Below are 57,671 nucleotides of genomic sequence, written 5' to 3' on the forward strand. Positions count from 1 at the left end.
GACCGGGCACTTCTGCCGCGTACGCCCGCCACTGCGGACGGCGCTCGGCCGGGCGGCTCTGCGGCAGGCTGCCCGCCTGGGTGTCCCACCGATACGCCTGCTCGGGCTCCATGAGCCAGCCGACGAAGGTACGGGCGGCCTTCAGCCGCGCGGAGCCGTTGTCGAACACGCTCCAGGTGTCCGGGCCGGAGATGGTCACCGACCTGCCGTGGAAGCTCGGCAGCGGGACGACCTGATAGTCGATCTTCGCCTGGCGGATGTCGGGCAGTTGCCAGGGCCCGGTGGCGACCATGCCCAGCCGACCCGAGGCGAACGCCTGGTACATCTGCTCGCCACCGGGTTTGGGATCGACGTAGACGCTTCTGTCCTTGGCGAGTGCCGCGAGCACCTCCAGGGACCGGACCCCGGGTTCGCCCGCGAACCCGATCTCGCGTTTGCCCTCGGCGATGACCTCGCCGCCCAGATCCCAGATCATGGGCCACATCCGCCACACCGTGTCCTCGTCGCCCGCGGCGGGCCAGCCGGTGCCGAATGTGCCCCTGCCGCGGTCGGTCAGCTTCCTGGCCGTCTCGATGAAGTCCCGCCAGGTCCAGCCGGGGCCCGGCAGCTCCAGCCCCGCCCGGCGGAAGAGGGCCTTGTTGCACACCACGGCGAGCGAGTCCAGCACCGCGGGCACCGCACGGACCACACCGTCGACCGTGACGCCCTCCCGGGCGGCGGGCCAGTACTGCTTCCACGGGACCTGCCCGGATTCCACGACCGTGGTCAGATCCGCCAGTTGGGGGCTTCTGGCGACGCTGGCCAGGTCGGAGCCGAAGATATAGGCCACATCGGGCGGGGATCCGGCGACGAGACCGGCCATCACCTTCTGCAGCATGTCGTCCGCCAGCACACCGCCGCTCAGGTCGATCCGTATCTTCGGGTGGCCGCGGTGGAAGTCGCCCACGAGCCGCTTGACCGCTCGCAGGGCGGTGCTGGTCTGCCCGTGCCACACCTCGATGTGCACGGTGCCATGGGAATCCACCCCCAGGCCCGTCCCGCATCCCGCCACGGCGGCACCCATGGCGCCGGTGAGCGCCATCGCCCCGCCGCCGCGCAGCACCCCACGCCGGGACGGACCGCCGCGCACAGGGGGAGGGATACGCGAACGGTTCAGGCTCATCGCTGAGAGCTCCATGATCCGAGGGCACGGCCCCGCCTCGGCCACGGACAGCGACCTGGCGACTCGGGCCGGACTCACGGCGGAGCCGCATACCGGCTGGGCGTACCTCTGCCGCCGAGGATTCGACATCGGCGTGCCAGGGAGTAAACCGATCAGAGCGAATCACGTCAAGAGCGTGAAACTGCTCAGTGTTGGCTTCGAACGCGCACAAGCAATCAGCGAGTGCGCGCTCTTCGGGGGGCATCGCACACAGAAGGGGGCATATCGCCGCGCGGGGACCTGTCGGCTCCCGCGCGGCGAAGCCGCCAGGGTTCTTCCTCCACGGAGATCCGTCAGAAGGACTCTAGATCCGCCGAAGCCCGACCAGCACGCGCTCCATCAGGGAGACGTCCGGTACGTCGCCCTCCGTGGAAGCCGTCCGGTGGACGGTGATCAGGCCGTGCTCGGCCATGTCGCCGAGCAGGACCTTGGCCACCCCCAGCGGCACCGCGAGCATGGCCGCCACCTCGGCCACCGACCGCGGCTCCTGGCACAGCGCGATCACCGGGCGGTGGTCCGCCTGAAGGGTGTCCATCGAGCGGTGGCCCAGCTCGGTGGTGGTCACCAGGGTCTCGACCTCGAAGTGATGGTCGGACCTGGTCCGGCCGCCCGTCCACGAGTAGGCGCGCACCAGCGAGGCCGGACCCTGGCTCCCGTCGTGCTCCGCGTCCCAGACGCCCGACCGCTCCGGCTCCGACGCCCCCCGCGGGAAGGGTTCCCCGGGCTCCTCGGGCCGGGCGTCCCCGCCCCGGCGGCGGGACCGGGCGCCCTCCGGCGCCCCGTCGGACCGGGGTGACTTCCGCCCGCGTCGCCCTTTGCCGAAGCTGAAGGCGTTGAGCACGTCGGCGAAGGTCTGTTCGTCCTCCGCCCCCTGTTCTCTCCCAGGTCCCTGCCCGGAAGGGCCTTCACCGGTGCTCATCATCTCCCCGTCCGGCCTATTGGGCTGCTGTCCGCTTTACGCCCCGCAGGTTCAATTCCTGCAGCTCGGCGCGGAGTTCCGGGGTCAGCATCTCGCCGACCTGATCGACCAGTACCGCCATCTCGTACGCCACTTGACCGATCTCGCAGTCCGGCGCCGCCAGCACCACGAGGCACGAGCCGTCCTTGATCGACATCAGGAGCATGTTCCCGAGCTCCATCTGGATCACGGAGGACCGCACATCACCGGTATCCATGCACTGGGCAGCGCCCTGGATCAGACTGATGGCCCCGGCGGCAATGGTGGCGACCTGCTCGGCCCGATCGGCCGCCAGCCCTTCCGACGCGGTGAGCAACAGCCCGTCGGCCGAGACCACCACGGCGCACGCCACATTGGGCACACGCTCGGTGAAGTTGGTGACCAGCCATCCGAACTGGCTCACCTCCCGCAGCTGGGGTGAGGTCATGGGTTCTTCCTGTCCATCTTCGCTGAGACCTTATGTCTCGTCGCGTCCGTCGGGCTGAGCCCGCCGGATGCCCGACTGGTAATTGCTGAGGAACGAATGGGTGCGGCCAGCGTTCCGGCGCGCGGCGGCGTCGTCCGCGGCGGCGCGCGGCGCGGGCCGCTCTCCGGTGGCGCGCGGCTTGTCCCGGTCCGCCGCCTGGCCCTGGCGCGGCACCCGCCGGGGCAGCCCGGCCTGGGTGACGCCGCCCGCCTCCGCGGCACCTGGCCGCTCGTGGACGATCTGGCCGGGCTCGTCCGCGGGGTCCGGCCGACGCTCGTCGGACGGTCCGCGCGGAGCGGGGTCGGGCCGCCGGGCGGCGGCGGACGCTGGAAGGTCCGCGGACTTCCGGCCGTCGGGCGGCTCCTCGCCATGGGAGCCGGCCGGTGCCGTCTCGGGCGACGCGAACCATGGCGAGCGGGCGTCGTCCGGGGCGGTGGGACGTGAACGCCGCGGTGGCACCGTGGGCTGCCCCGGCGGCCGTGCCGTACGGCGGTCAGCGGGCGTCGCGCCGTCGCCGGGCAGGGGGCCGGTCTTCTCCGGTGCGCCGTCGCCGACCGGGGCGCCCTCGCCGACCGGGACACCCTCGCCGACCGGGGCGGGATGGCCCGGCTTGGTGGGATGACCGGGCTTGGCCGGGTGGCCGGGCTTGGCGGGGCTCCGACGCGGCAGTCCGCCGGTCTGCTGGGGATCCGTGAACGCCCGCGAGGAACTGGGGCGGGTCGGCAGGGAGCGGCCCGCGTGCTCGGACGCGGCCGGGGCATCACCGGCGCGCAGCGAGCGGGGGCCGTCGGGCACGCGGCGCGGCAGAGGTGCCGCCGGGGCGCCGCCGAGCTCACGGTGCGGCCGCGCCGGCTCGGAGTTCCTGGCGGAGGTCTTCCGGATGGGCAGCGAGCTCTCCGGGCCCGCGATGGCGGGCTTGTCCCCGAGCATCAGCCTGGCCGGGACCAGCACCCCCGCGCGCAGTCCGCCACCGGTGTCCCGCTCCGAGATCAGCTCCACGGTGACGCCGTGGCGACGGGCCAGCTGACCGACGACGGTCAAGCCCATCTGCCGGGACGTAGGTACCTCCACGGATGCGTCCCCCGCTACGCGCCGATGAGCCTTGGCCAATTCGGCACCGCTCATCCCAAATCCCTCGTCGCGGACCTCGATCAGTGCGGAACCGTCCAGCCGCAGTGTATTGCTGACGGTCACCTGGGTCTCCGGCGGGGAGAACGCGGTGGCGTTGTCCAGCAGCTCAGCGATCATTCGCGCCAGGTCACCGGCAGCGTACCCGATCACCTCGGCGGTGGGAACGGGCTCCACCACTACCCGCCGGTAGTGCTCGATCTCGGAGACCGCGGCGCGCAGCACGCTGTCCAGCTGCACCCGCTGTTCGGAGGGGCGGACCGGGGTGCTGCCGCACAGGACCATCAGGTTCTCGTTGTTGCGCCGCATACGGGTCGCCAGGTGGTCCAGCTTGAAGAGGTTGGCCAGCTGGTCCGGGTCCTCCTCATGCGACTCGAGCTGCTCCATCAGCCGCAGCAGCCGGTCCACCAGGCTCTGGCTGCGCCGGGAGAGGTTGACCAGGGTGTCGCGCAGATCGCCGCGGAGCGCGGCCTGTTCGGCGGCCAGACGCACGGCCTGGCCGTGCACCGCGTCGAACGCCCTCGCGAGCTGTCCGAACTCCTCGGTGGTGTGGACGGGCACGGCGCTGATCGCGGTGCTGGACGCCTCGCCCTCACGGATGCTGGACACCGCTTCCGGGAGCCGGCGCTCGGCCACGTCGAGCGCGGTGGAGCGCAGCACGGTCAGCGACCGCAGCAGATGCCGGGCGATGGCGATGCCGATGGCGAAGGCGAGCAGGAGCACGGCGAAGAGCAGCACGGACTCCGCACCGGCCCGGTCACTGGTCTCGTCCTGGAGCTTGGCGGAGGTCACGCGGAGCCGGTCGGCGAGCCGCTTCTCCACCGTGTCGATGAGGCGTCCGTGCGCCTCCGAACTGCGGTGCCAGGTGCGGTTGGAGAACGGCGGGGCGTCGGCGCCGTTCCGCCCGGCGTTCAGCGAGCCCGCCTGGGACAGCACGCCGTCCAGCAGCTTGGTGCGCCGATCGACCTCCGGGCCGGTGACCGTGCGGTCGTAGGCGCGCTGGTCCCCCGCGGTGGCCACGGCGCGGAAGTCGCTCAGCTTGTCCCGCATGCGGATGTCGGACTCCTGGAGCGCCCTGATGAGCTCCGGGTCCTCCAGCGTGCCGGGCTTGGGCGCCACCATGACGATCACATGCTGGAGGTGGACCTGCTCCTGGACCATCTCCAGGTCGTACAGCGCACTGGCCGGTCCGGACAGCTGAGCGTCGCCGAACCCGCTGCCCAGCGCCTGGTCCAGGTCGAGCAGACTGTTGATGATCTTGCTGTACTCGGTCACCGCGGGCCATGGGCCCAGATCCTTGGAGGTCACCCGCTCGCGCAGGTCGGGCAGTCCGTCCAGGAGCCTGGACGCGTCGCGGTAGCGGTTGGCCGAAACCCCCTTCAGACCGTGGGTCCGCATCGTGGTGCGGGTGACGGCGGCCTGAGCGCGGTCCACGCGCTGGGTCTGCCGGCGGAGCACGGCCGGATCGGTGGACCCACCGTCACCCAGCCGCTCGGCCGACAGGGTGCGCTCCTCCTGCAGATCGCCGATCAACGGCCTCAGACCGCCGCGCAGCTTGACCAGCCGCTGTACGTCCGCGTACGAGTTGGCGCGCTCGACGTCGCGCTGGATCTGCACGACGCCCAAGGCCACCGCGAGCAGAGCGGGCACCACCAGAACGGCACCCAACTTCACCGGCAGCCGCCAGTTACGCCACTCCATGACGCCGGCCCACCACGACGACGAGCGGTCGCGCGCGGCCGCATGCCTGCCCGGGGTCATGAGGCGCGCTCCGCGCTCGGACCGGCTTGCCCACAGGGATGTATCACGATGCCGTTTCTCCTGGGATTTCCCCGGATGGGGAAAGTCGAACGCCCGGCAGGCGCGCCGGCCCATCGCTTCGGCGATGCGCCGGCGCGCCTGCCTTTACTCGAACAACTTGCTGCTTTTCTCCGCCAGTTGATAGAGGCCGTACAGAAACGGCACCGCCACCCACAGCCATGCCACGACCATCACCACGGGGGAACCCGTCTTGGTCGCGGTCGGCGAAGGGCCGTCTGCGTCAGTCACCGGTTTACCGCCTCTCTGCCGGAAGGGGATCGGGGGTTTCCTCCGGGGGTGCCGACTCCTCCCGGGCCGCCGGCTCCGGCTCATGGAACTTCGGATTCACCGGACGTACCAGCTCGTTCGCGATGAAGCCGATGACGAGCAGACCCATCATGAGCGAGAACGAGAAGGTGTAGAGAGCCGGGCCGGAGCGCCCGTCCTCGTGTGCGGAATCCGCGATGGAATCCACGATGAGCGGTCCGGCGACTCCGGCGACCGACCACGCGGTCAGCAGCCGGCCGTGGATCGCGCCGACCTGGTAGGTGCCGAACAGATCCTTGAGGTAGGCCGGAACGGTGGCGAATCCACCGCCGTAGAACGAAAGGATCACCATCGTCGAGGCGACGAACAGCGCGGTGCTGCTGTCCTTCTCGAGCATCAGGGTGAGGTAGAGCAGGGCACCGACGCCCAGGTACAGCCGGTAGATGTTCTTCCGGCCGACCACGTCGGAGACCGAGGACCACACGAAGCGACCGGCCATGTTGGCCAGGGACAGCAGCGCGACGAACCCGGTGGCGGCGCTCGCGCTCACCGGACTCGCCGTGTCGTGGAAGAAGTCCTGGATCATCGGGGCGGCCTTCTCCAGGATCCCGATACCAGCAGTAACGTTCATGCACAGCACGACCCACAGCAGCCAGAACTGCGGCGTCCGCACCGCGTTCCTGGCCGATACGTGTCGGGTGGTGACGAGCCGCTTGCCGGCGTCGACGCGGGGCGTCCAGCCGGCCGGCCGCCAGCCCTCCGGTGGCACCCGCACCAGCACCACGCCCAGCGACATGAACACGGCGTAGGCCAGGCCGTGCACCAGGAACGTCTTGGCGATGCCGCTGGTGTCACTGCCGAACGCCTTCAGCATCTCCGTCGACCAGGGAGAGGCGATCAGCGCGCCACCGCCGAAACCCATGATCGCCGTACCGGTGGCCATGCCCGGCCGGTCCGGAAACCACTTCATCAAGGTGGACACCGGCGCGATGTACCCGATGCCGAGGCCGACTCCGCCGATGCCGCCGTAGCCGAGGACGACCAACCAGTAATTGCGCGTGGCGACGCCGAGCGCGGCGACCAGGAAGCCCGTCGAGAAGGCCACGAGCGCGACGAACATGGCCCAGCGCGGGCCCTTTTTCTCCACCAGCGTTCCCCCGAACGCGGCAGAGAGGCCGAGCACCAGAATGCCGATCTGGAACGGGAGGGCGCTAGCCGTTCCGGAGATGTCTAGGGAATCTTCCAGGGGTATCTTAAAGACACTCCAGGCGTACGCCTGGCCGATGGAGAAGTGGATCGCGAGCGCCGCCGGAGGAATCAGCCAACGATTCCAGCCCGCGCCTGCGACGATGCGAGAGCGGTCGAGGAAACCCACAGATCAACCTACCTCCGGCTTCTTGGGAACACCCCCGCAGACTGCGTTCCTTGACCTATCCAAACACCCCGGGGGAGGGAGTGGCGAGCCGGGAGCTGCCGTCATATGCCAACGGCAGACGCGCTGCCCAGGCGGCACGCTCACCGCACTCATGCTCGCGCACGATGGGACGTTCTACCCGGGATGAGGTTCTACCAGTGGCGACACTTGGGACACAACGCCGGGTGCCGAAATGTCCCCAAGGCGCAACCCTGAGCACTCGTCGGCAACCTGACATCAAGTCAAAATGGACAACACGGGAAGGTGAGACAAAATATTAGTTCAGCGACCTCTCCCGTCATAATCGAGATGGCGTCGAAGCCGGATCCACACCCTGACATGTGCCCATCTGCGCCGGTGAGGAGCGGGGTGCGACGTTGACTGCGTCCGGTGCCTTACTACACTTGCCGCGTCAAGGGCCCGCCGGTTGCCCTCCCCTGACGCCCGAACGCGGGCGCTCCCGAACCGACGTATTCGTCAGAAAAACCCCGGAGAAAACCATGAATAAATCGGTGCGATCGCCCGCTTCCTTGCCATCCGAGCGGGCCACCGGAACGGGGTTCGCCGATCGCGGTGACGACATCGGGGAGCCCGACTTCGAGGCGATCCAGCAGAGCCCGGAGTTCAAACTCCTGCGCAAGAGACTGCTCTGGTTCATCTTCCCGATGAGCGCGTTCTTCTTGTGCTGGTACATGACCTTCGTTCTCTTCTCGGCCTACGACCACGACTTCATGAGCCGCAAGGTGTTCGGCGCGGTCAACACCGGCACCCTTTTCGGTCTGCTGCAGTTCGTGACGACCATGGCGATCGTCCTGACATACCGGCGCTTCGCGCGCAAGAAACTTGATCCCCAGGTGGACACGATCCACGAGCTGGCGGGAGTCGGCAAGGAATGACAGTGCAGATCGCAGCCGGCACGACCGGCAGCCCGATGATCAACCTGAGCGTTTTCTTCGCTTTCGTCGTCATCACGCTGTTCGTCGTCTACAAGGCCACCAACAGAAATTCGACAACCTCCGACTACTACGCCGCGGGCAGCGCCTTCAGCGGCGTCCAGAACGGCATCGCCCTTTCCGGCGACTTCCTCTCCGCCGCCTCCTTCCTCGGCATCTCGGGAGCGATCGCCGTCCACGGCTACGACGGGTTCCTCTACTCCGTGGGGTGGCTGGTGGCCTGGCTGGTCGCCCTGCTGCTCGTCGGTGAACGGCTCCGCAACACCGGGCGGTTCACGGTCGGCGATGTGATGGCCTACCGCATGAAGCAGCGCCCGGTCCGCGCGGCGGCGGCCAACGCCACCCTGGTGATCACGTTCTTCTACATGCTCGCCCAGATGGCCGGCGCGGGTGGCCTGATCGCCCTGCTGCTCAATGTGCACAGCAAGGGCGGGCAGGCCCTCATCATCACCGGCGTCGGCCTCGTCATGGTCTTCTACGTCCTGGTGGGCGGCATGAAGGGCACCACCTGGGTGCAGATCATCAAGGCGGGCCTGCTGCTGATCTGCGTGACCTTCATGAGTGTGTTCCTGCTCGGAAAGTTCGGGTTCAGCCTCTCGGCGATCCTCGACCAGGCGTCGCAGAACAGTCCGCTGGGCGGGGAACTGCTCAACCCGGGTGGCTGGTACGGCAAGAACGCGATGGACCAGCTCGACTTCGTCTCCCTCTCCCTGGCGCTGGTCCTCGGCATCTCCAGCCTGCCGCACGTGCTGATGCGCTTCTACACCGTGCCGGACGCCAAGGAGGCCCGGCGCTCGGTGGTGTGGTGCTCCTGGTCGATGTTCATCTTCTATCTGTCGATCCTGCTCGTCGGGTACGGCGCCACCGCGCTGGTCGGCTCGGACAAGATCGTGAACGCGCCCGGCGGCGAGAACTCCGCGGCTCCGCTGCTCGCCTTCGAGATCGGCGGTGCGATGCTCCTGGGCATCGTCTCCGCGGTGGCCTTCGCGACGATCCTGGCGGTGGTGGCCGGACTGACCCTGGCCGCCTCGGCCTCGTTCGCCCATGACGTGTACGCCAATGTGATCCGGGACGGAAAGGCCGATCCGCGGTCCGAGATCCGGGTCGCCCGTCTGACGGCGCTCGTGATCGGCTTCCTGGCCATCCTCGGCGGCATCCTGACCAACGGCCAGAACGTCGCGTTCCTGGTGTCGCTGGCCCTGGCGCTCGCCGCGTCCGCCAATCTGCCGACGATCCTCTACACGCTGTTCTGGAAGCGTTTCAACACGACCGGAACGCTGTGGAGCATCTACGGCGGGCTGGTGTCCGGCCTGGTGCTCATCATCTTCTCCCCCGCCATCTCCGGCAGCTCCACATCGATCATCAAGGGCGTGGACTTCCACTGGTTCCCGCTCACCAACCCCGGCCTGGTGTCCATTCCGCTCTCCTTCCTCTGCGGCTTCCTCGGCACGGTCTTCAGCAAGGAGCCCGCGGACCCCAAGAAGCAGGCGGAGATGGAGGTGCGGTCGCTGACCGGCATCGGTTCGAAGGCGTAGCGCGACAGGGCCGCAGGCGGCCGGAGCCGCCTACGGCCGACGGGTCGTTCCGGGCGCGGTCCCGGTGTCCCCCCGGCCCTCCGAAGGCACGGCCCGCGCCGAGGAGCCGGGCGACACCGACCGCCCGCGGGCGGGCACCTTCGCGCCGTCCCGGGGGCTGGACGTCTCGCTCCCGGGCCCGCGGCTGGGGCGCCGGCCGGCGGACTCGGACGGCGCCGAGGGGCTGGGCGACACCGAGGCACCGCCGGAAACCGACGGAAGCGGGGGCGCCGTACGGCCGGTCGCGGGCGGCGGGGCGAGCGGGACCGTCGGGCGCGCGGGTGGCTCGGGTGCCGCCGCGCGGAGCGGCAGCGCGATGAGGACGGCCACGGCGCAGGACACGCCGACCCCGGCCGCGGCGCGGAGCAGCTTGCGGCGGGCCGCGGCGCGGCGGATCGCCTCGTACCGGCCGGGGGGCGGGCCGAGGTAGTCGGAGGGGGGCCGCAGGATCACCGCGAGGGGGTCGTCGGGCTCCCGCTCGGGGCCGAGGTGCTCCGGGCCGTCGTCACAGCGTGGGGTCAAGGCTTCTCCTCAGGTGGACGCGGAGCAGTTCCCGGGCCGCGTGGAGGTCGGCCTTGACGGTTCCTTCCTTGCGCCCGGTCAGTACGGACACCTCCCGGATCGGCATGTCAGCGTAGTAGTGCAGCAGGATCGGGACGCGCAGCCGTTCCGGCAGCGACTGCACGAGCAGGCGCACCGACGGGTCGGACTGTTCGGTGTGGGGGTGGACGGCGGCTTCCGTGGTGGCCCGGCGCATGGCCCTGCGTTCGCGCTCCACCTTGCGCCAGTGGTCCCGGACGAGATTGGCCGCGGTGACGTAGAGGAAGCCGCGGGGCTCCTCCACGGACGTCCAGCGGGCCCAGAGCCGGGTGAACGCCTCGGAGGCGATCTCATGGGCCGTCTCGTCGTCGTCGACGAGACGGCGGCACCAGCCGGCCAGGCGCGGGTAGAGGGCGGCGAACAGCTCGGACGCCGCCCTGTCACGGGACCGTTTCAACGCACTCCATGGTCGCGACGGCACTCGGCCGTGAGGACACTTCTAAAGAGGACACTTCAAAGGGGAGGATCCCGGGCCGCCGGTGTGGGTTCCATGGGCCCGGGGTCCGGGGTGGGTCAGGGGCCGGCGGATGTCAGCGCGGCGAAGACGATCACGTTGTCGAGGTAGCCGTCGCCGGAGCGGGGGCCGCCACAGGTGATCAGCCGCAGCTCCGGGCGGTCCACGTTCCCGTAGACCTCGTCCGCCGGGAAGTCCGCCTTGGCGACGGTCCGTACGGCGCTGACGTCGAACCGTGCCGCCGTGCCGTTCTCCAGGCGCGCCTCGACCCGGTCGCCCCGGCGCAGCCGCGCCAGGCGACGGAAGACCCCGTCGCCGTAGGCGCCGACCGTGACATGGCCGAGGATGACCGACGGGCCGAGCTGCCCCGGTGTCGGCGAGTGCCGGTACCAGCCCGCGCGGTCATGGGCCGTGACCGGCGGGACCGCCACGCTCCCGTCCGGCGCCAGCCCCAGCCGGATGACCGGGGTGTCGACGCCGATGGCCGGGATCCGCAGCCCGACCGGGACCGAACGCCCAAGGGGACGCGCCGCCTTCGCGGGGGTCGGCGGTGGCCTCCTGCCGGAGCTCGGTGCGGCCGTGGTCCGCCGGGAGGGGTGGCCGCCGCAGCCCGCGAGCAGCGAGGCTATCGCCGCGGTGGCGAAGGCGCGCCTGGAGAACGGGGTCATGCCCCGGTCGCCCGCCGGCGGCGGACGACGAGGACCGCCGCGCCGCCCGCGGCGAGCACGGCGGCGGCTCCCCCGCCGATCAGCGCGCCCTCGTCGTCGGACGACCCGGAGGACTCGGCCGTCACTCCGGTGTTGGGCGCGCCCTTCGGCACGACCGCGACCTGGCCGCGGTCCCGCTTCTGGGCCGGTTCCTCCCTCGGGGCCGGGGCGGCGGAGGTGGGCTTGCGGGTCGGCGCCTCGCTCGGGACCGGGCTGGCGGAGGCCGAGGGGGTGCGGCGGGGGGCGGGGGTCGCGTCGTCGGCGAACGCGGGCACGGTGGTCGCCAGTACGGCGGTGCACGCGAGTGTCATCGCGCTGAGGACAGTGCGGCGCATGGAGTCGCTCTCTTTCGTCGGTCCGCCCGGCAGTTCGGCGGGCTGGGTTACGGATCGAGCGGAGAGACGAGGCAGCGGCGCGGCGCGTTGTAAAGAGATGGCAAAGCGTGTCCGTCGGCCCTGGCGGGCCTTCGGGCGGAAAAACGTCCAGGCCGGTCCGTGCGGACCGGCCTGGACGGGGTGCTCGGAGCGGATCAGACGAGGTCGAACCGGTCCAGGTTCATGACCTTGACCCACGCCGCGACGAAGTCGTGCACGAACTTCTCCTTGGCGTCGTCGCTCGCGTAGACCTCCGCGAGGGCGCGCAGCTCGGAGTTGGAGCCGAAGACGAGGTCGGCACGGGTGCCGGTCCACTTGACCGCGCCCGAGGCGTCACGGCCCTCGAACGTGGTCTGGTCCTCGGACGTGGACTTCCAGGTCGTGCCCAGGTCGAGCAGGTTGACGAAGAAGTCGTTGGTGAGCTTGCCCGGGGTCTCGGTGAGGACGCCGTGCTTGGAACCGTTGTGGTTCGCGCCCAGCACACGCAGACCACCGACCAGGACGGTCGTCTCGGGGGCGCTCAGGGTGAGCAGGTTCGCCCGGTCCAGCAGCAGGTACTCGGCCGGCAGGCGGTTGCCCTTGCCGACGTAGTTGCGGAACCCGTCGTACGTCGGCTCCAGCGCGGCGAACGACTCGGCGTCGGTGTGCTCGTCGCCCGCGTCGACACGGCCCGGGGCGAAGGCCACCTCGACGTCGACACCGGCGTCCTTGGCGGCCTTCTCCACGGCGGCGGAGCCACCGAGGACGATCAGGTCGGCCAGGGAGACCTTCTTGGCGCCGGAGTTGAACTCGCCCTGGATGGTCTCCAGGACGCGCAGGACCTGCGCGAGCTCGTCCGGGTTGTTGACCTCCCAGCCGCGCTGCGGCTCCAGGCGGATCCGGGCGCCGTTGGCGCCACCGCGCTTGTCGCTGCCGCGGAACGAGGCGGCGGACGCCCAGGCGGTGGAGACCAGCTGCGAGACGGTCAGACCGGAGTCGAGGATCTTGGCCTTGAGCGCCGTGACGTCGGCGGCGTCGATGGCCTCACCCTCGGCCTCGGGCAGCGGGTCCTGCCACAGCAGGGTCTCCTCCGGGACCTCCGGGCCGAGGTACAGCGACTTCGGGCCCATGTCGCGGTGGGTCAGCTTGTACCAGGCGCGGGCGAAGGCGTCCGCGAACTCCTGCGGGTTCTCGTAGAACCGGCGGGAGATCGGCCCGTAGATCGGGTCCAGCTTCAGCGAGAGGTCCGTGGTGAGCATCGTCGGGCGCTGCTTCTTGTTCGGGTCGAAGGCGTCCGGGACGATCTCCGGGGCGTCCTTGGCCACCCACTGGTTGGCGCCGGCCGGGCTCTTGGTGAGCTCGTACTCGTACTCGAAGAGGTTCTTGAAGAACCCGTTGCTCCACTGGGTGGGGGTGGTGGTCCAGGTGACCTCGAGGCCACTGGTGATGGCGTCCTTGCCCGCGCCGGTGCCGTGGGTGCTCTTCCAGCCGAGGCCCAGCTGCTCCATCGGGGCGGCCTCCGGGTCCGGGCCGACGGCGTCCGCGGGGCCCGCGCCGTGGGTCTTGCCGAAGGTGTGGCCACCGGCGATGAGGGCGACGGTCTCCTCGTCGTTCATCGCCATCCGGCGGAACGTCTCACGGATGTCGCGGGCCGCGGCGATCGGGTCCGGGTTGCCGTTGGGGCCCTCCGGGTTGACGTAGATCAGGCCCATCTGGACAGCGCCGAGCGGGTTCTCCAGCTCGCGGTCGCCGGTGTAGCGCTCATCGCCGAGCCAGGTGGTCTCCGGGCCCCAGTAGACGTCCTCCTCGGCCTCCCAGACGTCCGCACGGCCACCGCCGAAGCCGAAGGTCTCAAAGCCCATCGTCTCCAGGGCGACATTGCCGGTGAGGACCATGAGGTCGGCCCAGGAGATGCTCTGGCCGTACTTCTTCTTGACCGGCCACAGCAGACGGCGGGCCTTGTCGAGGCTGGCGTTGTCCGGCCAGCTGTTGAGCGGGGCGAAGCGCTGCTGACCGGCACCGGCGCCGCCGCGGCCGTCGCTGATGCGGTAGGTGCCGGCGCTGTGCCAGGCCATACGGATCATCAGCGGGCCGTAGTTGCCGAAGTCGGCGGGCCACCAGTCCTGCGAGGTGGTCAGCACCTCGGCGATGTCCCGCTTCACCGCCGCGAGGTCGAGGGCCTGGAACGCCTCGGCGTAGTCGAACTCCTCACCCAGCGGGTTCGCCACCGGGGGGTTCTTGGCGAGGATCTTCAGATTGAGCCGGTCCGGCCACCACTGACGGTTGCCGCCGCCCTGCGTGGGGTGCGGAGCACGCCCATGCGCGACCGGGCAGCCCCCCGCTTCCTCTGTCTTCGGGTCTACGACGATTGCCTCATGGTTCTCGGACATGGAAATCCTTCCACGCTAGGGCGGATCATGGTGCTCAGGAACTGGTGGCGGTGGAACAGTCGGGGCACTGGCCCCAGTAGATGACCTCGGCCTCGTCGACGGAGAAGCCGTGGTCATCGGACGCGGTCAGGCAGGGTGCCTCACCGGCGGCGCAGTCGACATCGGCGACGGCACCACACGTCCGGCATACGACGTGGTGGTGGTTGTCACCGACGCGTCCTTCGAACCGGGCCGGGTTGCCGGCCGGTTCGATGCGGCGTACGAGGCCCGCCGCCGTCAGTGCGTGAAGGGCCTCGTACACGGCCTGGAGGGAGATGTGGCCGACACGGTCGCGTACCCCGGAGGCGATCGCCTCGACCCCGAGGTGATCACCGTCCCGGACGGTCTCCAGCAAGGCGACACGGGCGGCCGTCACCCGCAGGCCGACACCGCGCAGCTCCTCGGCAGTGGTCGGAGTCTGGGATGCGGTCATGGCGCAGAACCTACCCGCACTAACGCGAACGCTACAAGGAAACTAGCCGTTAAAGTCTAGCGCCGCGTAACATTTTTGCCCCGATTCGGCCCGATTTTCTCCTCCTAGGGCCTCAGAGGCGCTTGGCGCTGCGGAAGAGCCCGGCGTAGAAACCGTTGCCGTCGATGCGGGAGACACCGCCGTTGTCGCCGATGGTGGGGCCGTTCTGCTCCTTGCGGCTGGAGACGAACACGCGGTGGCCGTCGGTGTCCAGCCCCAGGTACAGGGCGACATGGTCCATATGGTCGCCGGTGCGGTGATCCATCTTGAAGAACAGCAGGTCACCGGGTTGGAGCAGATCGATGTTGGTGGGCCGGGTGTACCAGGGGCCGGGGCCCTGGATCTTGATGACATCGACGCCGACCTTGGAGCGGGCCATGCCGTTGGCGGTGCGCGGCAGGCCGTCGCCGAGGGTGTTGCTCGCCATCAGGGGGTAGCGGGAGCGGTAGCCCATGACCATGCGGATGAAGCCGGAGCAGTCCAGCGCCCGGTAGCGCTCCTTGCGCGCGGCCAGCGTGGTGCCGTCGCGGAAGGTGTAGGAGATGCCGAGGTAGTCGTAGAAGTCGTTCTGCTCCAGCCGGTCCACGCCGTCCGGTTTGAACGGCCCGAAGACCGCGTCGCCCGCGTACGGGATGCCCTGGGCGTCCTTCTTGACCGGCGCGCCCGCCACGTACTGGAAGGCGATCGCGAAGATGTCCTCCTTCTTGCTGCCGTAGTTCTCCTTGAACCAGTCCTTGAACCACTGCTTCTTCTCGGCGCCCTCGGCCCACGGCTCCGGCATCAGCCGCACCCAGTCCTCGGTGATCACCTTGGTCTTGGTGCTGGCGGGCTCGCTGAAGGTGCGGGAGGGGCCGCGCAGGGTGGCGGTGCGGGCGTGGTCGGTGAAGGTGGCGAGGATCTGGCCGTTGTCGCCGCGCAGGATGGTGCGGGCGGGGTTCTTCAGCCGCTCCCAGGTCTGCTTGCCGCTCTGCTGACCGGTGCCGTTCTCCAGGTTCGGCTCGTCGATGACGGCCTGGGTGGCGGGCGTCCTGTCCTGCTCGTCCTTCCTGAGCTCCACGGTCAGATAGCCGCTGGCGCCGAGCAGCGCGAGCACGGTGACGGCGTGCAGTACGGGGCGTTTCTTCTTCAGTGGCATGGGATCGGCTCCGGTGGTGGGTCAGGCGGACGGCATGACGCCGAGGAGGATTCCGGCGGTGAGGACGACATAGGCCATCAGCGTCACCGACCCGGTGGACAGCAGGGTGGCCCCCCGGGGCTGGCGGACCAGCTGGTAGGCGATCAGGCCCGGGACGATGAAGCCGAGGGTCTGGTTCGCGTACATCAGCGGGAACTCGAGCGACAGGATGATCATCACGGTCGCCTGGAGGGTCACGCCGAGCAGGACGACCGCGGCGAAGAGCCGCTTGCCGTAGAGGATCACGTACTTCTGCATCAGCAGCGTGCCCACGTAGGTGAGCACGGTGACGCCGACGACCATCGCGGCCCGCTGGAGATCCTCGACGAGGGTCAGCGCCAGCCAGCCCGGGGTGATCATGCCGCCGGGCGAGAGGTTGGTCGTCAGATAGCAGACCAGCGAGAAGAGCAGCCCGATCGCGATGCCGATGGCGGCGATCTCAGGGGTGAGGACGGAGGGGATCAACGGTGCTGCTCTCCTGGGTTCTGCCACTGCTGGGAGTCGTCGGCGGGCGGGGCGGGCGGGACCCGCGGCTCGAACAGGCCGCGGGGCCGCGGGGCGTCGGGGTGCCGCGGGGCGTCGGGGGCCGGTACGACGGCGGGCCAGGGCTCCCTTGAGCCCTGGTCGGGTGCCGTCCGCGGGTACGGCCGCTCGGGGGTGCGCTGATGCGGTACGTGCACGGGCGCGTACCGGGTCTCGTACGCCTCCGGGTAGCCCTGGTAGGGGTCCAGGCGGGGCGCGTACAGCTGGACCGTGTCCACGTGCTCGACATGACGCTCGTCGCCCGCCGGTGCGGTCGGTGCCGCCGGGGTGTCATCGGCGCTCTCGTCGGGCGGCAGCTCGGCGAGGTGCTCCAGGAGGATCTCGCCCTGGCCGTGGATGTTGCCGATGGCGACCAGGGAGGAGTCGGGGCCGAGGCGGCCGAGCAGCTCGGCCATGAACTCCTCGGGGTCCCGGCGGTCGCCGCCGAGGTCGACCGCGCGGTCCCGGTACTGGGCCGGGATGGAGTCGATGGCGGACTTGGCCGGGTGACCGATGACGAAGACCCGCTCGGGGTCGAGGTCGGGGATGATCTCGCCCATCTGGCCATTGCGCTCGACCCGGTCGGGGCGGCAGTTGATGACCACGTTGAGCGGGCGGTGGATGGCGCCGAGGTCGAGCAGCTGGTTGATGTTCATCAGGGTCGACTCGGGGTCGTTGGCCGCGAAGACGTTGGCGAAGCGCAGCTTCTTGCCGTCCCCGGTGGCGTACCGCTCGACGGAGAGGACGCCGGGGTCCGGCGGGGCGTCGTACATGCCCTGGAGGGCGGTCGCGCGGTCGACGCCCACCAGCTCGGCGACGGTGAGCGCGATGGCCACGTTCTCCTTGAAGGTGAACCAGCTGAAGCCGCGCAGCTCCTCGTCGCTGACCGTCGTGGGGTCGGCGTAGATCAACTGGCAGTTCCGGGCGTCCGCCTCCTCCTGGAGGATGTGGAAGCGGTCCTGCTCGGCGGTGACGCAGATGCCGTTCTCCGGCATGGACCGGCACAGCGAGCGCGCCACGTCGTCCAGCGTGGGGCCCATCTCGGCGAGGTGGTCCTCGCGGACGTTGCACAGCACGCCGATGGTGGAGCGGATCAGCTTGGACTGGTTGATCTCCTGGAGCGCCGGCATGACCGCCATGCACTCGATGACGAGCGCGTCCGGGTTGTAGGCGGCGGCGCGGCGCACGATGCCGATCTGCTCGACCACGTTGGCGATGCCGAACTTGCGGTAGACGGGCTCCTCGGTGGCGTCGGGGTGGATGAAGCGGGCCGCCGTACCGGTGGTCTTGGCCACGGTGGTCAGCCCGCCGCCGCGCAGGGCGCCCGCGCACAGCCGGGTGATGGAGGACTTGCCGCGGATGCCGTTGACCAGGACCCGGGTGGGGATCACGTCGAGGTTGGTCTGGTGCCGCCGCTGTTCGACGATGCCGGCGATCAGCAGGACGGCCTCGCACACCACGAGCACGGTGTAGAGGAAGAGCACGGTGGGGGCCTCAGTTCCTTCCGACGCCGGCGGGGGTCCGGCTGCCGCCGTCCCGTTTGCGGGGCTGCCCCTGGAGCTGCTGCCGGATCAGCTCCAGGCTGCGGACCACGGCGCCGACCTCGTCGTGGTGGCGTGGGAACAGCACGGTCCTGCGGTCGCCCGCGGCGAGCGCCTCGGCCTGTCCGGCCAGGGCGCGCAGGGGCCGTACGACGACGATGTGCAGCCAGCCCAGACAGGCGGCCGCGGCGGTCAGCCCCAGCAGTCCGGCCAGCACGGTCCGGTTCTGCAGGCTGTACTCGGGGATCGCCAGGCCCGAGGCGGGCTGCCAGCTGGCCAGGCTCCACCGGAGCGACTTGGCCGCGCCGCCTCCGCTGAACGGCGCGACGGCCGCGACCCGTACGGTGCCGCCGCGCTGGACGGTGGCGTGCGCCTGCTTCGCGGCGAGCAGCGAGCCCATGTACGACGGCGCCTTCTCGAAGGCGATGTAGCCGGAGTCGCCGCCGATGACCCGGCCCTTGGCGTCCACGACCCGGACCTCGCCCATGCCCTGGCGGCCCAGCAGCCCGTTGACGAACTCGATGCGGAACTCGCCGACGACGGCGGCCCCGCCCCGGCCGGGCGCCTGGGCGGTGGCGGTGACCACGGGCTTCTTGCCGCCCTCGCCGGTCACCTCGATGGCCTGCTTCGAGGGGCCCTTTCCGTCCTCGTGGTGGGGGCCGTCACCGGCCCGCGCGAGGATCTCGCCGTCGGCGCCGAGGACGTACATCGACTGGTAACGGTCGTGGTCCTCCATGGTGCGCTCCAGGACCTTCTTCATGTCCTCGGGCGTGGTGCGGTCCCCGATCAGGGCGGCTACCGCGGACAGGTCGGCGTGGCCCTCGTTGAGCGCGCGGCGGACCCGGTCGCTGAGGGTCACGGTGCGGGACTTCTGGTCGTGGACGATCTGGGCCGGGACCTTGACGGAGGAGTCGGCGCGGTTGAGCACCAGCATCAGCGGGACCGACCAGACGAGCAGCAGGACGGCGCAGACGGCGAGCAGGGCACGGGCGCCCAGTCCCTTGCGCACGACCGGGCCGTCGCCATCGGCGGGCTCGCCCTGGAGCTGTCGGCGCAGCCGCTCGAGGGCGGCGCCCACCCGGGCGGCCTCGCCGGCCCTGGGCACGCTCACCGGGCGGGCGAGGTCGCCCCGGGTGAGGCGGCGGCTCTCCAGGAACAGCCGGATCAGCGGGCGCTGAACGGTGCCCAGCAGCACCATCACCGCGAGCCCGCCGATGAGCAGCAGGGCACCGGCGGCGGCCACGCCGAAGGCGGGGCGGGTGATCTGGGAGACCTTGGCGGAGACGTCGACCCCGGTGACGACGGTCAGCCCGAGGCTGCTTGCGGTGGTGGGCTCACCGGGCTGGGGCGGGGTGAGCGTGGCGTAGCCGCCGACGGTGCGGACGTCCTCGGCGGCGCCCCCGGTGAGGTGGCCGCTGACGCCGGTGTAGCCGCCCGCGCCGGGCTCCTTGGCCTTGATGGGATGCTGCCGGCCCTTGCGCGCGGCGGTCTTGGCGAAGGAGGCGAGCTGCTTCCTGGCCCGTTCGCTGTCCAGGGCACCGTGGCTGGAGAGCAGCCGGCCGGTGGAGTCGACGACGCCGATGGCGCGGCCCGGGCCGAGGTCGACACCGGGGAAGCTGAGGGTGCTGGAGGCGACGAGCAGTTGCTGCGGCCGACCCTTCCAGGACAGCAGGGCGGGGATGATCAGCCGGGTCTGGCCGTTCTCCAGGCGCACCATGCGCGGGGCCAGCCCGTCACCGCGGGAGAGCTTGCCGAGATCGATCGCGGTCAGCGGGACGTTCTCGCCGCGGGCGGCGAGCATCTTGCCCGACTTGATCTCGATGACGGCGGTGCCACGCCACTTCTGGTAGACCTCGCCGACCTTGTCCAGGACGGTGTCGGCGGAGACCGGCTTGCCCTCGTTGAAGAGGGTCGCGGTGCCGGTGAGGTCGGTGACCGACTCGTCGAGCGACGCCCGCAGCGCGATGGCGCCGTCCTCGGCGACGTACTGCTGCGAGGTCAGGACCGCCTTGGGGACCAGGGCGTTGTCCGGTTTGCCCAGAGTGAGGGCGGTGATTCCCGCGAGGGAGAGAAGCAGAACCGACAGCACGGCTATGGGAGGACGAATACCACCCACAAGCGACATGTCGGCCCTTCGGCGGACCTTGTGCCGCCGCTTCGAACGCGAAGCGGCCACGGATGGGCTCCTCTCATGCAACTCACACCACACAGAGCGCACTCGAGTGCGATCCGGACCGTCAGACAGCCAGACGGATCAAAGGGTTGCACATCTTAAAGAAAAAACGAGGAAATCTGTTTGGTCTCAATCAAGTCTGGGCAAACAGCGGTCTGGCATTCTTTGCCGGTCGTTCACCCTGAGGTCATTCTTCACCCGTCTCATCCCGATATGCCCCTGTAAAGCGGGTGGTTACGATGAGGCGGTCATGGCGAAGGTACGAGCGAAGGCGATCACCGTGGCGGCCGTCACGGTCGCGTTCGGCCTGCTCGTGGCGGCATTGAGCACGTATACGATCGCCCGGTCATCCGGAGACGACAACGGCCGTGCCTCGGACGGCGCGCGAGCCCCCGAGGTCCAGCTGGAGCGGAGGATCACCGACTTCACGGCCGGGCTCGACCCCGACGGCGGCTACCGGGAGCCGCGCCGCGCCGAACGCCGGGACGTCGCCCACGCGGTGGGCCTGATCCTCGACGGACACCCGGACCGCGCCCGCCCGCTCCTCGCCGACGTCGGCTTCCGCCTCCGTACGCTCACCGACACCGGCACCGGCCGCCGCTACGCCGAGCTGTCCGACCGCACCGGGGACGGCCCCGACCCGCGCGGCTGGGCCCGGGTCTACGTCGACCTCTCCGCGCCCGTCCGCTGGTCGGTCCAGGTGCCGCACCCGGTCTCCGACGCGGACACCGAACGGCTCGGCGCGCGTGTGCTCCTGGACTCCCCCGGCGGCGTCCTGGTGCTCGCGGGCGCCCACCGCAGGGCCGGGGAGGACGATGCCGCCGACGCCGCCCACCGCACGGACTCGGTCTTCGACGCGGTCTGCGACGAGCTCGCCCGGCGCGGGCTGCCCGGCGTCCAGCTCCACGGTTTCGCCGACGACTCGGCGCCGGGCCGGGACGTCGTCGCCTCCACCGGCAAGGGCCGGGCGGGCCGCCCGGACGCCCGCCGCCTCGCGGCCGCCCTGACCGCGCGGCACTTCTCCGTCTGCCCCGCCTGGGTCCGCGACTGCCCCCTGGAGGGGCGCGACAACGTCCAGGGCCGCAGGGCCGCCACCGAACGTGTGCCGTTCCTGCACATCGAGTTCGCGCGGTCGGTGCGCGCGAGCGGCAGACAGACCGGGCACGCGGTGGCGGCCATCGGCACGGTGACCGCGCGGTGGGCGAAGAACGACTCGGGCTGACCGCCCGGCGGACCTTTCCCCTCCCCACTACCAGGGGCTCCGCCCCTGGACCCCGGGCTCTGCGACGAAGCCCGCCACGCGGCGGAGCCGCATATCGTCAGGTGTCGGGAAGGGGCGGGGAGGGGAACGGCCCGCCGCAGGCGCCCCGCAGGCGTGCTAACCGCGGGGCGCGGCCACCGTGAACGCGCTCTTCACCGTCTGCGCCACACTGTTGCCGTCCGCGTCGGTCCCGCTGACACGCAGCGACGCGTCCCGGCCCGCCGCGGTGTCCGGAGTGGTCCAGTCCGCGCGGAACCGGCCCTTGCCGAGCGCCGTGATCGCCGCCGCCGTCCACCGCTCGCCGCCGTCGAAGGACACCTCGACCCGCGCCTTGGTGACCGCGGGCGCGGCCGCCACGCCCGGTACATGCCCGAAGCCGACGACGAGATGGTCGTCACCGGCCGGGCTGGTGCCGTCCAGCGCCGCGTCGAGCCGGTAGTGCGGGACGACGACCGGCAGCGCCGAGCACTCGGCGGGCCCGTCGTACTCGCCCGCCTCCGACACGCAGGTCCAGTTGTCCGGCACGGTCTGGGCGCCCGAGTGGCCCGAGGAGAAGGTCCACTCGGTGTGCGTGGTCAGCGACTGGTGGAACTCGCCGTTCGTCCTGGTCTGGTCGTACACCACCCGGTACGGGGCCTTCCGCGGCGGGACGGTCAGGACGCCACCGGAGACGCCGTCGCCCTCGTACAGGGTCGTGTCGCCGGAGACCACCGCGAAGTGCGAGGAGGTGATGTCGGACGGGAACGCGAGGACGTGGTGACCGGCGGAGTCCATGACCGTGGTCAGGGAGAAGGTGAGGGCGTCGCCCTTGCGGCACGCCGCGCAGTACCACGTCTCGTCCGCGGCGGCGCCCGGCGCCGGCTCGGTGAAGCCCGGGGCCAGCGGGCCGCGCAGCCAGTCGACCGTGGTGGTACGGCCGGGCCGGAGGGTCTGCTTCTCGGACACGAAGCGCCGCTCCCCGGCCTTGAGCCAGCCTTGGTAGGAGGCGCCGGACGAGCCGCCCACGTACTCGACCCGCTGCGCCGGTGTCTTGAACGGCTCGGACAGCGCCTCGCCGCTCGATTCGTACGGCAGGTACATCAGGCGTGCGATCTCCTGGGCGCGGCCCGGCGTATCGCTGTGGTAGTTGGTCCGCACGGTGGTCAGTTGGCCGCCGGTGACCTTGTAGTGCTGGTTCTTCGCGATCACACCGGCGGGGTTGCCCAGCTTGAGGTCGTAGGAGTAGGGCGTGGCGGCGTCCGCGGGCGCCTTGCGGTGGGTGTAGACGTTGAAGCGCAGATCGCCGGTGGTGACGGGGCGGTTGGAGGGCTGGACGTAGACGGGGGCGCCGCTGGAGACGCCGACGCCGCCGTTGACCGCCACCTCCCCCTTGGTGTCATCGCGCAGGTAGTGGAGGATCAGCTGGTGCTCCTCGGCCGGCCGCGGGGTCGAGAAGGTGACCCGCTCGGTGGCCTTGCGCAGGTCGAGCACGACATCGGTCCCGGTGGCGCCGTCGGGGACGGTGAACTCGGCGGTGGCCATGCGGATGCCGGCCGACTCGCCCGCACCGTCGAAGGTCGGGGCGGAGACCATGGCGCTGTAGCGGCCCGCGGGGACCTCGGCCTTCGCCTCGCCGTCGACGGCCTGGAGGGACGGCTCCCGGTAGAGGGTGGCGTCGTCGACGTTGGCCAGGGCGAACGGCGTGGTGCCCGGGAGGGGCTTGCCGTCCGTACCGAGCACGGTGACCTTCACCGGGTGGTCGGCCCGCGTGTGGGCAGCCCGCGTCTCGGCCCGCGTCTGGTCGGCCCGCGTGTCGGCCGCACGCGCGGGCGGACGCGGGGCGGCCCGCCCATCAGCCGTGGCGACCGCTGGTACGACGGAGGTGACGCCGCCGAACAGCGGGCCGTCCCCGGCGGAGCCCTCCGCTGCCTCGGCGCCGACCTGCCTCGCCAGCGCCGCGCCGAAGGCGGGCCCCGAACGCGGCGCCGTGGCGCCTCCGGTGGCCTCGACCCGTACCGGAGTAGTGGTCACCCCGGCCTCGGCGAGGGCGGAGACATTGAACAGGGCAGGGTCCAGGGTGCGCCCCAGATACGGCAGCGCGGTCAGCGGAATGACGAAGACATCGTTGTCCAAGCGTCGGGTGACATAGTCCGCCTCCGCTCCCGGCCGCGGCGCCACGACGACGCTCCCGTCCGCGCCGAGCGTGACGCGCTCGCCTGTGACCAGCGTGACGGTGTGGGCCGTGGCCTCAGTAGCCGGTGAGGCCACGGCGGTTGGGGTGCGCTCGGTGGGGGCGGCCAGGGCGCCGGGAGCGGGGCCCGCCGCCAGCCCGAGGGCGGCGAGGACGCATCCGGCCGCGATGGCGCGGGCGCCGCGCGCTCCGGCTCCGCGCGCCGCGGTCCGTCTGATCCGTCGGTACCTCATGAGGCAGATCCTTCCGTGACGGGGGATCAAGGACGTTGACGCCCACAGGTTCGTCTCCAGAAGAGATCACTTACAGGTACGGACCAAAGCTGGCCGAGAAGTGACGCTCTGAGGCGTTAACCGAGCGCCCATCAGCGCCCGGCACCGCCCGCCACCTCGCACCCCCTCCCCCTTGCAGTAGCCATGGTGAATTCGACCCTCATCCCTACGGAATTCACGCATCCGCCAAGGCCGACAGAAAGGATCTTTCCCCTTTCCCAGGCAGGAGGAGCCGGTGACCGCCGAAAGATCCAACACGGAGGAGCCACGCTTAAGCATCCGTGGCCCCTCGCGACGCTTCCCCCTGCGGGGCCGCGCCCTCCGTTCGCTGGTGACCGCGCTCGCCTTCCCCGTGGCCGGGCTGCTGGCGCTCACCGCGGGAGGGCATCTGCTGCTCCCCTTCGACGGGGTCACCACCCTCGAGGGCAAGATCGCCTCCAAGTCGGAGTTCTTCGAGGACGAGACGGTCCAGCGCATCCTGATGAAACACGGCATCCGGGTGCACATCACCCGTATGGGTTCCCGGGACATCGCCACCACCGGCTTCGACGGCTACGACTTCGCCTTTCCGTCCGGCCAGCCCGCGGCGGACATGATCAAGAATGACCGCAAGCGCAAGAACGCGTACGCCAAGGGGCACTCGGCCTTCGTCAGCCCCATCGTCCTCGCCACCTACCGCGAATACGCCGAAACCCTGCGGGACAACGGTCTCGCCAGGCCACGGCAGGGCATGGCCGCGGACGAGAACAGCCCGCTCTACTACACCCTCAATATGAAGAGGTTCATCGGGCTGAGCGCGGGCGGGAAGAAATGGAGTGATATCGGCATCGAGAAGCACCGGACCACGAACGGCAACCGGATCCTGGCCCAGACCTCGAACATCTGCGAGGCCAACCACGCCGGGACGTATCTGGGGCTGGTCGCCTTCGTCGAGAACGGAAACTCCGTCCCGACGGACAACGCGGCGGCGGACCGGGTGGCCCGGATGATCAAGCCGACTCTGGTGTCCCAGGGGCTCCCCTCCGAGCAGATGTTCAAGACGTACGAGGTGCCCGAGGGAAAGGGCCTCGCCCCGGTCGTGGTGGTGTACGAGCACCAGTACTTCGCCTATCAGATACGGCAGCGGGAGCAGACCGGAAAGCCCGACTCGCAGCGGGTGCTGCTCTATCCCTCGACCCAGTTCCTGACCGAGCCCGAGTACATCGCGCTCACCCCCAAAGGCGACCGGCTCGGGGAACTGCTCGCCGGCGATGAGCAACTCCAGCGCCGGGCCATGGAGTTGGGCTTCCGCGTCCTGGACTCCAGCGGCAGGGCGACCAGCACCGAGCTGTACCGGTTCCTGGAGGACCAGGGCATTCCGGCGCCCGCCTCGGCGGCCGACGACACCAAGGCCACGCTGCCGAGCCTGCCGCTGCTGGAACGGATGATCACGTCCGTCGGCGACTGCCCGCCGCCGAACCGGACCCCGGAGACGGCCTCATGAGGCGGCGTCCGCACTCCCGGGCCCCTCGCCGCCGAATGGTCCTCGCGCTCTGTCTGGCCCTGCTCGGCACGGCCACCGCCTGTGGCTCCGGTGACGAGGAGTCCACCACCCTGCGGGTGCTGGCGAGTTCGGAGCTGCGGGACATGGAGCCGCTGCTGGACGACCTGCGCCGGGACACGGGCGTGGACCTGGACATGGAGTACAAGGCCACCGTGGACGCCGGGGACGGGCTGACGCCCGGTGCGTACCACCACGACCTGGCCTGGCTCTCCTCCGACCGGTACTTCCAGCTCAGGCTCAAGGAGTCCAAGAGCACCGCGAAACCGCTCTCCACCACGACCATGCTCTCCCCCGTGGTCGTCGGCGTGAAGCCCGAGACGGCGCGGGCCCTGCGGGCGAGGGCCAAGGGCGGGCAGGTGTCCTGGGCGGACATCGCCGACGCCGCCGCCGCGGGCTCGGTGCGCTTCGGTATGGCCGACCCCAAGCGCACCAACAGCGGCCTCTCCGCGCTCGTCGGCGTCGCCACCGCCGCGGCCGCGACCGGCAGCGCGCTGCGCGCCGAGGACATCTCCTGCGACCGGCTGCGCGGCTTCCGCAGCGGCCAGAAGCTCACCGCGGACAGCAGCGCCGACCTGCGCGAGCGGTACATCGCCCACCAGGACCGGCTGGACGCCCTGATCACCTACGAATCGGAGCTGCTCTCGCTCAACGCCGGCGGCAAGCTCCACGAGAAGCTGGAAATCGTCTATCCGAAGGACGGCATGGTGCTGTCCGACTACCCGCTGCTCCTCCTCGACCCGGCCAAGCGCGAGGCGTACGACAAGGTGGTGAACTGGCTCAAGAGCGCCTCGGCACAGAAGAAGATCATGGAGCGCACGCTGCGCCGGCCCCTCGGCACTGACGTGCGCAGGGACCCGAGGCTGCGGGCGGACATCGGCAACGCGCTGTACTTCCCGGACCAGCGGGCGGTGGTGGACCAACTGGTCGAGGACTACGGCGATCCCCGGCTGCCCACCGCCCACCATGTGATCTTCCTCCTCGACTTCTCCACCTCGATGCGGGGAGCGCGAGTGGCCTCGCTGCGCGCGGCGTTCGCCGGACTCAGCGGTGCCGACACCTCCGCCACGGGGAAGTTCGTGCGGTTCTACCAGGGTGAGCGGATCACCGTGATGCGCTTCGGGGGCCGTGTGCTCGCCGAGCGCGATGTCACCGTCGGCGGGCGGCGGGACCTGGACTCCGTGAAGTCCTTCGTCGCGGCGGACGACTTCGACAACTCCACCGCCATCTGGTCCGCGCTGGACCACGCCTACGGGAAGGCGTCCGGCATCGCCCGCGACCACCCCGGACAGCCCATCTCCATCGTCCTCATGACGGACGGTGAGAACACCTCCGGCATCACCCGCCAGGAGTTCGAGCGCCGGTACGCGGCACGGGCGGACACGGTCCGCGCCGTCCCCACCTTCCCGCTGCGGTTCGGCGAGGCGGACACCGCGGAGCTGACCCGGGCGGCCCGTACGACCGGTGGACGCATGGTGGACGCGGGCGCCCGCTCCCTTCCCGACGCCTTCAAGGAGATCCGTGGCTGTTGACAGCGGAATGTGGTGGAGCGTCTGGTGGCCCTGGATGCTCCTGTGGCTGGTGACCGCCGTGAGCCTGATCGCCGTCGTGGCCTGGCTGGCGGTCCGGGTGCACCGGTACCGCAAACGGCTCAGATCGAGCCCGGAGAAGCCCACGGAGGGCATCTGCCTCTACCTCCACGACCGGGCCATCATGAACCTCTACGAGATGGGCCGTTACGAGAAGGCGCTGGAGCGGGAGGTCCAGCACCGGATCACCCGCACCGCGGACGGCTCGCTGCGGGCCCGGCTCTTCGGCGTGGGCGTCAGCGGCGGCCGCAACGTCAGCCGCGAGGAAATCAGCATGTACATCGAGAGCGCCAAGCCCATCACCGCGATCGGCCTCATCGTGGACACCCTCGAACGGGCCGACGCCATCGTCCACGGCGACCTGAGGACCGGCACCATCACCTGGAACCACGCCCTGGCCCGGGCCCTGGACACGATCGACCGCCCGGACCGCGGGGCCGCGGAGAGCGTCCGGCTGCGCGACATCGAGGACTTCGTCTCCATCAGGGGCCGGTTCCGCAAGGCCGGCCAGACCTCCTCGCGCACCGTCTTCCTCGCCCCGTACGGCGACCCGGAGGACCCGGCCGAGGGGCCCCAGGTGCGCGTGGTCTGCGCCACGGACGGGCTGCGCAACGACGACAGCCACGAGGGCACGTTCCCGGCGCGCTGCCTGGGCAAGGTACGGGACTGGAACCCGGGGACCGGCGAGCTGACCATCGAGGCCATCGCGATCTTCAGCTAGCCCCCGGTGGCCGGCCCCGCGGGTGGCGTCACTCGGTGCGCTGTCGCTGCTCTACGCCGCCACGCAGGACGTCCCCGGCAACTCCTACATCGGGCCGGACGGCCCGGGCGGCTTCCGGTTCGTATGCCTGGTGTGAGGAGAAGCCCCGCAATGACCCGCTATCAGGGGGCGCGGCCGGATGTTCCAGTGCACCGTACACACCGGAAACTGCCGTTAACCGGACGGTGTTCACAAAGGGCTTTTCTCAGGGCCACTCAGCACAATGGACGGTGACTTCTCACAACACCGGAGAGGGCGGCGGAATGCCGATCCGAGCGACCACTTGACCACTACATCCGACATGAAACGGCCTTCCGCCGAGATTTTGGCGACATTTGGCGTCCCGGCACTGTCCTCTTACGACATGACTGCTTTACGTTTCTCTTTTCTCACACCACCACGCACAGCACCACCAGGCACACTTACAGGGGAACCGTGCTCACTCAGGACTCGACCACGCAAGACGCCTCGAGCGCATCGGATACGGAGGCGCCGGCGCCACAGACCGGCGAGCGGCCGAAAGCGCCCGCCCGGTCCAAGAGGGCCGCCATTCTCGGCTGGGCCGTCACGCTCAGCCTCAATGTCGTCGCACCGATCGTCACGTACAACGCACTGCGCGACCACGGCTACAGCGAATTCGCCGCGCTGCTGATCAGCAGCGCCTGGCCGGTGGTCGACGGCGCCGTCCACCTCGCCTGGCGCCGTCGCCTCGATGAACTCGCCATCGTCACCCTGGTGTTCATCGTGATCACGGCCGTGGTGTCGACCGTCGGCGCGCACTCGGCCCGCGCGCTGCTGATCAAGGACTCATGCGTCACCGGGCTGTTCGGGGTGCTGTGCCTGGCGACGCTGCTGGCGCCGCGCCCCCTGATGTTCTACCTGGGGCGCAAGTTCGCCACCGACGGCACCGAGGCGAGCACCGCCTGGTGGAACGGCCTGTGGCATGTCGACGGCTTCCGCAAGGCCATGATGACGATGACGACCGTCTGGGGCGTGGCCTACTGCGTCGAGTCCGCGGTCCGGGTCGTGCTGTCGTACACCCTCAGAACCGACACGATGGTGGTCCTGAGCCCGGTCCTGATCTACGCCGTGCTGGGCTCCCTCGGCACATGGACGGCCCTCTACGGCAAGCGGTCGCGCCGCAAGGGCCAGGCCCGCGCTGCCGCCGCGGCGGCAGCAGCAGCGGACGCCGAGACGAAGGCGGAGCCGGCAGCGGCGGCCGAGGGCTGACCGGCCGTCCGACACCGGAAGGCCGGGCGCGGAGAACTCCGGCGTCCGGCACCGGGGTTGGTATGGGAAGCTGTTCGCCAGTCGAACGCGGGCGGGGGCCGTGACGGTCGTCGAGAGGAGACTTGCGTTGACGGAGAACGGCTTCCGTGCCGAGGAGATCGACACCAGCAGGCCGCATCCTGCCCGGATCTACGACTACCTGCTGGGGGGCAAGAACAACTACGAGGTGGACCGCGAGGCCGGTGACCGGCTCGCCGCCGCGGCACCCGAGGTGTGGAGCGGCGTACGGGCCAACCGCGACTTCCTGCGGCGCGCCGTGCGCTATGTGGTCGACAGCGGCATCCGGCAGATCCTCGACATCGGCACCGGGCTGCCCAGCTCGCCCAATGTGCACGAGATCGCCCGGGAGTCGGCGCCGGACGTGCGCGTCGCGTACGTCGACAACGACCCCATCGTCAACACATACGCCAATGTGCTTCTGCGCGGCTCGGCCGCGACCAGCATCGCGCTCGCCGATCTGCGCGACCCGCGGGCCATCCTGGACCACCCCGAGGTCCGCCAGGTCATCGACTTCGACCAGCCGGTCGCGGTGCTCCTCGTGGCCATCGTCCACTTCCTCACCGATGCGGAACGGCCCGAGCGGGTCGTCGCCACCCTGCGTGACGCGCTCCCCGCCGGGAGCTTCCTGGTGCTCTCCCACGCCACGGACGACTTCGCCGACCGCAGCGCGGCCTCGGCCGTCTACAACGATGCCACCGCCACCTTGAGCCTGCGGTCCCGCGACCGGATCGAGCGGTTCTTCGACGGCTTCACCCTGGTCGAGCCCGGTCTGGCCGAGGTCCCGTTCTGGCGCCCGGACGCCCCGCCGCCGACCGGGCCCGGAGAGATCGGCTACTACGGCGGGGTGGCGCGCAAGACCGGCTGAACCATCGCGCGCGGTGGGCGTCAGGAGGGGCAGGCGTTCTTGGAGCCGTTCCGGTAGGTGCGGTAGAGGCCGGGCGCGCCCGGATCTCCGGAGCGGACGCTCGACGGGAACTCGACCACGGGCACGGGTTTGCACACGGCCCATTGGTCGTTCTTGCCCGGGCCCTCGAACCCGTAGGTCCCTCCGGCGCCGACCAGGCAGGAGTTGCACCCGTCACCGGCGATGCTCGGGATGATGAGGGTGTTGTACACATCGTCCTTCGTCGGGATGCTCAACGCCTCCGGCGCCTTCTTGCCGCCCTCGTTGATCTCGGCGAAGGTGCGGTCCACGGCGCCCGCGAGCAGTGTGAAGGCGTCGTGGTACATCACGGCGTAGCCGTCGTCGAGCGGCTTCTCCCCCAGCTTGTGCCGGGCCCGGATCTCCTCGAAGCGGTCCAGGAAGCGGCCGAGCGCCTTCTTGGGCTTGCTCTTCCCCGCCCACCAGGCGGGGTCGACGGCGGAGGCGTCGACGATCGTGGCGCGTGCCTCGTCCAGCCATCGGGCGGGCGCGTCCCCGGTGAGCGTGGGCTCCAGGCCGATGCCGACCTTCAGGATGCGCAGCGTCGTGGTGCGCCCGCAGCTGCCCTCCTGCGCCATGCGCTCCATGAAGGCGGGGAGATCCTGGTCGCGGCCCGCGAAGAAGACGGTGTCGGACTTCTCGTTGCAGATCTTCTGGACGGCGTCGGTGAACCGCTGCGGGATGCCCTTGTCGGTTCCGGAGGTGCCGGTGAAGTTCGAGTTGTGGTTGGTCAGGTCGTACGCGTCGCCGAAGTGCCGTTCGAAGACGCTGCGCAGGTTCTGGGAGTAGACGTCCTCGCTGCGGTTGTCCCAGACCAGGAAGCCTCTGTGCCGGGCCGGCTTGTCGTCCAGGTAGAGCTTGAGGGCGCGGGCGAACTGGTCGTTGTTGGGCGAGGTCTTGAAGAAGTACGGGGAGTTCATGTTGGCCGCGGTGATGACCGGGCCGACGGTGGGGATGCTGTGCTTGCCGAGCGCGGCGATCGCCTTACGGGTCTCCGGTGTGCTGCTGGGGATTCCGGTCACGCCGACCAGCGGTGTCCGGGTGTCCTTGGTCAGCTCGGCCAGACGGTCGACGACGGGCTCCCATTGGTCGAGGTTGCGGCCGTCGGGGGCGAGCAGCAGCTGGTAGTGCGGTCCGCCGAAGCGGTTGGCCTGCCGCTGGGCGGCCAGGGCACCCGCGATGCCGCGGCGGATCATGTCCACCGTCATGGCGCTGTGGTCGTCCGCGGTGAAGGGCATCATCAGCGCGATCCGTACGTATGGGATCCTGGGCCCGCTCGGCGGGTCCTCCCAGCCCCGCTTCACCCGGGCGTTCTCGTCCGCCACCGCCTCGATGAGGCTTTCGATGCCCGGGTCCGCCTCGAAGGCTTCCTCGGTGACGCCCACGCAGTCCCCGTCGATGTCCCGCAGGTCGTCACCGCACCTGCCGGGGCCCTGCGCCACGTTGACGGCGATAGTGATCGCGGCGGCGACCAGGACGCCGACTCCGACGACGGCCAGCCATTCGAGCGGCCCCCACTCGCGAGGATGACGGCGGAACAGACGGAGCAGCATGCTTCCTCACTGACCGGAGATAGGGAAGGGGCGCTTCTTCCGCGCCGCCGCGGGCCAGTTGCGGGCCGCCTGGCCCAGGACGGCGTGCCAGGACGGATGGCGCGGTGAGAGATAGGCCAGCTCCTCGCCGACCGCCTTGCACATGTCGGGGTCCGGCTCGGCGTGCGGCTCGGAGACATGCCACAGGGCGTGCAGCAGCCGGTTGACGCAGCGCTCGATCTCGTGCAGCTCGGCGTACCGGCCGTCGTGCGCGCCGAGGGCGATCTGCATCCGTTCGTCGGTCCAGTCCTCGGCCGGTGGGGTGGGCGCGGTGGCGGCGTACTGGAGGCACAGCAGCCAGTGGGCGGCGGCGTGGGCGTCCTTCTCCGACTGGAACTCCTCCGTCAGCATGGCCACCACCGTCTCGGCGTTCCCGGCCGCGAGGGTGTGCCGCAGGGCGTCGGCCTCGCCGCTCTCACCGCGCTGGGCGTGGTGCATCCGCAGGAAGCGGTGGATGTCCTGCCAGCTTCGGCCGTCCTCGGCCCGCGAGGAGGTGCGGCGCGCCTCGTGCACCAGCAGGGTGCGCAGCAGCGCGTCGGTGACCAAAGGCTGGTCGGGCGGGGTGAGTTGCTGCCACTGCTGCTCTTCGAGGTAGTCGGTGGCGGAGTTGGCGGGCAGCTGGTCCGGGCCCTGGAGCCGCAGATGCTCGGCCAGCGCCTCGGCCGCGGTGCTGTCGCGGGCGAGCGAGAGCAGGGTCAGCCGGTCGCGCTGGCGCCGGTCCGGGAGCAGCCGCTCCAGGAGGGCCTCGGTGACCGGGCGGCCGTCCTTCGCGTTCAGTTCGAGCAGGTCCCGCGGGTCCACGCCGCGGCCCCGCTTGGTGGCGTCCAGGACCGCGGCGCAGAGCACGGTGGTCACCGCGGGGTGCCCGCCGGTCAGGGAATGCACGGCGGAGGCCAGATAGGGGTGGAGCGGCCGGGCGGGCCAGCCGGGCACCAGGAGGGGCAGGATGTCGTCCCGGCTCAGCGGGGTGAGCGGGACGGCGAGCAGCCCGGCGGACGGGGCCAGGCCCCTGCGCTGCCAGCCGGTGGACTTCACCAGGTCGGGCAGGTCGCGGCGGACGGCGTCGGAGGCGTCCTCCGGTAAGCCGCCGAGGCGGGTGGCCACGACGACGAGCTCCTCGTGGTCGGGGCGCTCGGGCAGTGCGCGGTGTTCGAGGAGCAGGTCGAGGAAGTCCTGCCCGGGCGGGCAGTGGGCGTCGTCGAGCAGGATGAGCGGCCACGGTTCGCGGTTCCACCGGTGGAGCCTGCCGTAGGAGGAGGCGACATCGTGGAGGAAGGCGGCCATCAGACTCTGCTCGGCCGCGTGCCGGTAGTCGCCGCCGCGCTGGAACCACTCCCCCAGCAGCACCAGCGGATCCTGGCCGTCCGCGCCCCGCGGAAAGCGCCCCCGGTACCACTCCTGCGCCGCGGCCGGCTGGTGCCGGTCGGTGTACTCGGCCACCACGGCGGCGGTGACCGCGTCCCGGCCCCACTCCGCGTCGGCCTCCCCGTCAATGGTCTCCAGACGGCCTTCGACGGCGGTGGCCCAGGCGTGTCTCAGCGCGTTCTCGTCCCCGCCGGCGAGGCGGCAGGCGAGCAGCAGCCGGGCGAACCACAGACACGCCGCGTCGCGCTGCTCGCCGTTGCCGTGGTACCAGCCGGAGACGGCGAACAGGCCGGGCACCAGGACGGGGAAGCGACGGCGCAGCCCGGGGGCGAGCCCGCACACCAGCTCCGCGAGGATCTCCACCAGGGTGGAGGCGGTGGGGACGCCACCGTCGGTCGGGGCGGGCGGGAAGGGGGCGGACTCGGTGGCCACGGCCCGTACGTGGGCCAGCGGCAGCCGGTCCCGATAGCGCGCCGCCAGCTCCTCCAGGACGGCGCTGCGCCCCATGCCGTGGTACCCCGTCAGCAGCACCACGGGCAGATCGCCCTGGTGCTCCCGGCCGACCCGGGACCGCTCGTCGTAAGCCAGGCCGGTCAGCCGGGGAACGAGCGAGCGCAGCACCGGGTCCCGGCCATAGAGCGGTGACCCTTCCGAAACGCCCATCCCGTTGCGACCCGCCTCAGTCGTCCTCTGCTGCCCGGCAGCCCTGACCTCGGAGACGGGCGGCACCGCTCCCCCGAGACATCAGCCGCTGACATCCGTACCAACTACGCCTACAATCTTGAATTTACCCCTTGAGTAAACATCCCACCAGGTGAACGCGGCACCGTCGGAGATAGTGCCGGTCAGGGGTGTGGATAAATGTCGAGGTCGACGCTCTCGGGGAGCGAGTCCGCGCCGCGGATCTCACCCGGGTAGACCAGCCGCACCCGGCGCAGCCGCCGGAGCCCGGCGAGGGAAGCGAGATCGAGCTCCGCCACCTGCGACAGATGGATCTCCTCAAGTCCCGGAAGCCGCCGGGCGATCCGGCGCAGCGGAACCGCGACACCGGCCCTGGCCCACACATCCAGATGGGTGACCTGGGGTATCTCGGTGCGGGGCGCGAACAGCAGCATGCTCAGCTGCTGCGGGGAGAGCGTCAGCTTGCGCAGCTGGGGCAACTCGGCGATGAGGGAGCCCCATTCGTCCGGTGTCAGCCGCTCGCTGGCGTCCTGGAGTCGCAGCTCCTCCAGCTCACGGCACTCCACGATGCCCGCGAGCTGCGCCGCCGACGACGGCAGTGAGAGCAGCCGCAGCCCGGCGGGGCGGGGCAGGTCGGACAGGCCGCGCCAGGGCACCTCCGGGCCGATGAGGAGCCCTTCGAGACGGGGGCAGTCCGCCAGCTTCAGCAGTGGCTCGAACTGCGGCAGGTCCCGCAGCTCCAGCCGCCGCAGCCGGGGCAGCCGGGTCAGCGGCGCGGGGTCCTTCACGTTCCGGCAGCCCTGGAGGGCGAGGGTCTCCAGCTCGGGGTAGGCGGAGAGCAGATCGAGGTCCTCCAGCTGGAGGGTGTTGCGCAGGCGCAGCTCGCGCAGATGCCGCGGGTCGAGCGCGGCGCGGATCGCCTCGGGGGCGAAGTCGCCGTGCAGGCCGACGCGTTGATAGCCGGACATGGTGCGCAGGGCCTCCAGCTCGGCGTGGGAGCGCACCGTGACGATCTCCTCGGGCGCGGCGTCGAGGAGCGGCCGTACGATCTCCTCGGCGTACACCTTGGTGTCGAACCGGTCCCAGTGGGCGAGCAGTTGGGCGCGTACCGCGGACTGGCCGGTGCCCAGGAACTCCCGGAGCCTGGGGATGGCGGCGTCCCCGCCGATCTGGCAGATCGCGTGGACGGTGGCCAGTTCCTCGTCGCCCCCCAGGTCCTTGGCGTCGGGCAGCAGGCCCAGCAGCAGCGGGCCGGTCTGCGCCAGTGACCTGGCCTCCCGCAGACTGCGCGGCGGAAGCAGCCGCGCGGCCCGGTCCTCGATGGCCTCGCGGACCGTGGGCTCCAGGCGGGTGGCCTGTTCGAGGGAGGCGAGCGCGAGGAGCCGTAACCGCGCCTGGACCGTCGCGTCCTGCTCCCGGTCGCCCCGCTCGCGCAAGCGGGTCAGCAGGTCGGCACGCTCTTGGTGTCGAGCCTGTGCGACGGCCATCTGCACCACGTCCTCCCACTGGTCCAGGTGTGCGTTGTTCACCAGCATGCCCATATCGCGCTCTTCCAGCACGGCCCTGGCGCCCAGGAAGTCCTGGAAGGTGCGGTGGATGAAGTTGACCGCGCCCGGGGCGGGTTCGCGCAGCAGACCGGAGCGCTCCAGCAGATGCTGAAGGGTCTCCTCCGCCGTGCCGACTTCCGCGAGGCGGGGCACGGACGGCTGAAGCCGCCGCACCACGTTCACCGCGTCGGGGCGGTCCAGCTGGGTCCGCTCGTTGCGGATCAGCCAGTACGCGAGCCTCTGGAGCGGCTCCGTGGCCGACTTCTGGTCCAGGACGGGCTTGCGGCTGCGTCCGTAGACCTCGCGCTCCAGATCGCGCCGCTCCAGGAGCATGGACAGCGCCGCCTCGTACAGGGAGGCGCGGCCCTGGGGCAGGAAGCCGCGCCGCTCCCGGTGCAGGGCGCAGATCAGGCCGCACATCAGCGGATTGGTCGCCAGGCGGCTCAGCTCGGGGCTGCTGCGCAGCGACTGGGTGAGCGAGTCGCCGAGCTCCTGCGAGGCCCCCGCGGCCGTGTGCCAGCGGCGGATGAACTGCTTCATGTCGGCGGGCCGCATCGCGGCGAGCGCGAACTCCTGGAAGCCCTCGCGGGCCAGCCAGCCCCGCTCGAGGGCGGCGGGGCGGGAGGTGAGCAGCCACAGATTGCCGGGGAAGACGGCGAGCAGCTTCTTCAGCCAGGCCCGTACGCGGGTGCGGTCGTCCTTCGGGATCTCATCGGCCCCGTCGATCAGCAGCACTCCGCGCCCGTGCCGCAGCACCCGCGCGGCCCAGCCGTCGGGCTCGGTGCCCACCAGCGGGCAGCCGATCCAGCGCAGGAAGTCGTCGGGCATCGGCAGCTCGGAGTCCTTGCGCGCCAGGGTGCGCAGCGGCAGCACGAAGGGGACCCGCCCGAACAGCTGGGACAGCCCGCCCGGCACCCGCTCCTGCTGCGCCGTGGAGAGGGCCAGCCACTGGACGAGGGTGGTCTTGCCGGTACCGGCGACCCCGCGCAGCAGGACCCGCTCCTGGGTGGCGAAGACCGCCTCGGCCGGGCCCGGGGCCCGATCGGTCTCGGTGTCCCGGTCGGCGCCGGGCTCGCCGTTCACCACCGGCACCCGGTCGGTGCCATCGCGGTACGGCCTGGCCTGGAGGCTCAGATACGCGGTCTCCACCGGCCAGTCCTGGCCGTCCGGTTCGCGCAGGTCCACGCCGTAGATGGTGAGCCGGCCGTGGCACTCGACGACGTAGCGCGCGTACTCCTCCTCGAACTGTTCGTCCTGGCGGCTGATGTCGGGCAGCCGCCGCAGGATGGCGTCCAATTTCTCGCTCTGCTCCCGGATCTCGCGGCTCTGCTCGATCTGGGCTCGGGCCGCGAACCCGGGCCGCTGGCTGAAGAAGCGCATGAGGTGGACGCAGGCCGTCTCCAGGAGCCGGTCGTGGAAGCGGGCGGCGTCGTCGCCGAGGAGCCTGCGGGTGTCGGGGCCCGCCCGCCGGGACAGCTCGGCGGCCAGCCGCTCCGGGCCCAGCGCGAAGGCGTGCACATCGTCCATGTCGAGATCGCCGAGCGCGTGCAGGGTGCGGGTCAGCGCCTGCCCCACGGAGTCGTGCTCATCGGCGCCGATCGGCGGATCGTGCGGTCCGGCGGCCCGCACGGCCCGGCGGACCAGCTCGCGGGCGAGCTTGTGCAGATCGTCCTCGGTGAGGGTGCGGTGCTCCCTGGCGAAGGAGACGAGCCGGCGGATCGGTACGGGCCGTTCGCCGTACTCCGCGCCGGGCGCGCTCGCGGGCGGCAGCAGCAGTCGTTTGATCACCGGCACGACCACTGCCGAAGCGATCCGCAGCCCCACCGTGCCGCCGTCCACGCACAGCCCCTCCCTCGCGGCGTCGGCGCGCGTCCCCCGCCGAGCCCGTGCACCCGCTCACATCTCGCTCACCATAGCCGCGAAGACCCCTCCGGGGTCAGGGTTCAGGTCAGGGTCCGCGCGGCGCGAAGTGCCGTGGCACCGGTACGGTTTGGCCCATGGATGTTTCCGGAACACGTTCCGCCGACGACAACTCCGGGGGTCGGGCGGTCATCACGGCCACCGCGCGCCAACTGCTGGTGAAACTGGGCGCCGGAGGGCTGTCCCCGGCCGCCGTCGCCCACGAGGGCGGTCTTTCCGTCAGCGAGGTGGAAGCCGTCTTCCCGCACCGGGACGATCTGCTGACCGCGCTGCTCATCGACGCCTACAACGACTCCGGTGCCGCGATGGAGGAGGCCGACCGGGCCGCCAGGGACGCGGGCGCGTCGGCGGGCGCGCGGCTGCTCGCGGTCACGCGGGCGCTGCGCCGGTGGTCCTTCGCCAACCCCGGCGAGTTCACGCTGGTCTACGGCTCGCCCGTGCCGGACTACCACGCCCCGCAGGAGACCGTCCCGCCCGCCTCGCGCACCCCCGCGGTGCTGGCCGGCATCGTGCGGTCGGCGCTGGAGGCCGGTGAACTCACCGCGCCCCGGCGGGAGGTGCCGGGGCCGCCGCTGCTGCTGCCGGAGGCCGTACACCTCTTCGGCGGCACGCCCGAAGCCCCGTTCTCGGACATCATCGAGCGCGGCATCGTGCTGTGGAGCAGCCTGATCGGGCTCCTGGTGTTCCAGGTCTTCAGCCGCACCCATGACAGCGTCCGGGACGAGGCCGCTTTCTTCGACTACGCCGTCGCCGTCGCGGCCGAAGGGATCGGACTCGTGGTTCCCTTGGGCGAGAACACCGACTGAACCATTCGCCGCGTGCGCGGCACCTGTGGGGGGAAGGGCCGTGAACACCATCAAGACTCTCTGCTTCGTCATCGCGGCGCTGTCGTCGTACGCGGCGCTCGTCTACCGGCTGTTCCAGGTCAGACGGGGCTGGCGGGACAGCGCCTACCGCACCCTGTTAGTCACCCTGCTGCTCCAGTGCCTCACCTTCACGATGGGTGCCGTCGCCATGGGGAGCGAGCGCTTCCTGGGCGTCCGCAACCTCGCGATCCTGGTGATGCACCTGTCAGCGGTCGCCTTCTGCGTCAGCGCGCAGATCATCCTGCTGCGCTGGGCGGCCGGCGTCGAGGAGTCGGGGCGCAAGGCCCGCTACTGGCTGATCACCGGCATCGCCCTCAACGCGCTTCTTACGGCGCTCTTCCTCATCGCCGACGGCCCCGGCCGCCCGGCCGAGGACTTCAACACCGGCAGCGGCCAGCCGCTGGTCCTCACCTACCTCCTGGTCTTCATGGTCTCCCAGGCGGTTCCGTGCGTCACCATCCTGCGCCAGTGCGGGCCTTACGCCCGTATGACGAGCAAGACCTCACTGCGGCAGGCGCTACGGCTGCTCTCCGTCGCCGCGGTGATCCTCTTCCTGTACTGCCTGGCCCGGGTGATCAACGTCGTCACGGCCGCCTGCGGGCTCGACATCGGCGCCTGGACCCTGGCCGCCTCCGTCTTCAGCGCGCTGGGCATCCTCACCCTCTCGCTCGCCCTGACGATCTCCTCCTGGGGGCCGTCGGCCACCAAGCTGCTGGAGTGGGCGCGCGGCTACCGGTCCTACCGGGCGCTGTATCCGCTGTGGCGGGATCTGTACGAGTCCTCGCCGGACATCGTCCTGGAGCCGCCCGGGGCCGCGGTCTCCGACCTCAACTACCGGCTGCACCGGAGGGTCATCGAAATCCGGGACGGATGGCGGGAGTTGCGCCCCTACATCGACCGCACCACGAACAGCGACGGCGGGGCGGGCACCAGGGGAAGCGAGGAGTCCCGGCAGGCGTTCGCCGAGGCGGCGCAGATCAGGCGGGCCCTGCACGCCAAGCGCACCGGCACCATTCCCGACGACAACGCGGACACCGGCGACTTCGGGGACCGCGACACGGACAACTTCACCGCCGAGGTCGTCTGGCTCACCAAGGTGGCCTCCGCCTACCGGCGGCTCGGCAAGGCGCGCTGACGTCCGGTACAGCGCGCTGAGGGGCCGCAGGCGCGTCGCGCCGGGACCGCAGGCGCGCTCGCGCCGAAGGAGGATCCCGCCCGGTCTGCCCCCGTCAGGCCGAGCGGGACTTCCCCCGTGATCCCTCCGTGTCCCCCGTTTCCTTCTTCCGGGCCGAGTGGGTGGCCCCACTCGGCCCTGCCCTGGTCCGGCCCCGGAAGGCCGGGCCGGACCAGGCCGATAGAACTGGCAGCCAACTCGGCCACCCCCGTGAGCGGAGTTAGCTAGCAGCTATCGACGAGGTCCACGGTGGCGGAGTTGCGCCCGATTGTCAACTGACCGCTAATCTGCGAAACTGACGATTAGCCGGGGGCAAAGCCGAGGAGGTGAGGGAGGGAGATTCACATGTCCGAGACTGACGACCGGCCCATGCTGGCAGTGCGTCTGGACAACCTCTTCAAGACGGTTCGTCCCAAGGGCAAGCACTGGACCAACGCCGAGGTGGCGGAGGAGCTCAAGCGGGCCAACCCCGAATTGAAGGTCGGGGGTGTGTATCTGTCGCAGTTGCGGACGGGCAAGCGCTCCAATCCCTCACCCGACCTGCTGGCCGCCCTGGCGCGCTTCTTCGGCGTTTCGGTGGCCTACTTCTTCGACGACCAGGTCGCCGAGTCGGTGCTCAGCGAGATCGCCGCCATCGAGGCGCTGCGCCAGGCCGGGGTCCGTGCCGTGGCGATGCGCGCGGCGGGGATGAAGAAGGAGAACCTCGAGGCCATCACGACCATCATGGATCAGTACCGGCAGCTCCAGGGCCTTCCGCCGGTCACCGACGCCTCGGACTCGGAATGAGGGGTGCGGCTGAGTGAGGGGCGCGGGCAAGGGACGGTCGGCCGATCACGACCGCCGCAGTCAGCTCAAGAAGCTCCGGAAGGCCGGTGCGCGGCGGATCGCCGACCTCGACCTGCCGGAGGTGGCCGATGTGGCCGAGCTGTGCCGCCATCTCGGCGAGGTCCGCGGCCGTCCGATCACGCTGGTCCCGATGCCGATGCCGGCCACGCACCCCTGCGGCATGTGGGTCGCGGCCCGCGACGAGGACCTCATCTTCTATGACGCCAACACGACCAGCGCGCATCAGGAGCACATCATCTTGCATGAGCTGGGCCACATCATCTGCTGCCATCGCGGGGCGGGTTGGCTGGACGAGGCGAGCGCCCGCCTCCTCTTCCCCAACCTCGACCCCGACCTCGTGCGTGACATGCTCCTGCGCGCGACCTACGACGACGTCCAGGAGCAGGAAGCGGAGATCATCGCCTATCTGCTCTCCCAACGGGTGGGCGGCGCCGAGGAGCGGCATGGCGCGCCCACGGCGGGGGACGCCGGGGCATCAGGGAAGGACGCCATGCTCAGCCGGATCGAACGCACCCTGATCTGAGGTTGATCCGACGGTGCCTCACTCATCCCCCGGTGGCCGCCACCTCCTCGGCCAGGATCGCCACGGTGCGCCGGATGTCGTCCTCGCGGTGCTCGCTGGTGACGAAGAACCGCAGCCTGGCCAGCCCCTCCTCCACGGCGGGGTGGAAGATGGGATCGGCGATCACACCGCGGTCGAACAGCCGGTCCGCGATGTGCAGGGTCCTCGCCGAGCCGCCGAGGAGACACGGCACGATCGGGGTGTGGGCGCTGCTGCCCGTCGCCAGACCGGCCGAACCGGCCAGGCCGAGGAAGAGCTCCGCGTTGCGCCGCAGAGCGCGCACCCGGTGGGGTTCGGCGACGATCAGCTCGGTGGCGGCCAGCGCCGCGGCCGCGTTGGCCGGGGTCAGGCCGACGCTGTAGACGAAGCCCGGCAGCGTGTGCCGCAGCCACCGCACCATCCGGGCCGAGCCGCCGAGATAGCCCCCGCAGCTGGCGAACGTCTTGGACAGGGTGCCCATCCACAGGTCCACATCGGTCCGTTCGACGCCGAAGAACTCGCCGACGCCACGGCCGCGTTCGCCCACGGTGCCGATGCTGTGCGCCTCGTCGACCATCAGCAGGGCGCCGTAGCGCCGCTTCAGCTCGATCACGGCGGGCAGGTCCACCAGGTCGCCGTCCATGCTGTAGGCGCCCTCGACGACGATCAGCACCCGTCTGAACCGGGACCGGTTGCGCCGCAGTGTGTCCTCCAGCGCGCCGATGTCGTTGTGGGCGAACGGGCGCCGCGCCGCCCCGGACAGGGCGCAGCCCTGGAGGATGCTGTCGTGGGCGAGCGCGTCGTGCACCACCAGGTCCCGCGCGCCGACGAGGTGCCCGATCGCGGTGACGTTGGTGGCGTGGCCGCTCACCAGCGCCAGGCAGTCCGCGGTGCCGAGGAAGTCGGCCAGCGCCCGCTCCAGCCGTACGGTCAGGTCCCGTTCGCCGGAGAGCACCCGGCTCGCCGAGACCGAGGTTCCGTACCGGTCCACCGCCTGGTGCACGGCCTCGTTGACCGCCGGGTGGCCGGAGAGCCCCAGGTAGTTGTAGCTGCCGAAGGACAGATACGGCCTTTCGTCGATCATGGTCGTATCGCGGATGGTGCCCTGGTGGACGCGGAAGTACGGGAAGTCCGCGCCGCTGCCGGTGATCGCACTCAGGCGCTCCTCGAACTGGCGCACCTCGGGGAAGTCATCGGCGCACGCGGTCGCCGCGTCCCAGTCCGCCCGTGTCTCCCGGGGCAGTGGCTCGCCGGTCTCCCGGGGCCGCGTCCCGCCGAGGACGGGCTTCCCGGTGAGATGCGGATCGACCAGCCCGACCAGCCGCTCCACGGTCAGGTCGGGAGAGAAGATCTCCTCGGTACGGAATCCCGGTATCCGCTTGCCGATGTTGACCTCCAGCTCCTGGAGCATCAGGGAGTCGAAGCCGAGGTCGGTCACCAGCTCCATCCGCTCGGTCAGATCGGCGAGCGGGAAGACACCGGTCCGCGAGAGCTCTTCGAGCACGATGGACGCGGCGGATCCGGCACCGGCCCGCGCGTCCACCGGCCCGGTCCGGCCCTCCCCCACTGCCGCGAGGGCGGGCGGGGCCTCCTCGGGGGCGCGTGCCGACTCGTCCACCGCCCAGTGGTGGCGCGGGGCGAGCGGGCTCGGTGGCAGCGTGCAGGGGGGTATGTGCTCCATCACCGGGCGGAGCCCCGCGCCGGTGACCGCCCGCTCGGCGAGCCGAGCCAGCACGGCCGTGCGTTCCCCGGCGGGCAGCGAGCCCGGCGCGGGCACGGCGGCCTCCGGCGGCTCACCTGGTGGCACCGTGCCGGCCAGCTGCCCCGGCCCGAGCTGCCCGGTGCGGCCGGCGGCCACCGCCTCGGCGGCGGCGGTCAGCTTGGTGACGGCGTCGGCGGTGTCCTCGGCCACCAGGGCGAGGCGTTCGCCGAGCGGAGCCCGGCCGGCCAGGGTGTCCGCCACCCCGGCCAGCGGCGGCCGGTCCTCGGCGAGGGTGTCGGCCAGCTCCCGGGCGTAACGCGCCAGCCCGGCCCGGTCGCGGGCGCTGAGCACCAGCAGTCGCGGCCCCTCCTCCGGTGCGGGACGGGCCGGTGCGGTGGCGCACTCCTCGACCACCAGATGGACACCGGTGCCGCCGAAGCCGAAGGCGCTCACCCCGGCCCGGCGCGGCTGCCCGGACTCCGGCCATACGGTGGGCTTCGTCGGGACGATCAGCCGCGCGGCGTCGAGCCCGGAGCGGTCGGCGAGGTCGAACTCCGGCTGCGGCGGTATCACCCCCCGGTGCACGGCCAGCACGGTCTTGACCAGCCCGGCCATCCCGGCGGCGTTGAGCGCGTGTCCGACCACTGCCTTCACCGCGCCGAGGAAGGCGGGCGCGCCCCGTTCGCCCCGCAGTTCGCCCAGGACACCGACCTCGACCGGATCGCCGACCGTGGTCCCGGTGCCGTGCGCCTCGAGGTAGCCCACCGCGTCCGGGGTCAGATCGGCGTCGCGGTAGGCCCGGCGCAGGGCCCTGAGCTGACCGGCCGCCTGGGGGTGCATTCCGCCCTGTACGGTCCCGTCGTTGGCCGTGCCCACGCCCCGGATCACCGCGTAGACCCGGTCGCCGGCGGCCAGCGCGTCGGCCAGGGGGCGCAGCGCCAGGACCCCGGCGCCCTCCCCCAGCACGAAGCCATCGGCCTCCGCGCCGAACGGCAGGCATCTGCCGCTGCGCGAGATGGCGCCGATCCGGCACAGCCCCACCAGCAGATCGGGGGTCAGGATCAGCTGGGCGCCGCCCGCGAGGGCGATGCGGCAGCGCCCCGCGCGCAGCGCGAACACGGCGTTGGCCACGGCCATGAGGCCACCGGAGCACGCCGAGTCCAGCGCATAGCTCTCGCCGTGCAGATCGAAGACCGAACTGACGGTGTTCGGCCCCATGTTGAGCAGGAGCCCGGCCACGGACGAGCCGTGCAGCCCGTCCACCGCGCGGACCGTCTCCGACCACTGGGGATCGGTGGCGCGTGCCCCGAACTCGCCGCCGGTCAGCTGGCGCATCCGGATACGCATGGTGGTGATATCGCGATAGCCGCTCTCCGTGAGCGCCGTGATCACCGAGGTCTCCTCGCGGTCGAAGCCCTCGGCCTCCCATCCGGCGTCCTGGATCGCCTCCCGGGTCAGGTCGATCAGCAGCCGCCCTTGTGGATCCATCGATCTGGCCCGGCGGGGCGGGATGCCGTAGTGCGCCGCGTCGAAGTGGCCCACGTCCGGCAGCAGCGCCATGGTGTCCGTATAGGTCGAGGATGGGTCGCGTAAGTTGTCGCTGAGGAAGGTGGCGGTGCGCCATCTCGAGTCCGGGACGGTGGCGAACTGCGCCCGCGGTTCGTTGAGGAGCCGCCAGTACTGGTTGACGTTCCGCGCCCCCGGGAACCGGCAGGCCATTCCCACGATCGCGATGTCGTCGCGCCGCGTTCCGCTTGCGCCCACTGTGGATGCCTTCGCTGTCACGGCCGTCACCCGCCGGTGGCCAGTCGCTCGCGCCACCACGCCACCGTCGCCTTGACCTGCTCGTCGACGGGGGTGGCGCGCACCGCGAACTCGGCTTCGTAGGCGCTCGCGTCCATGATGAAGGGCCGGTCGAACTGGTACCGGACCTCCTTCAGTTCGCGGAGCAGCGGGGAGACCAGCGACGCGAGTCCCAGTGCGGCCGACGGCAGCCTGCGCACCGCGACCGGCCCGGTCTCCGCCTGGGCGGCGAGGCGGTCGACCATCTCGCGGGTGGACAGCGCGGGCGCCGTCGGCACGTGCCAGGCGCGCCCCCAGGCCCGCTCCTCGCCCGCCACCTCGGCCAGGGCGGCGGCCACGTCGGGGACATAGCTCCAGCTGTGCGGGGTGTCCGGGTCCCCGAGTGAGGAGACCGGCTTGCCGCGCAGCACACGTGGCATGGCCCGCGCGGCCAGGTGTCCGCCGTCGGTCACCCCGGGCCCGAAGAAGTCCGACGCCCGCACCTCGACCGCCTTGATACGGCCCTGCTCATGGAGGTCTCGCGCCTGCTCCCACACGGCGGCGCGCACCCGCCCCTTGGTGCCGGTGGCGGCGAGCGGCAACTCCTCGGTCATGGGGCCGTCCACCGGGCCGTACCCGTAGAGGTTGCCCAGCATGACCAGGACCGCCCCGGTGGCCTCGGCGGTCGCGCGGAGCGACGAGGCCAGGGGCGGCCATTCACTCGCCCAGCGGTGGTAGGGCGGTGCGCCACAGCTGTAGAGGGCGGCCGCGCCCCGCACGGCCTCGGTCAGTCGCTCGCTGTCCGTCGCGTCCAGCGCGATGTGCTCGATACCCGGTTCGGGGCCGCGGCCCGACCTGGTGATGACGCGTACCGTATGGCCCTTTTCGGCGAGCAGCCGAGCAGTGGCCGCCCCCGCGGGCCCGAATCCTATGACGACATGAAGGTTCACGCGCGCACACTAGCGCGAGTATCCGTCAGTTTCGCGGGGAGTTCTCCCGGTGTGGCCGCACCGTGATCCCCCGGCCGTGCGGGTGCTTGCTGTCGCGGACGGGGACCTCGCCGCGCGAGGCGACGAGGTTTGCGGCGACCTCGCCGCCGCATACTCCGGTGTCTGGAGCAGGCCGGGGATGACACCGACCTCATAGAGCCTGATCTCCGCCGCGCCACTTCGGCGCGGTGAAGCGAAGCCTGCGCAGCCTGCTCCAGCTCCTCGCACCGGTCAACGGGCCCGCGCGATCGTATCCGTCCTCGCCGAGGAGAAAAGGGACGCCTATTCGCCGGGGCAGGCGTGACCGCCGCGCCAGTGCCCCCGCCACCGCGACCACGACAACCCCGCGACCTTCGGGCGAGTTGAGAGGCAGGCTCGCGCAGCAACAGAGCCCGTGGAACCGGTGACGCCCGAGGCGATTGTCGGCCATCCCGCCGTAAGGCGATTGCCTTAATAAGACGACCGTCTTACGGTGATCGGAGGTCCCCGACATCGGAGGAGTCCCCCCATGACCGAAGCCATCCCGAACTACCCCTTCGAGCAGCCGAATGTGCTGGAACCCCCGAAGGAGTGGGCCGAGACCCGGGCCAAGTGCCCCGTGGCGCACGTACGGCTGCCCAGCGGGGATGTCGTCGGGCTGCTGACCGGGTACGAAGAGGTCCGCGGGCTGCTGACCGACCCGCGGTTCAGCCGCAACCTCGAACGGGAGGGCGCGGCGCGCATGTCGACCACCGAGGACGGCGGCGTGTTCAGCCGCCCCTCCGTGGGCGACGTGGACAACAAGGAGGGCCCGGGGCACCGGCGGTGGCGGCGGCTGATCAGCCGCGCGTTCACGGTGAAGAAGATGGAGGCGTGGCGGCCGCGCATTCAACAGATGGCCGACGCGCTGGTGGACGACATGGTGGCCAAGGGGGCGCCGGTAGATCTCCGGGCGGCGCTGGCGCTTCCCCTTCCGGTGCAGGTGATCTGCGCGCTGCTGGGCGCACCGAGCGAGGACCAGGACAGGTTCGCGCGCTGGTCGGAGACGCTGCTCACGCTGACCCGCTACTCCCAGGCCGAAGTCGACGACGCCCAGCGGGAGTTCCGCGCGTACGCCTCGGACCTGATCGAGCGCAAACGCGCCCACCCCGGCGACGATCTGCTCAGCGAGCTGACCCAGATCTCCGACAGCGAGGATGGCCGGCTCAGCCATGACGAGCTCATCGCCACCGCGGTCGGGCTGCTGCTGGCCGGGCATGAGACCACCTCCAACATGATCCTGAAGATGACGGCGATGCTGCTCTCGGAGCGGGAGCGCTACGAGGCCGTGCTCGCCGCTCCCGGACTGGTGCCGGACGTAGTGGAGGAGGCGCTGCGGATGGACGCGAACGGCGGTGTGGGCATCCCCCGGTTCATCACCGAGGACACCGAGGTCAACGGGGTGCCGGTGAAGGCCGGGAGCACCTTGTTCGTCAATCTGCACGCCGCCAACCGGGACGAGCGCAAGTTCCCCGACCCCGACCGGTTCGATCCGCACCGCGAGAACCGCGCCCAGCACCTCACCTTCGGCGCGGGACCGCACTTCTGCGTCGGCCAGACGCTCGCCCGGGTGGAGCTCCAGGTGGTCCTCGGCACCTTCGTCCGGCGCCTGCCCGAGCTGCGGCTGCGGGACACCGCGGCGGACCTCCGCACCCGGGAGGGGGTCTCGGCGGGCGGCTTCGAGGACATGTGGGTCACCTGGTGAACGACCGTCGCCTGGTGAACAACCGTGAGAAGCTCGGCCGCTGAAAACCACCGTGGACGAAAGGAGCGAGGAAGGTACCATGCGGATCACTGTTGACGGGGATGCCTGCTGTGCCAGCGGGCTCTGCGTGGCCAGGGCCGATCAGGTCTTCGACCAGCGAGAGGAAGACGGGAGTGTCGTCGTGCTGGACAGTGCTCCGCCGCCGGAACACCACGAAGCCGTCCGCGCGGCCGCCGCGGTGTGCCCGACCGGGGCGATTCGCCTAGCGGAATGACCCCTCCCGGCCCGGCTGCCCCGCCGTCTCCCCGCTCGGCGCTCGCGCGCGACAAGCTGATGCGCACCGCCGAGCGGCTCTACGCCGAGCACGGTTTCGCCAACGTCTCGGTCCGGCAGATCAGCGAGGCAGCCGGCCAGCGCAACAACTCAGCGGTTCAGTACCACTTCGAGAGCCGTGACGGGCTCATCAGGACGATCCTGTCGAGCCACACCCGGCTGGTCGAAAAACACCGCATCGCCATGGTGGAGGCGCTGCGCGGGCAGGACACCGTGTCCCTGGAGGAGCACTACCGCTGCCTCATCCTGCCGACCGTCGAGAACCACATCGAAGCGGGCACCCCCGCCTGGTCCGCCCGCTTCTTCGCACAGGCGCTGGTCGAGCCCGCGCTGCGCGACTACGTCATCCAGGAACACCTCGACACCCCGTCGTACCGGCTGCTCAACGAGCTCGGTGGCATTCGCCGGGACGGCGTCCGCCCCGAACTCTTCGCCCGGCACGGCACGATGGTGCGCCAGCTCTCGGTGCACGCCTTCGCCGAGCTGGAGTACGACCTGGCGAACGGCCGTATCGACCCCGCCGCGACGGAGGACTCCTGGCGGACGCTGGGCCAGGATCTGATCACGGCGCTGTGCGGGCTCACCACCGCCCTGCTCGGCCCGCTGTGACGGTGCGGGGCGCTCGGGGCCGGGGTCGCGGAACGTCCGGGGCGCGCCGGTCACGGACTGGACGCTCGCGCGGCGACTGCCGCCGCAGGTCCTGGATGCTGCTCACCTTCAGTGCGATGCCTTCGAGCAGCAGCATCGGGAAGAACAGGAAGGCCTGGTGGCGGGTACGGACCAGAGACCACGCGGCACCATGGCGGCAGCACCCCGGGCGCGTGAGGGCCGGCCCTCGGAACCCGCAGGGGGTTAGCACCACCCCCGCCGGGCAGGGCCTACGGCTTGTGGCCGACCGCCTCCGCGTAGAACGAGCGGTCCACGACCTGGTCCTCGGGCAGCGGGTCGCCCTCGACCACCCCGGCGGTTGCGTACGCCTTCTGCAAGCGGTCCACGGTGCCCGCGCGAATCTCCCAGTCCATGCGCAGCGACGGCACGGCGGCCAGCGTGTCCGGCTCGGTCGTGAGCACGTCGCCGAGGTCGTCGAGGAATGCCTTGTCCTTCTTGTAGTCCCCGGCGAAGTAGGTGTTGACGGTGCGGATGTAGGCGCGCAGGAACGCCACCCCCGCGTCCGGGTCCCCGGTCAGCAGATCGGGTCCGAACAGGAGCCCGCCGAGCGGTTCGCCCCTCGGCTGGCCGCCGAGGAAGGCATAGCCCGCGTCGCCGTCCACCTGGCGCCACGCCGGGTCGAGCAGCCAGGCCGCGTCCACTCCGCCGTTCTTCAGCGAGGCGAGGACCTCGGCCGGGCCGAGCTGCTGGAAGCGGACGCTGTCCACATCGGCCTTGTGCGCGGAGAGCACCTTCTCCATCGGGTATGTGATGACCGAGCCCTTGCCGATGAGGGTGCCGACCGTACGGTCCTTGAGGCTGACCCCGCCCGCCGTCTCCCCCGGCCGCAGCCTGGCCCAGAACCCGCTCTTGGAGCCGGGCGCGGGCGTGAAGTTGCCGGCCACCCAGCGAATATCGAACCCCTGCCGGATGCCGTTGAGCACGGCGGCCTCCGGCGCCGCGTACTGGACGTCGACATCGCCCTTGGCGAGCAGCGGAAGCGCGTCCGGGGTGGGCAGCAGCTTCACTTCGACGTCGAGCTTCTCCTTGCTGAATTCGCCCTTCGCCACGCCGATCCGCAGGGGCGCCAGATACTCGGCGGTCAGCGTGGAGGCGGAGACGACGACCTTCGTCTTCTTCTTCAGCGGCTTGGGCGCGGGCGCGCCGGGCGCGCAACGGGCGGGCCTGCGGGCGGCGGACATGTCGGAGGGGTCGGTCCAGCCCCTGGCACAGCCCGCGACGGGGGTGATCGGGCGGGGCTCGCTCCGCTTGCCCGGGCCCGCCGACTCCGAGGTCTGTGCGTCGCAGGCGGCGAGGGAGCCGAGGACGCCCAGCAGGGTCACGCCCGTGAGCAGGGAGCGGGCGAGGGAGGGGGTCCGTGCCATGGGTGCCGCCTTCCGGGGGCCGGGGGTCGGAGCCGAGGTGGGGTCAGGACTGGGGTCGGAGCCGGGGTGGGGTCAGGACTGGGGACGGAACCGAGGGGGGTCAGGACTGGGGCCGGCCGCGGTCCCGCGGCGCCCAGGGGGTGAGCCGGCGGCCGATGAACCGGACGAGTTCGGAGAAGACCACGCCGAGCACGGCCACGCAGACGATGCCGACGAACATCACGTCGTTCTGGAACAGCGTCCGCGAGTCGAAGATCAGGTGGCCGAGGCCGTCGTTCGCGGCGATCTGCTCGGAGGCGACGATGACCAGGACCGCCACTCCGGCCGCGACCCGCATGCCGACGAGGACCTGCGGCAGCGAGGCGGGCAGCAGGACATGGCGGAACATCTGCCAGGGACCGGCGCCGAATACCTGTCCGGCCTCCCGGTGGCCCTCGGCGACGCCCATCACGGCGGCCATCGTGGAGATCCACACGAAGAAGAAGACGGTGGTCGCGACGAGCGCGATCTGGGGTCCCTCGCCGAGGCCGAACATATTGAGGAACACGGGGAGCAGTGCGAGCTTGGGCACGACGTACAGGGCGTCGAGCAACGGTTCCAGCGCCGCGCGGACCATCCGCAGCGCGCCCATCAGCAGCCCGAAGAGATAGCCCGCGGCGGTGCCGAGCGCATACCCGGCGATCACCCGCTTGAGCGTGGCCCATACGTCCGGCCACAGCTTGCCGTCGGCGGCGCGCTGCCAGCCGTCCGCCGCGATCGTGGACGGCGCGGGGTAAATACGCGAGTCGATCCAGCGCTGATCCGCGGCGAGCTGCCACAGCAGGATCAGCGCGGCGGGCACGGCGAGGGCGAGGGCGAGTTCGATGGCGCGGCGGCGCCGGTGGGCGCGGACCGGATCGCGCTCCCCCGGTCCGGGGCGCCGCACCAGCAGCGTCGTCTCGGTGGACCCGCCGTCCTGTTCACCTTCACCGGGGTGTTCACCGGGCCGCGCGGTCGGGGCCGTGGCCGCCGTGTTCTCGCCCTTCATGAGGGATTCCCCACCGGGTCCGCCGGAGCGGCGGCACCGGTCCCGCCCCGCTGGACCTCGTCGCGCAGGAGTTCCCACAGCTCGGACCGCAGGGCGGCGAACTGCGGAGCGTGGCGCATCGCCCCGGTGCGGGGGCGTTCGAACGGCGGGTGCCGTTCCGCGATCACCCTGCCGGGTCTGGCCGACATCACCACCACCCGGTCCCCGAGCACGATCGCCTCCTCCAGGCTGTGGGTGACGAAAAGTGCGGTGGTGCGGGTCGCCTGGCACACCGCGAGCAACTCGTCCTGGAGGATGGTGCGCAACTGGGCGTCGAGGGCGGCGAACGGTTCGTCCAGCAGCAGCACCTCCGGCTCCACCGCGAGCGCTCGGGCGATCGCCACCCGCTGCCGCATCCCGCCCGACAAGGTGGCCGGGTAGGCGTCGGCGAAGTCGGAGAGGCCGAGCCGGGCGAGCCAGTCCCTGGCCCGCGCGTCGGCGGCCTTGCGTGGCACCCGCCGCACATCGAGTCCGAAGCGGACGTTGGCCAGCACGGTCTTCCAGTCGTAGATGCCGTAGTCCTGCGGGATCATCGCGGCCGGGTGCCGGCGACGAGCGCGAATCTCGACCTCGCCACCGCTGGGGCGGACGAGTCCGGCGACGATGCGCAGGAACGTGGACTTGCCGCATCCGGACGGGCCGACGATGCAGCAGAACTCCCCTTGCCGAATGTCCATATCGAGTGGTCCGAGGGCGTGCACCTGCCGGGTTCCGTGCCCGAAGGTGCGGGTCACCGCGCGGGCACGTACTTTCGGCGCGGCCCCGGGTGTGGTGTGCGGCTCCACCCCGTAACTCCTGATCCGGTTGAGCGGGTGTCGTGCGACAACGGCTGCGCGCACCGCTTTACGATATGACGGTTCGTCAGATTCGGGCAAGGGTGGCGGAGCGACTGGCAGCCGGGGAGCAGGCGACAGCTCAGGACAGGCGGCGGCACAGCAGCGCGTCCGGGCTGCCGGAGCTGCCCACCCGCGCGGTGAAGGCGATACCGGCGGCGTACTCGCCGTCCGCGCACTGGCCCTTGTAGGCGCCGTGGGCGAAATCGCCACCCGCGGCGTCGGCGGGCCGGTTGTCGGAGCGGTCGAACCAGACCGCATGTCCCGTGGCGCCCAACGGGGTCCGGGCCGGGACGCACAGCGCGGCGGACACCTGGCTGCCACGGCGGCTGTAGCCGATGAGGAACTGGTCCGAGGGGCACTGGAACTTGGTGTGGCCGGAGGCCCAGTCGCCACCGGCGGGCACGTACCGTTCATCCGTGACGACCGTATGGGCGGTACCGGGGGCGCGCGGGTCGTCAGCCCCGGTGTCGGTGCACAGTCCGCGTCCGGCGGTGTGGCTGAGGCCGATCAGCCGCAGCCCATCGGGGCAGGCCGCCTTGTAGGCGCCCGGGTCCCAGTCGCCCCGGCCCCGCTCGATCAGCGACTGCACATGGTCGCCGTGGTCGGTGACGAGCATCCGCCAGATCGGAACGCGGGCTACGGGACCGGTGTGTTCGGGCGCGGTCATCAGCCGCTGCCACGCCGTACCGCGCCAGTCGCCCTGGTCGAGGATCCCGTATCTGCGGCCCGTGGAGTCGTATCGCAGCAGCGCCCAGTTGTCGTGACTTTCCCATCCGACGAGTGGCCAGTAGGCGAAGTCGGCGTCATGGTCGGCGAAGTAGTCGGTGATATTGGTGAACCAGGCGCGCGGCGCGGTGCCCGTCTCGGCCGATCCGATGCCGAACTCGCTGATCCACACGGGTGCCGTGTAGTGCCGCCCGCTGTCCTCGGCGACGAAGAACGCCTGGTCGGTGAGGACTCGATACAGCTCATCGCGGCCGAGGTCCTGGTACCGGGGGTCATGTGTCTCGCCGACGCCGGAGGCGCCGCTGTGGCGCGGGCCGGTGTATCCGTAGAAGTGGGCCGAGTACACCAGCTTGTGGGCGTCCGTGAGGGTGTGCGAGAGGGTGCGCGCGGGGGTCAGGGTGGGGCGCTCGTGAGGCAGCCCGTCCACCGGAATCCCGGTCCAGTTGATGCCCTCGATCACGATCAGGAGGTCGGGGTCGGCCTCGGTGAGGATGCGGTCGGCGGCGCGCTGCGCGGCGGTGTACCAGTCGTGCTCGTCGCCGAGACCCCAGTTGGGGTCGTCCAGGACATCGCGGCGCACCTCGTTGTAGAGGTCCGCGCCCACCACACGTGGCTCGTCGGCGTAGCGGCGGGCCATGAAGACCCAGTCATCGATCCACGCTTTCGTGGACTGGCCGCTGTTCCACCGTTCGTTGCCGTCGATGCCGCAGCACCACCGGGTGGTGTTGGTGTGGTTGTTGAGGATGACGGCGAAGCCGTCCCGGCTGAGAGCGGACACCACGGCATCGAAGATCTGCAGGGGTGTCTTTCCGCGCAGTTGGGTGTTGGCGGCTACGGCGCTGTCCGGAACGGTCGCGGTGGCGTGGATCATCTCGTTGGAGAACGGCAGCCGGATACTGTTGATGCCGAGCCGATGGAAGTCGGCGAGCAGCGTCGGCAGGGGAACCCGGTCCAGGCCGAGGGGAATGCCGGAGGAGTTCTGCCCGGAGTGGTGGTTGGCGGGGTCGTCGACACTGCCGCTCCCCGTCCACGAGCCCTGCGCGCCGTCCCAGTTGGCCGACTTGAGCCGGAAGCGGTCACCCTTGGCGTCCACGATGTACCGGCCGCGGGTCGACAGCGGCGGCTGCCAGGTGCCGGCCGCGGGTGCGGTGGCGGAGGTGGCCGTGACGGAGGTGGCGGGGGCCGCCGGTGCGGCGGACTGCTGGGCGGTGGCGACCGGTCCCGGCGCCGTGGCCAGCAGGGCGAGGATCGACGCGATTCCCGTCAGGTACCTGAGTGTTCTCCTGGTCGGCGGCATGCGGCCTTCCCGTGGGTGAGCGATGGTGCCCGAACGCGGCTCCGCCGGACCCGGCGCGCCCGGACACCATACTGACGGCCCATCACATCGCCGTCCAGACAGTGTCGCGATCAGCTCGGCGGCTCGATCACCAGCCGTGCCCCCTGTGTTTCGCCGGACGAGGGCCCGGTCTCCAGCAGGAGTTCTCCGGGTTCCACGGCGAGGCCCAGGTCCCGGGTGACGGAGGCGAGGGTGTCGGCGTCGATCGCGAACACCGCGTCGGTCTCCTCCCCCGGCCGCAGATCGAGGCGGGCGAAGCCGCGGAGCTCGCGTATGCGGGGCCACGAGGAGCCGCCCGACAGCCGGCGCACATAGAGCTGGACCGTCTCGCGCACCGGCCGCTCACCCGTGTTGCGCACGGTGACCCGGCAGATGAGCGCCGGGTCGTCCGGGGTCAGGCGGGCGCGCGAGAGCCGTGGCGGCGCGTAGGCGACCGTGGTGTACGACAGTCCGTGGCCGAAGGCGTAGCGGGCGGTGGCGGGCTGGTCCGCATAGCCGCGGTACCGGTGGTCCTTGGCGTTGTAGAACACCGGCAGCTGCGCGGCCGACCCGGGGACGGACACCGGCAGCCGCCCCTCGGGTCCGGCCGCGCCGAACAGTACGTCGGCGACGGCCCGTCCGCCCCACGGACCGGGGTACCAGGCACTCAGCACCGCCGCGGCCGTGCCGGAGAGGTCGGGCAAGGCGTGCGGACGGCCCTGGACGAGGACCACGGCGACCGGCACACCCGTGGCCGCCACCGCGTCCAGGAGCGCCGACTGGCCGTCGGGCAAGCGCAGTTCGGCGAGGTCGACACCCTCGCCACAGGTCATACCGGCGGGGTTGGCCGAGCTCACGACGGCCGCGCCATTGGTGTCGAAGGCGGTGTCGCCGGACCGGGCGCTGGACCCGCCCAGGACGAGCACCGCGATGTCCGCCGCCGCCGCCAGCGCGACCGCCTCCGGGACACCGGAGAGATCGCCGCCGACCAGCTCGCACCCCGGCGCGTAGGTGACCTCGGCGTCCGGCGGGGCGGCCGACCGGATGCCGTCCAGGACCGTGACGTGGTGGGATCCGGGGCGCTGTGGCGCGGTGTAGTCGCCGATCTGCTGGGCGATGGAGTCGGCGTTCGGGCCGAGGACGGCGATCCGGCGGGCCGAGGGCGTCAGCGGCAGGACTCCCCCGTCGTTGGCGAGCAGTGTGATGGACGCGCGGGCCACGCGTTCACTCAGCTCACGCGGGTCGGAGGGCCGGACCACGGCAGGCGCGTAGGGCCGCTCGAAGAGGCCCAGGCGGAACTTCAGCGCCAGCACCCGGGCCACGGCGGTGTCCAGGGTCCGCTCGGTGACGAGCTCCTGGGCCACCGCCTCGGCCAGCCGCGGAAAGCAGGCATCCCAGAGGCTCAGGTCGCATCCGGCGTTGAGGGCCAGGGCGCCCGCGGCCACCGGGTCGCCCGTGAGCCGGACCAGCCGGTCGATGGCGCCGCCGTCCGCCATGACGATGCCGTCGAACTCCAGCCGCTCCCGGAGGAGTTCGGTCAGCAGCGGTCGGCTGGCGACGCAGGGCAGGCCGTCGAATTCGTTGTAGGCCGCCATCACCCCGGCCGCACCGGCGCGTATCCCGGACCGGGCCGCCGCCAGATGGATCTCGTGCAGTTCACGCGCGCCCAGTTCGGTCGCCGCGCTGTTGCGTCCGCCGACCGTGGCCCCCTGTCCGGCGAAGTGCTTGAGCACCACGGCCACGTCCGCCGTGCGCATCCCCCGCACCAGCGCCTCGGTGAGCCGGGCCGCCAGATACGGGTCCTCGCCGAAGCACTCCTCCGCACGGCCCCAGCGCGGGTCGCGCACCAGGTCGAGGGCCGAGACCAGCGCCACGTGGCCACCGCGCGCCCGCACTTCGGCGCCGACCGCGGCCGCCGCCGCCTCGTGGAGCCCGGGGTCCCAGGTGGCGCCCACGGCGAGGTTGACCGGCAGCACGGTGCCGTCCAGGGCCTGGTGGCCGTGCGGAACCTCCTCCACGAACAGCACGGGTATGCCCAGCCGGGTGTGCTCCACGACATGCCGCTGTACGGCATCGGCGACCCGCGCCCCGTCCGCCGCCGTGATGCCGTCGGCGAAGCCGACGCCGGACCAGGCGTCGGCCCGCTGGAGCCCGTACAGGGCCCCCATCCCGCCGTACGCGGCGACCTCGGCGCGGAAGGCGTCGGTGAGCCGGTGGCCGCTTTCGGTGCGCTCGTAGGCGTGCCAGCCGTACATGCGCTGGTTGACCTGGCCGACCTTCTCGGTGAGCGTCATGCGCCCCAGCAGATCGCGGACCCGCTCCGCCACCGGCGCGGTGGGGTCGCGGTAGGGCTGGTCGGTCACGTCAGCTCCAGGACGCGCACACCGTACGGGCCGAGGGTCACATCCGCCGTCGCCGCGCCGGACGCCAGGTCGCGCGGCGTTCCCTCGGCGACGGGGCGGACGGTGACCTCGTCGGGGCTCTGGCTGACCAGCCAGACGAAGCGGCGTCCGTCGTCGTGGACGAGGAGGTCCGCGCCGACGTGGGGGCTGTCGACCGTCACCGGGCGGTGGACCCCCGCCACGTCGGCGAGCGCCGCGTACAGCCGGTGGGTCTCCTCGGGGTTGGCGCGGGGGGTGCGGGCGGCCATGTGCTCCAGGGGGTAGGTGGCCAGGACGGTGCGGCCGCGCCCGGTGTCGCGCACCAGGAGGGCGGGCCGCCCGTGGGCGTCGGCGGCCACCACCCGGGCGTCACGCGGAACGACCGGCAGATACGCCCGGCTGTCCTCGTTGCCCGCGACCGGGAAGCGCAGCGAGGTCCCGGCCGTCAGCCCGCCGAAGTCCTCGGTGAACGTCATCTCCAGGACGTCGTCCTCGATGGGCTCGGCCACACCGTAGGAGAGTTGCAGTTCGACGCCGAACAGCCCGTCCAGGTCGTCGAACCACGGGCCGCGGGTCCCCGGGTGCTCGCCGGAGCAGAACGAGAGATACACGGTGGCGCCCTCGTGGGCGCGGCGTTCGAGCTCACGCCGGGTGCGCGTGGTGAGCTGGCGGGTGGCGGGGAGCAGATACAGGGCCGCGTCACCGGGCAGCCCGTCGGCTTCCCGGCTGAAGCCCACCGGCAGGTCGGCGGCGCGCGTGGCCACATAGCCCTGGTGCAGCGATGTGAAGATCAGCGGCCGGTCGGCGGGCCTGCTGTAGGGGTAGCCACGCTCCAGGAAGGCGGGTACGACCAGGGCCGCGTCCGCGTCGGAGCGTCGGCAGTGTGCGAAGTCCACGGCCTTCAACGTCTCGGCGAACGCGGCGAGTTCGAGCAGCGGGGCCTTGGGGGTGCCGGTGTGGTCGGTGATGCCGAAGTGCATCTCGAAGGGGTGGTGGTCGTACGGCGAGCGGTCCCACAGGTCGTCGTAGTCGGTGTTGTTCCAGGCGATCCAGCCCGTGGCCCCGCCGAGCAGCGAGTTGTGCAGGGTCTGCCGGTAGTAGACCGCCGCGTTCTCATCGGACACGGTGTCCGTGGAGAGCCCGAACTCCTCCAGGACGACGGGCTGTCCGGTGACCGACGCCAGTTCGCATTCGAAGGCGGCGCGCAGGTGCTGACGCGGCCGGTCGGTGTCCGAGCGGTAGACGTGCGGGCCCACGAAGTCCACGTATTCGGCGGTCTCGCGCAGCGAGAAGCCGTTGTCGCGGCCGGTGACCTCGATGCCCCACGCGCCGTCGCCGAGGGAGACGGGCTGAGTGCCACCGGCCGCCCGTACGGCGTTGCACATGGCCTGCGCCCAGGCGGTCACCACCTCGGAGGTGGGCGGATCCACCTGGTAGACACGGCCGTAGCCGGGCATCTCATTGGTGATGAGCCAGCCGGTGACCGCGGGGTGGTCCTTGAAGCGGCGGGTCATCTGGGACACGAACCAGGCCTGGCGGCCGACCATCCACACGTCCTCGTAGAGATCGCGGCCCCCGCGCCAGACGGGGTCCCAGTTCTCGCCCGACATGTGGCCGACGATGAAGGTGGGCACCGTGCCCATGCCCGTCTCGGTGTGGGCGTCGAGGAAGTCGCGGAAGCGTTCGCACAGCGTCTCGTCGACGCGGTGGGGCTCTGGATGGAAGTCGGGCCAGTAGAAGAACGACCGGGTCATCGTCAGGCCGTGCTCGCGCAGCACCCGCAGTTCCGCGCGGACCGTCTTCGGGTCGTAGTCGCGCCACATCAGGGGCCCGCCGGTGCGGGACCAGAAGTTGGCGCCGAGCCAGGGCAGGACGGCGGGGTGGTGGGTGAGCTGGGCGCTGTGGCGTCGCATGGTCCTTCTCGGATGTCGGTGGTACGGGTGGGGGGTGGCCCGGTACGTGGCCGGGGTCGGGGTCGGGGGCGGGGTTCGGGTGTCGGCCGGGGCGGGCCGCGATTTCGGGCGTCAGCCTGGACGAGACCGTCGGACCGTCAGCCGGGGGCGGGTCCGGTGGACTCGCGGACGACCAGCCGCGGCCGGTCGTCGAGCGCCGTCTCCTCGACGTCCTCGCCGCAGCGCGCGAGGAGCAGCCGGGCGGCGGCCGCGCCGACCCGCTGCACCTGCTGGTCCACCGTGGTCAGCCGGGGGTGCAGCCAGCGGCCGAGCGGCAGGTTGTCGTAGCCGACGACCGACAGATCGTCGGG

Annotated in this window: 44 protein-coding genes and 2 pseudogenes (2 of these 46 running past the window's edge); 15 read left to right on the top strand and 31 right to left on the bottom strand. The window is 71.1% G+C overall.

What is annotated here, in order from left to right; translation table 11 throughout:
- From ACMTAK_RS10270 to ACMTAK_RS10295, 6 genes are all read right to left on the bottom strand, one after another.
- A protein-coding gene (locus ACMTAK_RS10270; RefSeq protein WP_413805923.1) for an ABC transporter substrate-binding protein crosses the window boundary here: on the bottom strand, positions 1-1,162 show its 5' portion. It extends 182 nt beyond the left edge of the window; 1,162 of the gene's 1,344 nt are visible here — the first part of the coding sequence; it begins with the start codon at positions 1,160-1,162; the stop codon falls past the left edge of the window.
- Between the two features lie 343 nt (positions 1,163-1,505).
- Positions 1,506-2,123, bottom strand: a complete 618-nt coding sequence (locus ACMTAK_RS10275) for a DUF742 domain-containing protein (protein ID WP_413805924.1) — start codon at positions 2,121-2,123, stop codon at positions 1,506-1,508.
- 13 nt (positions 2,124-2,136) lie between these two features.
- A complete protein-coding gene (locus tag ACMTAK_RS10280; RefSeq protein ID WP_413805925.1) occupies positions 2,137-2,586 on the bottom strand; it encodes a roadblock/LC7 domain-containing protein in 450 nt (149 codons plus the stop codon).
- A gap of 30 nt (positions 2,587-2,616) precedes the next feature.
- On the bottom strand, positions 2,617-5,514 hold the full coding sequence (locus tag ACMTAK_RS10285) for a sensor histidine kinase (protein ID WP_413805926.1): 2,898 nt from the start codon (positions 5,512-5,514) through the stop codon (positions 2,617-2,619).
- 144 nt (positions 5,515-5,658) lie between these two features.
- On the bottom strand, positions 5,659-5,802 hold the full coding sequence (locus tag ACMTAK_RS10290) for an MFS transporter small subunit (protein WP_413805927.1): 144 nt from the start codon (positions 5,800-5,802) through the stop codon (positions 5,659-5,661).
- A gap of 4 nt (positions 5,803-5,806) precedes the next feature.
- Entirely contained in the window at positions 5,807-7,195 is a 1,389-nt protein-coding gene (locus ACMTAK_RS10295) for an L-lactate MFS transporter (protein WP_413805928.1), read from the bottom strand.
- A gap of 539 nt (positions 7,196-7,734) precedes the next feature.
- Here ACMTAK_RS10295 and ACMTAK_RS10300 point away from each other — a divergent pair.
- On the top strand, positions 7,735-8,130 hold the full coding sequence (locus ACMTAK_RS10300; RefSeq protein ID WP_121825672.1) for a DUF485 domain-containing protein: 396 nt from the start codon (positions 7,735-7,737) through the stop codon (positions 8,128-8,130).
- Complete coding sequence (locus tag ACMTAK_RS10305; RefSeq protein ID WP_413805929.1) at positions 8,127-9,722, top strand: solute symporter family protein; 1,596 nt, start codon at positions 8,127-8,129, stop codon at positions 9,720-9,722. The genes ACMTAK_RS10300 and ACMTAK_RS10305 overlap by 4 nt, the downstream gene beginning before the upstream one ends.
- A 30-nt stretch (positions 9,723-9,752) precedes the next feature.
- On the opposite strand, the gene ACMTAK_RS10310 is transcribed toward ACMTAK_RS10305, so the two are convergent.
- From ACMTAK_RS10310 to ACMTAK_RS10355, 10 genes are all read right to left on the bottom strand, one after another.
- The gene (locus ACMTAK_RS10310) at positions 9,753-10,283 is read right to left on the bottom strand and encodes a hypothetical protein (protein ID WP_413805930.1); all 531 of its coding nucleotides are present in this window, start codon (positions 10,281-10,283) and stop codon (positions 9,753-9,755) included.
- Positions 10,267-10,758: an RNA polymerase sigma factor gene (locus ACMTAK_RS10315; RefSeq protein ID WP_413805931.1), complete on the bottom strand. Its 492-nt coding sequence runs from the start codon at positions 10,756-10,758 to the stop codon at positions 10,267-10,269. The genes ACMTAK_RS10310 and ACMTAK_RS10315 overlap by 17 nt, the downstream gene beginning before the upstream one ends.
- A gap of 116 nt (positions 10,759-10,874) precedes the next feature.
- Positions 10,875-11,483 carry a class F sortase gene (locus tag ACMTAK_RS10320; protein WP_413805932.1) on the bottom strand — a complete coding sequence of 203 codons (609 nt, stop codon included), beginning with the start codon at positions 11,481-11,483 and terminating at the stop codon, positions 10,875-10,877.
- Positions 11,480-11,857 carry a sortase-dependent protein gene (locus ACMTAK_RS10325; RefSeq protein ID WP_413805933.1) on the bottom strand — a complete coding sequence of 126 codons (378 nt, stop codon included), beginning with the start codon at positions 11,855-11,857 and terminating at the stop codon, positions 11,480-11,482. Before ACMTAK_RS10325 ends, ACMTAK_RS10320 begins: the two co-directional genes overlap by 4 nt.
- A 194-nt stretch (positions 11,858-12,051) precedes the next feature.
- Complete coding sequence (katG, locus tag ACMTAK_RS10330) at positions 12,052-14,265, bottom strand: catalase/peroxidase HPI (protein ID WP_413805934.1); 2,214 nt, start codon at positions 14,263-14,265, stop codon at positions 12,052-12,054.
- A gap of 34 nt (positions 14,266-14,299) precedes the next feature.
- Positions 14,300-14,737, bottom strand: a complete 438-nt coding sequence (locus ACMTAK_RS10335; protein ID WP_262702548.1) for a Fur family transcriptional regulator — start codon at positions 14,735-14,737, stop codon at positions 14,300-14,302.
- A 112-nt stretch (positions 14,738-14,849) separates the two neighbouring features.
- Entirely contained in the window at positions 14,850-15,911 is a 1,062-nt protein-coding gene (locus tag ACMTAK_RS10340) for an NlpC/P60 family protein (protein ID WP_413805935.1), read from the bottom strand.
- Between the two features lie 21 nt (positions 15,912-15,932).
- Positions 15,933-16,415, bottom strand: coding sequence for a poly-gamma-glutamate biosynthesis protein PgsC/CapC (locus ACMTAK_RS10345; RefSeq protein ID WP_044568305.1), 483 nt, complete (start codon positions 16,413-16,415; stop codon positions 15,933-15,935).
- Positions 16,412-17,956 carry a poly-gamma-glutamate synthase PgsB gene (gene pgsB, locus ACMTAK_RS10350; protein WP_413805936.1) on the bottom strand — a complete coding sequence of 515 codons (1,545 nt, stop codon included), beginning with the start codon at positions 17,954-17,956 and terminating at the stop codon, positions 16,412-16,414. The genes ACMTAK_RS10345 and pgsB overlap by 4 nt, the downstream gene beginning before the upstream one ends.
- 10 nt (positions 17,957-17,966) lie before the next feature.
- Positions 17,967-20,138: a HAMP domain-containing protein gene (locus ACMTAK_RS10355; protein WP_413812846.1), complete on the bottom strand. Its 2,172-nt coding sequence runs from the start codon at positions 20,136-20,138 to the stop codon at positions 17,967-17,969.
- 298 nt (positions 20,139-20,436) lie between these two features.
- Here ACMTAK_RS10355 and ACMTAK_RS10360 point away from each other — a divergent pair, with 298 nt between their 5' ends.
- Positions 20,437-21,408 carry a hypothetical protein gene (locus ACMTAK_RS10360; protein WP_413805937.1) on the top strand — a complete coding sequence of 324 codons (972 nt, stop codon included), beginning with the start codon at positions 20,437-20,439 and terminating at the stop codon, positions 21,406-21,408.
- Positions 21,409-21,564: 156 nt separating this feature from the next.
- On the opposite strand, the gene ACMTAK_RS10365 is transcribed toward ACMTAK_RS10360, so the two are convergent.
- Positions 21,565-23,850 (bottom strand): molybdopterin-binding protein, encoded by a 2,286-nt coding sequence (locus ACMTAK_RS10365; RefSeq protein ID WP_413805938.1) that lies wholly within the window; start codon positions 23,848-23,850, stop codon positions 21,565-21,567.
- 274 nt (positions 23,851-24,124) lie between these two features.
- Between ACMTAK_RS10365 and ACMTAK_RS10370 the strand changes: the two genes are divergently transcribed.
- The 5 genes from ACMTAK_RS10370 (at position 24,125) to ACMTAK_RS10390 (ending at position 29,933) form a co-directional block, all read left to right on the top strand.
- A complete protein-coding gene (locus tag ACMTAK_RS10370; protein ID WP_413805939.1) occupies positions 24,125-25,372 on the top strand; it encodes a hypothetical protein in 1,248 nt (415 codons plus the stop codon).
- Complete coding sequence (locus ACMTAK_RS10375) at positions 25,369-26,961, top strand: vWA domain-containing protein (RefSeq protein ID WP_413805940.1); 1,593 nt, start codon at positions 25,369-25,371, stop codon at positions 26,959-26,961. Before ACMTAK_RS10370 ends, ACMTAK_RS10375 begins: the two co-directional genes overlap by 4 nt.
- Positions 26,951-27,739 carry a hypothetical protein gene (locus ACMTAK_RS10380; RefSeq protein ID WP_413805941.1) on the top strand — a complete coding sequence of 263 codons (789 nt, stop codon included), beginning with the start codon at positions 26,951-26,953 and terminating at the stop codon, positions 27,737-27,739. Before ACMTAK_RS10375 ends, ACMTAK_RS10380 begins: the two co-directional genes overlap by 11 nt.
- 474 nt (positions 27,740-28,213) lie before the next feature.
- A complete protein-coding gene (locus tag ACMTAK_RS10385) occupies positions 28,214-29,008 on the top strand; it encodes a VC0807 family protein (RefSeq protein ID WP_413805942.1) in 795 nt (264 codons plus the stop codon).
- A 127-nt stretch (positions 29,009-29,135) separates the two neighbouring features.
- Positions 29,136-29,933: an SAM-dependent methyltransferase gene (locus tag ACMTAK_RS10390; protein ID WP_413805943.1), complete on the top strand. Its 798-nt coding sequence runs from the start codon at positions 29,136-29,138 to the stop codon at positions 29,931-29,933.
- 20 nt (positions 29,934-29,953) lie between these two features.
- Here the strand turns inward: ACMTAK_RS10390 and ACMTAK_RS10395 are convergent, their stop codons facing one another.
- The 3 genes from ACMTAK_RS10395 to ACMTAK_RS10405 form a co-directional block, all read right to left on the bottom strand.
- Entirely contained in the window at positions 29,954-31,543 is a 1,590-nt protein-coding gene (locus ACMTAK_RS10395; protein ID WP_413805944.1) for an ABC transporter substrate-binding protein, read from the bottom strand.
- Between the two features lie 6 nt (positions 31,544-31,549).
- Positions 31,550-33,610 carry an ATP-binding protein gene (locus ACMTAK_RS10400; protein ID WP_413805945.1) on the bottom strand — a complete coding sequence of 687 codons (2,061 nt, stop codon included), beginning with the start codon at positions 33,608-33,610 and terminating at the stop codon, positions 31,550-31,552.
- A 182-nt stretch (positions 33,611-33,792) separates the two neighbouring features.
- Entirely contained in the window at positions 33,793-37,014 is a 3,222-nt protein-coding gene (locus ACMTAK_RS10405) for an NACHT domain-containing protein (protein WP_413805946.1), read from the bottom strand.
- Positions 37,015-37,172: 158 nt separating this feature from the next.
- Here ACMTAK_RS10405 and ACMTAK_RS10410 point away from each other — a divergent pair, with 158 nt between their 5' ends.
- From ACMTAK_RS10410 to ACMTAK_RS10425, 4 genes are all read left to right on the top strand, one after another.
- Positions 37,173-37,901 (top strand): WHG domain-containing protein, encoded by a 729-nt coding sequence (locus ACMTAK_RS10410; protein ID WP_413805947.1) that lies wholly within the window; start codon positions 37,173-37,175, stop codon positions 37,899-37,901.
- A 40-nt stretch (positions 37,902-37,941) separates the two neighbouring features.
- On the top strand, positions 37,942-39,096 hold the full coding sequence (locus ACMTAK_RS10415) for an MAB_1171c family putative transporter (protein ID WP_413805948.1): 1,155 nt from the start codon (positions 37,942-37,944) through the stop codon (positions 39,094-39,096).
- Between the two features lie 384 nt (positions 39,097-39,480).
- Positions 39,481-39,921 carry a helix-turn-helix domain-containing protein gene (locus tag ACMTAK_RS10420; protein WP_413805949.1) on the top strand — a complete coding sequence of 147 codons (441 nt, stop codon included), beginning with the start codon at positions 39,481-39,483 and terminating at the stop codon, positions 39,919-39,921.
- Positions 39,922-39,934: 13 nt separating this feature from the next.
- Positions 39,935-40,504, top strand: a complete 570-nt coding sequence (locus tag ACMTAK_RS10425) for a toxin (RefSeq protein WP_413805950.1) — start codon at positions 39,935-39,937, stop codon at positions 40,502-40,504.
- Positions 40,505-40,526: 22 nt separating this feature from the next.
- Here ACMTAK_RS10425 and ACMTAK_RS10430 read toward each other — a convergent pair whose 3' ends face one another.
- From ACMTAK_RS10430 to ACMTAK_RS10440, 3 genes and pseudogenes are all read right to left on the bottom strand, one after another.
- Positions 40,527-44,018, bottom strand: a complete 3,492-nt coding sequence (locus tag ACMTAK_RS10430; RefSeq protein WP_413812847.1) for an aminotransferase class I/II-fold pyridoxal phosphate-dependent enzyme — start codon at positions 44,016-44,018, stop codon at positions 40,527-40,529.
- Entirely contained in the window at positions 44,015-44,956 is a 942-nt protein-coding gene (locus ACMTAK_RS10435; RefSeq protein WP_413805951.1) for an NAD-dependent epimerase/dehydratase family protein, read from the bottom strand. Before ACMTAK_RS10435 ends, ACMTAK_RS10430 begins: the two co-directional genes overlap by 4 nt.
- Before the next feature lie 141 nt (positions 44,957-45,097).
- Positions 45,098-45,169: pseudogene (locus ACMTAK_RS10440) on the bottom strand (Scr1 family TA system antitoxin-like transcriptional regulator); the annotation flags it as partial.
- A 334-nt stretch (positions 45,170-45,503) separates the two neighbouring features.
- On the opposite strand from ACMTAK_RS10440, the gene ACMTAK_RS10445 reads away from it, so the two are divergent.
- The 3 genes from ACMTAK_RS10445 (at position 45,504) to ACMTAK_RS10455 (ending at position 47,660) form a co-directional block, all read left to right on the top strand.
- Positions 45,504-46,718, top strand: coding sequence for a cytochrome P450 (locus tag ACMTAK_RS10445; RefSeq protein ID WP_413805952.1), 1,215 nt, complete (start codon positions 45,504-45,506; stop codon positions 46,716-46,718).
- A gap of 79 nt (positions 46,719-46,797) precedes the next feature.
- Positions 46,798-46,992 carry a ferredoxin gene (locus ACMTAK_RS10450; RefSeq protein WP_086880876.1) on the top strand — a complete coding sequence of 65 codons (195 nt, stop codon included), beginning with the start codon at positions 46,798-46,800 and terminating at the stop codon, positions 46,990-46,992.
- Entirely contained in the window at positions 46,989-47,660 is a 672-nt protein-coding gene (locus tag ACMTAK_RS10455; RefSeq protein ID WP_413805953.1) for a TetR/AcrR family transcriptional regulator, read from the top strand. The genes ACMTAK_RS10450 and ACMTAK_RS10455 overlap by 4 nt, the downstream gene beginning before the upstream one ends.
- A 61-nt stretch (positions 47,661-47,721) precedes the next feature.
- On the opposite strand, the pseudogene ACMTAK_RS10460 reads toward ACMTAK_RS10455, so the two are convergent.
- From ACMTAK_RS10460 to ACMTAK_RS10495, 8 genes and pseudogenes are all read right to left on the bottom strand, one after another.
- Positions 47,722-47,826, bottom strand: a pseudogene (locus tag ACMTAK_RS10460) (acyl-CoA desaturase); the annotation flags it as partial.
- Between the two features lie 103 nt (positions 47,827-47,929).
- Positions 47,930-49,084: an ABC transporter substrate-binding protein gene (locus ACMTAK_RS10465; RefSeq protein WP_413805954.1), complete on the bottom strand. Its 1,155-nt coding sequence runs from the start codon at positions 49,082-49,084 to the stop codon at positions 47,930-47,932.
- 100 nt (positions 49,085-49,184) lie between these two features.
- Positions 49,185-50,111, bottom strand: coding sequence for an ABC transporter permease (locus ACMTAK_RS10470; protein WP_413805955.1), 927 nt, complete (start codon positions 50,109-50,111; stop codon positions 49,185-49,187).
- Positions 50,108-50,935 carry an ABC transporter ATP-binding protein gene (locus tag ACMTAK_RS10475; protein WP_413812848.1) on the bottom strand — a complete coding sequence of 276 codons (828 nt, stop codon included), beginning with the start codon at positions 50,933-50,935 and terminating at the stop codon, positions 50,108-50,110. The genes ACMTAK_RS10470 and ACMTAK_RS10475 overlap by 4 nt, the downstream gene beginning before the upstream one ends.
- A gap of 130 nt (positions 50,936-51,065) precedes the next feature.
- Positions 51,066-53,009, bottom strand: a complete 1,944-nt coding sequence (locus ACMTAK_RS10480; RefSeq protein WP_413805956.1) for a glycoside hydrolase family 5 protein — start codon at positions 53,007-53,009, stop codon at positions 51,066-51,068.
- Positions 53,010-53,119: 110 nt separating this feature from the next.
- Positions 53,120-55,390 (bottom strand): glycoside hydrolase family 3 N-terminal domain-containing protein, encoded by a 2,271-nt coding sequence (locus ACMTAK_RS10485; protein WP_413805957.1) that lies wholly within the window; start codon positions 55,388-55,390, stop codon positions 53,120-53,122.
- Positions 55,387-57,321, bottom strand: a complete 1,935-nt coding sequence (locus tag ACMTAK_RS10490) for a cellulase family glycosylhydrolase (protein ID WP_413805958.1) — start codon at positions 57,319-57,321, stop codon at positions 55,387-55,389. The genes ACMTAK_RS10485 and ACMTAK_RS10490 overlap by 4 nt, the downstream gene beginning before the upstream one ends.
- A 137-nt stretch (positions 57,322-57,458) precedes the next feature.
- On the bottom strand, positions 57,459-57,671 hold the 3' portion of the coding sequence (locus ACMTAK_RS10495; RefSeq protein ID WP_413805959.1) for a LacI family DNA-binding transcriptional regulator. 855 nt of this gene lie beyond the right edge of the window; the window shows 213 of its 1,068 coding nt (coding positions 856-1,068); its start codon lies beyond the right edge, outside the window; it ends in the stop codon at positions 57,459-57,461.

Origin of the sequence: Streptomyces lacaronensis, from assembly GCF_047337785.1 — a bacterium.
Classification (GTDB): Bacteria; Actinomycetota; Actinomycetes; order Streptomycetales; family Streptomycetaceae; genus Streptomyces; species Streptomyces lycopersici.

Bases quoted from the DNA above. Each gene is read 5' to 3' on its own strand.
- ACMTAK_RS10275 (WP_413805924.1), bottom strand. From the start codon at position 2,123: ATGATGAGCACCGGTGAAGGCCCTTCCGGGCAGGGACCTGGGAGAGAA.
- ACMTAK_RS10280 (WP_413805925.1), bottom strand. From the start codon at position 2,586: ATGACCTCACCCCAGCTGCGGGAGGTGAGCCAGTTCGGATGGCTGGTC.
- ACMTAK_RS10285 (WP_413805926.1), bottom strand. From the start codon at position 5,514: ATGACCCCGGGCAGGCATGCGGCCGCGCGCGACCGCTCGTCGTCGTGG.
- ACMTAK_RS10300 (WP_121825672.1), top strand. From the start codon at position 7,735: ATGAATAAATCGGTGCGATCGCCCGCTTCCTTGCCATCCGAGCGGGCC.
- ACMTAK_RS10305 (WP_413805929.1), top strand. From the start codon at position 8,127: ATGACAGTGCAGATCGCAGCCGGCACGACCGGCAGCCCGATGATCAAC.
- ACMTAK_RS10320 (WP_413805932.1), bottom strand. From the start codon at position 11,483: ATGACCCCGTTCTCCAGGCGCGCCTTCGCCACCGCGGCGATAGCCTCG.
- ACMTAK_RS10325 (WP_413805933.1), bottom strand. From the start codon at position 11,857: ATGCGCCGCACTGTCCTCAGCGCGATGACACTCGCGTGCACCGCCGTA.
- katG (WP_413805934.1), bottom strand. From the start codon at position 14,265: ATGTCCGAGAACCATGAGGCAATCGTCGTAGACCCGAAGACAGAGGAA.
- ACMTAK_RS10335 (WP_262702548.1), bottom strand. From the start codon at position 14,737: ATGACCGCATCCCAGACTCCGACCACTGCCGAGGAGCTGCGCGGTGTC.
- ACMTAK_RS10340 (WP_413805935.1), bottom strand. From the start codon at position 15,911: ATGCCACTGAAGAAGAAACGCCCCGTACTGCACGCCGTCACCGTGCTC.
- ACMTAK_RS10355 (WP_413812846.1), bottom strand. From the start codon at position 20,138: ATGTCGCTTGTGGGTGGTATTCGTCCTCCCATAGCCGTGCTGTCGGTT.
- ACMTAK_RS10360 (WP_413805937.1), top strand. From the start codon at position 20,437: ATGGCGAAGGTACGAGCGAAGGCGATCACCGTGGCGGCCGTCACGGTC.
- ACMTAK_RS10365 (WP_413805938.1), bottom strand. From the start codon at position 23,850: ATGAGGTACCGACGGATCAGACGGACCGCGGCGCGCGGAGCCGGAGCG.
- ACMTAK_RS10375 (WP_413805940.1), top strand. From the start codon at position 25,369: ATGAGGCGGCGTCCGCACTCCCGGGCCCCTCGCCGCCGAATGGTCCTC.
- ACMTAK_RS10395 (WP_413805944.1), bottom strand. From the start codon at position 31,543: ATGCTGCTCCGTCTGTTCCGCCGTCATCCTCGCGAGTGGGGGCCGCTC.
- ACMTAK_RS10400 (WP_413805945.1), bottom strand. From the start codon at position 33,610: ATGGGCGTTTCGGAAGGGTCACCGCTCTATGGCCGGGACCCGGTGCTG.
- ACMTAK_RS10410 (WP_413805947.1), top strand. From the start codon at position 37,173: ATGGATGTTTCCGGAACACGTTCCGCCGACGACAACTCCGGGGGTCGG.
- ACMTAK_RS10420 (WP_413805949.1), top strand. From the start codon at position 39,481: ATGTCCGAGACTGACGACCGGCCCATGCTGGCAGTGCGTCTGGACAAC.
- ACMTAK_RS10445 (WP_413805952.1), top strand. From the start codon at position 45,504: ATGACCGAAGCCATCCCGAACTACCCCTTCGAGCAGCCGAATGTGCTG.
- ACMTAK_RS10450 (WP_086880876.1), top strand. From the start codon at position 46,798: ATGCGGATCACTGTTGACGGGGATGCCTGCTGTGCCAGCGGGCTCTGC.
- ACMTAK_RS10455 (WP_413805953.1), top strand. From the start codon at position 46,989: ATGACCCCTCCCGGCCCGGCTGCCCCGCCGTCTCCCCGCTCGGCGCTC.
- ACMTAK_RS10465 (WP_413805954.1), bottom strand. From the start codon at position 49,084: ATGGCACGGACCCCCTCCCTCGCCCGCTCCCTGCTCACGGGCGTGACC.
- ACMTAK_RS10470 (WP_413805955.1), bottom strand. From the start codon at position 50,111: ATGAAGGGCGAGAACACGGCGGCCACGGCCCCGACCGCGCGGCCCGGT.
- ACMTAK_RS10480 (WP_413805956.1), bottom strand. From the start codon at position 53,009: ATGCCGCCGACCAGGAGAACACTCAGGTACCTGACGGGAATCGCGTCG.
- ACMTAK_RS10490 (WP_413805958.1), bottom strand. From the start codon at position 57,321: ATGCGACGCCACAGCGCCCAGCTCACCCACCACCCCGCCGTCCTGCCC.